This is a genomic window from Chryseobacterium sp. GW823-FHT05E08 (assembly GCF_058795655.1).
Map to the genome: position 1 here is coordinate 192,134 of NZ_JBXAHY010000006.1, position 57,671 is coordinate 249,804.

Annotated in this window: 40 protein-coding genes (2 of these 40 running past the window's edge); 14 read left to right on the forward strand and 26 right to left on the reverse strand. The window is 34.2% G+C overall.

Annotated elements, in window-relative coordinates; translation table 11 throughout:
* Positions 1 to 171 carry the beginning of a LacI family DNA-binding transcriptional regulator gene (locus AC1Q7L_RS18955; RefSeq protein ID WP_492307352.1) on the reverse strand. The gene continues 840 nt to the left of window position 1, outside the view, so 171 of the gene's 1,011 nt are visible here — the first part of the coding sequence; the start codon lies at positions 169 to 171; its stop codon lies off the left edge, out of view.
* Positions 172 to 352: 181 nt separating this feature from the next.
* Between AC1Q7L_RS18955 and AC1Q7L_RS18960 the strand changes: the two genes are divergently transcribed.
* The 3 genes from AC1Q7L_RS18960 (at position 353) to AC1Q7L_RS18970 (ending at position 3,977) form a co-directional block, all read left to right on the forward strand.
* Positions 353 to 1,786 carry a mannitol dehydrogenase family protein gene (locus AC1Q7L_RS18960; protein ID WP_492307351.1) on the forward strand — a complete coding sequence of 478 codons (1,434 nt, stop codon included), beginning with the start codon at positions 353 to 355 and terminating at the stop codon, positions 1,784 to 1,786.
* A 13-nt stretch (positions 1,787 to 1,799) separates the two neighbouring features.
* Complete coding sequence (locus AC1Q7L_RS18965; protein WP_410693979.1) at positions 1,800 to 3,146, forward strand: MFS transporter; 1,347 nt, start codon at positions 1,800 to 1,802, stop codon at positions 3,144 to 3,146.
* 93 nt (positions 3,147 to 3,239) lie between these two features.
* Positions 3,240 to 3,977 carry a hypothetical protein gene (locus AC1Q7L_RS18970; RefSeq protein WP_492307350.1) on the forward strand — a complete coding sequence of 246 codons (738 nt, stop codon included), beginning with the start codon at positions 3,240 to 3,242 and terminating at the stop codon, positions 3,975 to 3,977.
* Between the two features lie 82 nt (positions 3,978 to 4,059).
* On the opposite strand, the gene AC1Q7L_RS18975 is transcribed toward AC1Q7L_RS18970, so the two are convergent.
* The 15 genes from AC1Q7L_RS18975 to AC1Q7L_RS19045 form a co-directional block, all read right to left on the reverse strand.
* A complete protein-coding gene (locus tag AC1Q7L_RS18975) occupies positions 4,060 to 4,482 on the reverse strand; it encodes a PaaI family thioesterase (RefSeq protein WP_066756844.1) in 423 nt (140 codons plus the stop codon).
* Between the two features lie 276 nt (positions 4,483 to 4,758).
* Complete coding sequence (locus AC1Q7L_RS18980) at positions 4,759 to 6,879, reverse strand: type IA DNA topoisomerase (protein WP_492307349.1); 2,121 nt, start codon at positions 6,877 to 6,879, stop codon at positions 4,759 to 4,761.
* Between the two features lie 59 nt (positions 6,880 to 6,938).
* Positions 6,939 to 10,424, reverse strand: a complete 3,486-nt coding sequence (locus AC1Q7L_RS18985) for an RNA-dependent RNA polymerase family protein (protein WP_492307348.1) — start codon at positions 10,422 to 10,424, stop codon at positions 6,939 to 6,941.
* Between the two features lie 163 nt (positions 10,425 to 10,587).
* Positions 10,588 to 11,331 (reverse strand): M17 family peptidase N-terminal domain-containing protein, encoded by a 744-nt coding sequence (locus tag AC1Q7L_RS18990; protein ID WP_492307347.1) that lies wholly within the window; start codon positions 11,329 to 11,331, stop codon positions 10,588 to 10,590.
* 298 nt (positions 11,332 to 11,629) lie between these two features.
* Entirely contained in the window at positions 11,630 to 12,997 is a 1,368-nt protein-coding gene (locus AC1Q7L_RS18995; RefSeq protein ID WP_492307346.1) for an alginate export family protein, read from the reverse strand.
* A gap of 227 nt (positions 12,998 to 13,224) precedes the next feature.
* On the reverse strand, positions 13,225 to 14,997 hold the full coding sequence (locus AC1Q7L_RS19000) for an amidohydrolase (protein ID WP_492307345.1): 1,773 nt from the start codon (positions 14,995 to 14,997) through the stop codon (positions 13,225 to 13,227).
* 66 nt (positions 14,998 to 15,063) lie between these two features.
* Positions 15,064 to 15,753, reverse strand: coding sequence for a hydrolase (locus AC1Q7L_RS19005; protein ID WP_259111595.1), 690 nt, complete (start codon positions 15,751 to 15,753; stop codon positions 15,064 to 15,066).
* 365 nt (positions 15,754 to 16,118) lie between these two features.
* Positions 16,119 to 16,994 (reverse strand): pirin family protein, encoded by an 876-nt coding sequence (locus AC1Q7L_RS19010; RefSeq protein ID WP_492307344.1) that lies wholly within the window; start codon positions 16,992 to 16,994, stop codon positions 16,119 to 16,121.
* A 532-nt stretch (positions 16,995 to 17,526) separates the two neighbouring features.
* Entirely contained in the window at positions 17,527 to 18,105 is a 579-nt protein-coding gene (locus tag AC1Q7L_RS19015) for a Crp/Fnr family transcriptional regulator (protein ID WP_492307343.1), read from the reverse strand.
* A gap of 9 nt (positions 18,106 to 18,114) precedes the next feature.
* Positions 18,115 to 18,426, reverse strand: a complete 312-nt coding sequence (locus tag AC1Q7L_RS19020) for a hypothetical protein (protein ID WP_492307342.1) — start codon at positions 18,424 to 18,426, stop codon at positions 18,115 to 18,117.
* Positions 18,427 to 18,443: 17 nt separating this feature from the next.
* Positions 18,444 to 20,054 carry a Na+/H+ antiporter gene (locus AC1Q7L_RS19025; RefSeq protein ID WP_492307341.1) on the reverse strand — a complete coding sequence of 537 codons (1,611 nt, stop codon included), beginning with the start codon at positions 20,052 to 20,054 and terminating at the stop codon, positions 18,444 to 18,446.
* Positions 20,055 to 20,357: 303 nt separating this feature from the next.
* Entirely contained in the window at positions 20,358 to 20,984 is a 627-nt protein-coding gene (locus AC1Q7L_RS19030) for an alpha/beta hydrolase (RefSeq protein ID WP_492307340.1), read from the reverse strand.
* A gap of 4 nt (positions 20,985 to 20,988) precedes the next feature.
* The gene (locus AC1Q7L_RS19035; RefSeq protein WP_492307339.1) at positions 20,989 to 21,942 is read right to left on the reverse strand and encodes a VOC family protein; all 954 of its coding nucleotides are present in this window, start codon (positions 21,940 to 21,942) and stop codon (positions 20,989 to 20,991) included.
* 72 nt (positions 21,943 to 22,014) lie between these two features.
* Positions 22,015 to 22,311 carry a GNAT family N-acetyltransferase gene (locus AC1Q7L_RS19040; RefSeq protein WP_410693966.1) on the reverse strand — a complete coding sequence of 99 codons (297 nt, stop codon included), beginning with the start codon at positions 22,309 to 22,311 and terminating at the stop codon, positions 22,015 to 22,017.
* 61 nt (positions 22,312 to 22,372) lie between these two features.
* A complete protein-coding gene (locus tag AC1Q7L_RS19045; protein ID WP_492307338.1) occupies positions 22,373 to 23,305 on the reverse strand; it encodes a ring-cleaving dioxygenase in 933 nt (310 codons plus the stop codon).
* 589 nt (positions 23,306 to 23,894) lie between these two features.
* On the opposite strand from AC1Q7L_RS19045, the gene AC1Q7L_RS19050 reads away from it, so the two are divergent.
* The 5 genes from AC1Q7L_RS19050 (at position 23,895) to AC1Q7L_RS19070 (ending at position 30,194) form a co-directional block, all read left to right on the forward strand.
* Positions 23,895 to 24,893 carry an EamA family transporter gene (locus AC1Q7L_RS19050; protein ID WP_492307337.1) on the forward strand — a complete coding sequence of 333 codons (999 nt, stop codon included), beginning with the start codon at positions 23,895 to 23,897 and terminating at the stop codon, positions 24,891 to 24,893.
* A gap of 17 nt (positions 24,894 to 24,910) precedes the next feature.
* Positions 24,911 to 25,939: a methionine ABC transporter ATP-binding protein gene (locus tag AC1Q7L_RS19055; protein WP_492307336.1), complete on the forward strand. Its 1,029-nt coding sequence runs from the start codon at positions 24,911 to 24,913 to the stop codon at positions 25,937 to 25,939.
* Entirely contained in the window at positions 25,932 to 26,588 is a 657-nt protein-coding gene (metI, locus tag AC1Q7L_RS19060; protein ID WP_492307335.1) for a methionine ABC transporter permease MetI, read from the forward strand. Before AC1Q7L_RS19055 ends, metI begins: the two co-directional genes overlap by 8 nt.
* 211 nt (positions 26,589 to 26,799) lie before the next feature.
* The gene (metQ, locus tag AC1Q7L_RS19065) at positions 26,800 to 27,609 is read left to right on the forward strand and encodes a methionine ABC transporter substrate-binding lipoprotein MetQ (RefSeq protein WP_492307334.1); all 810 of its coding nucleotides are present in this window, start codon (positions 26,800 to 26,802) and stop codon (positions 27,607 to 27,609) included.
* A 323-nt stretch (positions 27,610 to 27,932) separates the two neighbouring features.
* Positions 27,933 to 30,194: a glycoside hydrolase family 3 C-terminal domain-containing protein gene (locus AC1Q7L_RS19070; RefSeq protein WP_492307333.1), complete on the forward strand. Its 2,262-nt coding sequence runs from the start codon at positions 27,933 to 27,935 to the stop codon at positions 30,192 to 30,194.
* Positions 30,195 to 30,556: 362 nt separating this feature from the next.
* On the opposite strand, the gene AC1Q7L_RS19075 is transcribed toward AC1Q7L_RS19070, so the two are convergent.
* The 3 genes from AC1Q7L_RS19075 to AC1Q7L_RS19085 all read right to left on the reverse strand — a co-directional run bounded on the left by AC1Q7L_RS19075 (position 30,557) and on the right by AC1Q7L_RS19085 (position 34,329).
* Complete coding sequence (locus AC1Q7L_RS19075; protein ID WP_492307332.1) at positions 30,557 to 32,719, reverse strand: outer membrane beta-barrel protein; 2,163 nt, start codon at positions 32,717 to 32,719, stop codon at positions 30,557 to 30,559.
* Between the two features lie 221 nt (positions 32,720 to 32,940).
* Positions 32,941 to 33,501 (reverse strand): DUF2652 domain-containing protein, encoded by a 561-nt coding sequence (locus tag AC1Q7L_RS19080; RefSeq protein ID WP_492307331.1) that lies wholly within the window; start codon positions 33,499 to 33,501, stop codon positions 32,941 to 32,943.
* 81 nt (positions 33,502 to 33,582) lie between these two features.
* The gene (locus AC1Q7L_RS19085) at positions 33,583 to 34,329 is read right to left on the reverse strand and encodes a metallophosphoesterase (protein ID WP_492307330.1); all 747 of its coding nucleotides are present in this window, start codon (positions 34,327 to 34,329) and stop codon (positions 33,583 to 33,585) included.
* Positions 34,330 to 34,479: 150 nt separating this feature from the next.
* Here AC1Q7L_RS19085 and AC1Q7L_RS19090 point away from each other — a divergent pair, with 150 nt between their 5' ends.
* The 6 genes from AC1Q7L_RS19090 to AC1Q7L_RS19115 all read left to right on the forward strand — a co-directional run bounded on the left by AC1Q7L_RS19090 (position 34,480) and on the right by AC1Q7L_RS19115 (position 44,875).
* Entirely contained in the window at positions 34,480 to 35,247 is a 768-nt protein-coding gene (locus tag AC1Q7L_RS19090) for a methyltransferase domain-containing protein (RefSeq protein WP_492307329.1), read from the forward strand.
* Positions 35,248 to 35,775: 528 nt separating this feature from the next.
* Positions 35,776 to 37,176, forward strand: a complete 1,401-nt coding sequence (locus AC1Q7L_RS19095) for a glycoside hydrolase family 28 protein (RefSeq protein ID WP_492307328.1) — start codon at positions 35,776 to 35,778, stop codon at positions 37,174 to 37,176.
* A 1-nt stretch (position 37,177) separates the two neighbouring features.
* A complete protein-coding gene (locus tag AC1Q7L_RS19100; protein ID WP_492307327.1) occupies positions 37,178 to 40,741 on the forward strand; it encodes a DUF4450 domain-containing protein in 3,564 nt (1,187 codons plus the stop codon).
* Between the two features lie 177 nt (positions 40,742 to 40,918).
* Positions 40,919 to 43,054: a hypothetical protein gene (locus AC1Q7L_RS19105; protein WP_492307326.1), complete on the forward strand. Its 2,136-nt coding sequence runs from the start codon at positions 40,919 to 40,921 to the stop codon at positions 43,052 to 43,054.
* 241 nt (positions 43,055 to 43,295) lie between these two features.
* Entirely contained in the window at positions 43,296 to 44,342 is a 1,047-nt protein-coding gene (locus AC1Q7L_RS19110; protein WP_492307325.1) for a GntR family transcriptional regulator, read from the forward strand.
* Positions 44,343 to 44,431: 89 nt separating this feature from the next.
* The gene (locus AC1Q7L_RS19115; RefSeq protein WP_492307324.1) at positions 44,432 to 44,875 is read left to right on the forward strand and encodes a nuclear transport factor 2 family protein; all 444 of its coding nucleotides are present in this window, start codon (positions 44,432 to 44,434) and stop codon (positions 44,873 to 44,875) included.
* A 381-nt stretch (positions 44,876 to 45,256) separates the two neighbouring features.
* On the opposite strand, the gene AC1Q7L_RS19120 is transcribed toward AC1Q7L_RS19115, so the two are convergent.
* The 7 genes from AC1Q7L_RS19120 to rhaT all read right to left on the reverse strand — a co-directional run.
* Positions 45,257 to 46,408 carry an alpha-hydroxy acid oxidase gene (locus AC1Q7L_RS19120; RefSeq protein WP_492307323.1) on the reverse strand — a complete coding sequence of 384 codons (1,152 nt, stop codon included), beginning with the start codon at positions 46,406 to 46,408 and terminating at the stop codon, positions 45,257 to 45,259.
* Between the two features lie 86 nt (positions 46,409 to 46,494).
* A complete protein-coding gene (locus AC1Q7L_RS19125) occupies positions 46,495 to 47,880 on the reverse strand; it encodes an FGGY-family carbohydrate kinase (protein WP_492307322.1) in 1,386 nt (461 codons plus the stop codon).
* Between the two features lie 390 nt (positions 47,881 to 48,270).
* Entirely contained in the window at positions 48,271 to 49,551 is a 1,281-nt protein-coding gene (locus tag AC1Q7L_RS19130) for a sugar isomerase (protein ID WP_492307321.1), read from the reverse strand.
* Between the two features lie 174 nt (positions 49,552 to 49,725).
* Positions 49,726 to 51,828, reverse strand: a complete 2,103-nt coding sequence (locus AC1Q7L_RS19135; RefSeq protein ID WP_492307320.1) for a bifunctional aldolase/short-chain dehydrogenase — start codon at positions 51,826 to 51,828, stop codon at positions 49,726 to 49,728.
* 277 nt (positions 51,829 to 52,105) lie between these two features.
* Positions 52,106 to 54,166 (reverse strand): RagB/SusD family nutrient uptake outer membrane protein, encoded by a 2,061-nt coding sequence (locus AC1Q7L_RS19140; RefSeq protein ID WP_492307319.1) that lies wholly within the window; start codon positions 54,164 to 54,166, stop codon positions 52,106 to 52,108.
* 18 nt (positions 54,167 to 54,184) lie between these two features.
* Positions 54,185 to 57,223 (reverse strand): SusC/RagA family TonB-linked outer membrane protein, encoded by a 3,039-nt coding sequence (locus tag AC1Q7L_RS19145; RefSeq protein WP_492307318.1) that lies wholly within the window; start codon positions 57,221 to 57,223, stop codon positions 54,185 to 54,187.
* A gap of 369 nt (positions 57,224 to 57,592) precedes the next feature.
* On the reverse strand, positions 57,593 to 57,671 hold the end of the coding sequence (gene rhaT, locus AC1Q7L_RS19150) for an L-rhamnose/proton symporter RhaT (RefSeq protein ID WP_492307317.1). 1,010 nt of this gene lie beyond the right edge of the window; the window shows 79 of its 1,089 coding nt (coding positions 1,011-1,089); its start codon lies off the right edge, out of view — the gene reads right to left on this strand; the stop codon is at positions 57,593 to 57,595.

Here is a 57,671-nt window from a genome sequence, read left to right on the forward strand (position 1 = left end):
CTTTAAGCTTAAAGCTGTAGCGTTTGGTTTATAACCTAATTTCTCGGCTGCTTCCACTACTCTTTTCTGAGTTTCGGGGTTGATATTTTTATCATTCAAAAGCGCCCTTGATATCGTAGAAGTCGACAAGGATAGGAATTTGGATAAATCTTTAATGGTAATTCGTTTCATCAGGTGCTTTTTTGAGGTTGATTTTCATCAAAAATACACAAAAATTACACAAATGGGAACGTTCCCAAACTTTTGGGAACGTTCCCATAAAGAATTTTCAAATAAAAAACATTATCAATAATCAAATTAATATAAGTTTGAGAAATCGACTATTATTTAAAAAATATATAAAATTTTTCTCATGGATATACAAGCCTATCAATACGATTCTAAAAATATAAAATCCGGTATTCTGCACATTGGTGTTGGAAATTTTCACAGAGCACATCAACAATTTTACACCAATGAATTGCTAAAACATGAAGACCAGCAAAATTGGGGAATCTGCGGGGTTTGTCTGCTTCCATCTGATGAAAAAATTGTTAATAATTTAAGATCCCAAAACCTTGATTATACTCTGACCATCTGCGGAAGAGACGGAAAAGATGAAATTCACAAAATAGGTTCGCTAACGGAATTAATCTGGGGCGTTGAAGATCCAAAAGCTGTTGTTGATAAAATTGCAGACTCTTCCATCAAAATCATCACTTTAACGATTACAGAGGGAGGCTATAATTTAGATAAAGAAACCAATGAGTTTAATTTAAATGATGAAAAAATTAAGTATGATATTGAAAATCCGAACAATCCGACAACTGTTTTTGGATTTATAGCGGAAGGTCTTCGTAAAAGAAAAGCCGACGGAAACGGAAGTATTACCATTTTATCGTGCGATAACCTTCAACACAACGGAAATACGGCAAAAAGATCTTTCACTACTTTTATTGAAGCTCAGGATAAAAATTTAGCTGAATGGGTAAAGGAAAACGTGACTTTCCCGAACAGTATGGTCGATAGAATCACACCTGCAACAACTCCCGAAGATATTGTAAAACTGAATAAAAAAAGTGGAATCGACGATAAAGCTCCCGTGTATTGCGAAGATTTTACACAATGGGTGATTGAAGATAATTTTATTGCCGGAAGACCGAATTGGGAAAAAGTTGGAGTAGAATTTACCCAAGACGTTACAGCTTTCGAAAATATGAAACTGAGTTTATTGAATGCTTCTCACACTCTTCTTTCTTATCCCTCATTTTTAAAAGGTTACAGGAAAGTGGATGAAGCCATGGAAGATAAAAGTATCGTAAAGTTTATCCGTGATTTTATGGATACAGACATCACTCCTTACGTTCCGGCTCCTGAAAATACCGATCTGGAAAAATATAAACAGACTTTAATTGAAAGATTCGCCAATCATAGTGTTAGCGATCAGGTGAGCAGACTGTGTTTTGACGGAATTTCAAAGTTTCCGGTTTACATTATGCCGAACCTTGCAAAAATGATTGGTGATGATAAAGATCTCACTCGTGTTGCCTTTCTGTTCGCTTCTTACAGACAGTATTTGAAATATAAAGTTGATGATAAAGGTCATTCTTACGACGTTGCAGAACCTTGGATGGCTGAAAATGATGAAAAATTAATTTCAAGTGACAACCCTCTCGATTTCTTAGGTTTATCTGCTTTTAAAAGCGTTGATTTGAAAGAATCAGACTCATTTATTCAGCTTTATGAAAGATTTGTAAGCGAAATTAAAAATCAGGGAACAACTCAGGTATTAGAATCAATAATATAAAAAACAAACACTTATGATAGTCAATTCAGATATTAAAACCCTTGATACAAAGACGAATACTAGCGTATTTCCGTTCGCTATTATTACGTTTATCTATTTCATTGTCGGTTTTTTAACCACCGTAAACGAGCAGTTACAAGCTCCTTTGAAATTCACATTTCTTTCTCATGCAGGAAGTTTGAAAAATACTTTCACGACTTTAATTTCCTTCTTTTTCTTTTTAGGATATTTATTAAATGGAACCTTAGGAAGTAAATGGGTGAATGCTTTCGGATATAAAAATACCATTTTGAGAGGGCTTTTATTCATGATCTCAGGATTGTTTATGTATTTGTTCTCGTCATGGTTTGGCTCGCAATATCCGAATATGGAATTTAGTGTTGCTGATGCTGTTATCCCTTTTGGATTCATCATTTTTGTTGCGGGATCTTATTTAATGGGAACTTCTGCGGCTGTTATTCAGGTTGTTGTGAATCCTTATGCTGCTTCTTATCAGTTAAAAGGCACTCAGCCTGTACAAAGATTGAATATTTTAACGGCAATTAATTCTATCGGAACCACTTCTGCTCCATTCTTCGTTACTGTTGTGATGTTCAGCGGAATTTCTATCGAAAGTATTGAAATTAAACAATTATTACTTCCTCTTTCTGTATTGATAGCGTGTATTTTAACCGTTATTTTAATCACAAAAAGACTTCATCTTCCTGATATTGAAAACACCAGAGCCGTTGGCGGTGAAAAACTGGAAAGAAGTATTTGGTCGTTCAGACATTTTGCATTCGGAGTTGTAGCGATATTTTTCTATGTTGGAACCGAAGTTGCGATTGGTGCGAATATAAATCTTCATGCTTTTGAACTAACAGAATCCGGCCATCCCATTACTTTCTTCGGAAAAACAGACATTATGATTGGCGGAATGGACTTGGGAATCCACGCTTTACTTTCCACATTATATTGGGGAGGATTTTTAGTTGGAAGATCAGTTTCAAGTTTTCTGAGTCATATTTCAGCAAAAACTCAATTGGCGGTTACCACTATTTTGGCAACGATCTTAGCGATTATTTCAATGATTACTCAAAATCTTTGGTTCCTGGTAGCCATCGGACTTTTACACTCATCGATGTGGAGCTGTATCTACACACTTTCCATCAAAGGCTTGAACAAATATACTTCAAAAGCTTCGGGAGTTTTCATTTCAGCGGTATTTGGAGGAGCTGTATTTACGCTTGTTCAGGGTGGATTGGCAGATGCTTTCGGATCTTGGAGATGGACATGGATTTTAACCGTAGTTTGTGAATTATTAATGCTTTCCTACGCTTTATTCGGATCAAAAATCAGAGAGAAAGATTTAATTAACTAACAATATTCATTTTTGTGTTTACGCATTCCTATTATCCGGCATTTATTTGTCGGATGTAGGGATGCTACAACAAAAATCTAAAAACACAGCATCATGATCAAAACTAAATTATTGATAATTTCTTCAATTATCATCGGAAGCTCAGTGCTTTACGGGCAAAAAATACATTCAGCTTTACAACTAAGAAACAGTCATTTATGGCGAGGACTTGAAGTCTCTTCAGGTTTAGTTTATACAGGAGACATTCATTTAGACGGAAAAAATTTCTACGGCGGATTTTGGACCGGTGGAAATTTTGACGGTTCGTACAAAGAGTTCAATAATTATGTTGGATATAAAAATAAACATTTGACAATTGAACTTTGGGACATCTATAACTTTTCACCCGATGCAACTTATAACAACAAAGAGTTTTTTAATTACAATGCCAGTGAAACAGGTCGCTTCTGGGATTTAAGATCGTACTACACCATCAGTGATAAAATTCCTTTAACTTTAAGTGCAAACACTGTTGTTTTTGGGCGTGACCGGAATAAAGAAAATACGGAAAACAAATATTCATCCTTCGTTTCTGCAGAATATCCTGTTTATAAAAATGTTGATGAAAATCTGGAAGTCCGCACAAGAATTGGCTACGGTTTTGCGTTAAATCATGCCGGAGAAGAAAGCAATTTTTTTGCTAAAAAAGATGGTATCAATGAAGTCAGTTTAATTGTCTCTAAAACATTTATGGTTGCAGGTTACAAACTTCCTGTCGGCATTTGGGGAATGTGGAATCCTGTAGGGAATAATGCTTATTTGCAGTTTTCTGTTCAGGCATTTTCATTCTGATTTTGTTTGAGAGTTTGTTTGAGGGTATTAGAGTATGAGAGTATTAGGGTTTGAGTGTGTGAGTTTTTTTTAATACTTAAAGTTATTTTATCTTCATCATCGTCACTAATGAAGTTGCCACATGACTTTCGGAACCTCCATTTTCATCAACAACATAGATTTCTGTTCTGATGACACTGATCTTTGCGCCACCTTTCACAACATATGATTTTGAAACCAAAGCATCACCAATTGCAGGTCTCAAATAATTCACTTTTAATTCGACTGTGACTACATAACAATCTTGCTCATAATGGCTAACTGCCGCATATCCTGAAGAAACATCCACCAAAGAAGCGATCATTGCACCGTTGAACATTCCTGCTTTTCTGGTCATTAATTCCATTTTTGGGATTTTCATGGAGATGAAGTCTGTGTCGACTTCCAGTAATTCTGCTTTGTAGAATTTTAAGGTTTCGGAGCGGTTGAAGCTGTCGGTGATGAGTTGCTTTTTTTCGGGTGTCATTGATTGTTGTTTGGATGGTAAATTTAAACACAAATTCTACAAATCTTTTACACAAATAGCGCAAATCTTAAAATGAAATTAATTCTTAATTCATCTTTACTTCTTAATTAAATCTTAATGGTTATATTTTTGAAACATTAAGAAGAGTTAAGTTTGGGCTAAAGCCATTGAAGGTTATTTAAAACGAAAACGGGCTAAAGCCCGTTCCTATTGATATTATTGAGAATAATGTTCGTGTTATTAGTGTAAAATATTTGTGCAATTTGTGTTTAAATATTAATTAAGCAGAACCTGAAAATCATCAGACAACAATAAAATTCCTTCCGCCAAACTTTCCGGATGTGTTGTAAAACCTTTCAATTTTGAGGTTTTTCCTTTTAAAACTAAGTCTAAAAGTTGTTTATCTGAAATCTTTTTCCCGAAAATATCGAAAGAGATCTTAAAGCCACAATTTTTAAAATCGGAACAGCCGACAGCGGTTTTTCCTTTGATTAAATTATGTTCTTTACACTTTGGACATTTGGTTTCTTCCCAAGTCTGAAGTTCTTTTTTTACGGCAGGTTCGCGCTTTTTCTTTTCAACAACCTTTTCTTCTTCTTGAAGCATGATGACCTTTCCTTTTCCGTCCACCACTTTTTTGGTAAGCTCCGTTACCATTTGAATCAATTCTTCTTTGAACTGATTGGCTTCATATTCACCACTTTCAATTTTACGAAGCTTTAATTCCCATTCACCAGTTAATTCAGGGCTTTTCAGCAATTCATCTTCAATCGTATCGATCAATTGAATTCCGGTTTGGGTGGCAATCAGATTTTTTCTTTTCTTTTCAATATACTGGCGTTTGAAAAGTGTTTCTATAATGTTGGCTCGGGTTGATGGTCTTCCGATCCCGTTATTTTTTAATAGTTCACGAAGTTCTTCATCTTCCACCTGTTTTCCGGCAGTTTCCATCGCTCTCAGAAGCGTTGCTTCCGTGTAAGGCTTTGGTGGCGAAGTTTTTCCCTGGTGAATCATCGGATCATGCGGTCCGGTTTCTCCAGCAACAAATTCAGGAATGGTTTGTTCCTCTTCCTTATCTTTTTCTTTATCAGTCGGTTCTTCTTTGGCATCTTTTACATAGACAGCTCTCCAACCGGGTTCAAGAACCTGCCTTCCACTTGTTTTAAACGGAATTGTTCCTACTTTACCCTCAACCAATGTATTTGAAATTTTACATTCAGGATAAAAAACTGAAATAAAACGTTTTGCGATGAGGTCATACACCAATTTTTCTTCCCTCGTCAGATTTTGAGAAGGCGGAACTTCCGTTGGAATAATCGCATGGTGATCCGTTACTTTCGCATCATCAAAAACTGTTTTTGATTTTGGAATTGGCGCTTCTAATAAAGGAGCAATCAGCTCCTGATAGAAATGCATTTTTCTAAGAATCCCTTCAATTTTCGGATATAAACTTTCCGATAGATAAGTCGTGTCAACACGCGGATAAGTCACATGTTTTTTTTCGTAAAGACTTTGAATATATTTTAAAGTGCTGTCCGCAGAATAACCATATTTTTTGTTGGCTTCCACCTGAAGTCCGGTCAAGTCAAAAAGCCTTAGATTTTTTTCTTTTCCTTCTTTAATTTCAAAAGAAACGATCTCAAAAGGATTTACTTTAAGATATTCCAATCCTTTTTCGGCGCGGTCTAAAGTTTTTAAACGGTCAATCGCTGCGTTAAAAATAACGTCGCGGTATTTGGTTTTCAGTTCCCAATATTCTTCGGTGTTAAAAGCATCGATCTCTTTCTGACGCTGAACCAACATCGCCAACGTCGGAGTCTGCACTCTTCCGATAGAAAGTACCACTTTATTTCCGCCAAACTTTTTGGTGAAAAGTCGAGTCGCGTTGATTCCCAATAACCAATCGCCAATTGCTCTTGCATTTCCTGCGAGATAGAGATTTTTATAATCTTCGGCCGGTTTTAAGTTTTGAAAACCCTCTTTAATTGCTTCTTCGGTAAGGGAAGAAATCCATAAACGCTGAATCGGTTTGTTGCATTTTGCTTTCTGCAAAACCCAACGCTGAATGAGTTCTCCCTCCTGCCCGGCATCCCCGCAATTGATCACCTCATCACATTCTTCTACCAATCTTTCAATCACTTTAAACTGATTTTCAACACCTTTGTTGGGAATTAATTTGATCCCAAAATTATTTGGAATAATCGGCAGTAAAAACAGATTCCAGGATTTGTATTGAGGACCGTAGTCGTGAGGTTCTTTCAGGGTGCAAAGATGTCCGAACGTCCATGTCACACAATAGCCGTTTCCTTCCATATACCCTTGTTTAGGCGTGGTTGCGCCCAATACTTTGGCGATATCTCTGGCAACACTGGGTTTTTCGGCAATACAAAGCTTCATGAATTTCGGGATTATTGAAAGGGTTGCAAAAATCGGGAATTTTTTTGGATTTTGGGTGATTAACTATCTTTAAAATCTTTATTCTCAATTCTAATTTTCACATTCCTTCTATCAAAATCTGGAGGTGTAGGTTTTAATACTGTTTTTTTTGAATCAATATCATCTTTTTGCAAGTGGTATTCTTTAAATTGAAAATCTCGAAGTTTATCTATTTCAATATTATCTACTAATACCGTTGAATTTTTACCTCCTTTAATTTGTATCAAATCTTTCGCTTCTGATTTTGAAGGTTGAATTATACGAGAATCTCCAAAATCAGAAGAGTTAACTTGAATGAAATAAGAATGAATATCTCTTACCCATGCTCCCGCAATATCTGAAAAATAATTTGTATCTTTATTATATTCAGAAGCAACTATAAAATCAACTTTAGATTTAAATAATGATCTGTGATAAATATCCGCTAACTCAAAGCAATTATAAACTGAAAAATAAGTTTTGCGCCAATGGAAAAGATCATAAGACATTTTATAGCTAATATTTTCATTAGGAATTAACAATCTATATCCTTTTATTAAATGCTTTTCTGCGTGGGAATAATGATTTTTTAATCTTAGTTTTATTATTGAAGTTGTATAATAATTAATTTTAAATGGCAAAACTGTAACCATAAAATTAAAGACCACTTCATTTTTATTAACCCAATGTTCCAAACCTGCTACTATTCCCATATATCTTTTATGACTTCTTTCAGCTAATAATCTGACCCAAGAATAAGGTATAGAAACTTCTGGAAAGACTAATAAATCAGCCTCATTTTTATCAGCTTCATTTATCAAATCAAAAATAATTTTTCTTCTTTCTTTTTTAACATTTGGATTTCCTTTTATACTATTTAATATATCTGACTGATTAACTTTTATGTTGGCAATTGCTATATTTTTATTTACTTCTTCAAATTTTTTGTCTATTTTTTCACCTTTAATATTTATATGCAAAGCTTGTAGTGATGAATTAATATTATTTTCTGAATCAATACTAAAATAACTTTTCTTAAGATCATGTTCATATTGTCGTTTGAATGTACGTTTCCAAGAATAATTAATAAAATAATACAACGTAAAGCTATCGTCTGGAATATTACTAATAATATCTAAATCAATATTAAGGTCTTCATCTATTCCCACAAAATTTTCTGAAGGCAAAACCACATCTATCGCCTTAGCATTCTTCAGATTTTCAAGCATTTCATTAGTTACTTCGTGAGTTTCTATGCTTGTCGGTACAATTTTCTTTAATTTTGGATATAAATATGAAAATTCCTCTCTTTTATCTTTTTCTTTATTTAATTCATTTTCATCTAAATTTGTAATTATATGAATAATTCTTAAAATATTAACTTCATGAAATTGAACATAATTAGGCGCTAAATAACAAAGTAACTTACATAATTTAAAAACGTCATAATTATCTTGATTATTAACATTTTCTATATAATATTTATTAAAGTTTTTATCAAGAAGATTTAAATCTGTAAGTAAAATCTTAGTAAGATTACTAGCTGGAATAGCTAAAAGAGAATGTCTGATTAAATTACTTTTTCTAATTTTAATTGATAATTCATGACAATCCTTGAAAAAGTTTTGATCATTTTTTTGTTTTTTAAAAATTCCATCATTTATAATTTTAGGATTTAAAGCCAAAGGTATTGAAAGTGAAACATTTAAGTACTTTTCAAAATATTTCCTAATATCACCATTTTTATCATTTTTAAAATTTGTATGTTTAATAGCAAAGCATACATTTTCTTTAAATTTCACTAAATAATCAGAACGACCACTAATTATAAAATATGTCGCTACTTTTTCCCATAAAGAATAAAATTTTATAGCTAATTCACCTCTGAAAAAAGTTAATATTTGATCATCTGATTCCTCATCCAGTTCATTATCTCCAAAACTTTTTGCAAATATTTTTTTTGCTAAAAATTTTGAAGCCCCATATTTATTTTCTGAAAAATCACTAATACTTCTAAATTTATTGATAGAATCATTGTATCTTATTTCAAATGCCTCTTCATCAAATTTTTCACTAATTTCATCTTCATCCGGTAAAAATCGAAACTCACTTCTTTGATCGTCTAATTTTTTCTTAAAAATATTAATTATTGCTTTTGATTCTTTATGGTCTAAATAGTGCAAAACAACTTTCGAACTTTGGATTTTAAGATACTCATAATTAAAATTGTCTACAATATTATGACAATTAATATCAGTATTATTGTCAACTTTGATCTCTACATTTTCTAGCAAGTATGAATTTCTTTTCTCTTCATCAAAATCTAGAACATCAAAACAATCTGTAAAATTATTTTCATTAATTGCATCTATACAATCAATATATTCTTCACCATTAAAATATACCTTTTTTATTTTCTCATTATTTGAAACAATTTTTAATATACCTTTTTTAACAAAATTTTTATTGATAAAAGTAAGAATAGAGGAATTTAATTTTTTATCAATAAAATGATTAATATCTGAAAAGACAAACATTAAATCATCAACATATCTACCATAGAAAGCAGGATTAATTTTATTAATTATTCTATCGTCAAGTTCTTTAAAATAATAATTTGCTAATATTCCAGAGGAAATCAATCCTACAGGCAACGAAAATTCACTATCCGTTATATCTTCTCCATCAAGAATATCATTATCTTTTTGACATACTCTTTTATAAGCATCATGTATTTGTAAAAAATATCTGTTTATTATATTTGCTTTTTGCTTATTAAAATTAAAGCCAAAAACATCATCTTCTTTATTAATTCTAATTTCAATTTCTTCAAATACTGAATCAAGATTTAATCTTATAGAATGATAATAATTTTTAATATCTAAACTTAATATTGCAACATTTCTATTTTCTTTAATTAAAGATTCGGCTTTATTAATTGCCGTATCTCGCCAAAGTTGATATTGTACAAAATATGGCTTAAATAGTTTAAAATTGTCACTAGGTTGATTACTATCTCCCAAAAATTCCATATCTAAAATATTAGCATAACTAGAACTATGAATACAGTTATTAAGATACCTTCCACTAAACATAATCCATAAAACGGTTAGTATATGAACTTCTACCGGAAAGCTTGCAAAATAACTATATCTTTCTACTTCAAAATCAGTATTAATATTAGATTTATTGGTTATAACATCTATTTTTGTTTTTTTTAATTTCTTAGGAAGTTTAACAATTTGAATTTTATTTATCAGATTTGAATTTTCACTTTGGCTTTCCCAATTATTAAAATTATTTTTTATAAAATCCAGTAAGCATTTTCGTAATAAATATTTTAATCTATTTATTTTTGCTTCATCACAAAGGTCAGCACCTTCTTTGTTATTTGAGAAAAAAACTCTATCTTCAAAATTAGCAATTTTTTCTTTTTCAAGTAAATTCCCATTATCGTAATAAAAATGATGCTTAACCTTTTTATATGCCAAAAAAATCTCGTCGGTGGTAAATTCAAATTGATTCATAATTATTAGTTTAATCTTAATTTATAGATTAATAGTAATGTTTAGTTTTAGTTTTAGCCACCTAATATAATAAAAATCTACTCATAAACTATGGTTTACCTTAACACAAAAAAAGCCCTCTTAAAAAAGAGAGCTCTCAACAATATTAATGAATCTAACCTCATTATTTTTTATTTACTTCTGCAATGGCATCCTTAATTCCGCCACCTGCTACTTCAAAGAAAGACGGTCCCGCCAACAGATATACTTTTTCTAATTTCTTTGTATTTGATAATTTGTGTTCCTTTAAATAAGTTTCAGAACGGTTAGCCAATACAATCCCTTTCACTACATTTCCGGCTACCAGAGCGGTTGGAGAATCAATTCCTGCATCTTTAAGGTCGCTGGCAAAGGCGAAATTGGTTACGCCTAATCTCATTGCTTCACGAGCTGCCACTTCTCCTACGGAAGCCATCAGTTCGGGAGTGAATTTATTACGATCACCCAGCCCAATTAAAAGAAGTTTTTTTGCTGACATCGAGCCTGCCGGAGGGGTAATTAAAATTGTTTCCAATGAGTGCCCCTGAAATTGCCCTGACTGTCTGATTTTGGTGAATTCACCTTTCAAAGCCTCATCCAAATGGACTAAACCATTTAAGTTTGCGGGTAATGCCTGAGCGCTGTGAATATCATTTTCCGTATACTCGAAGACACAGGCTACCTGCAGTTGAGCATCTGCGGAAGACGGCCCCTGAACGAGTCCAATCATTGAAATTCCGTCAACGGAGCCCCAGTTTTTTGATGTTCCGATGGCTGTGGGTGTTGGAGATGAGTTGGCTGAGACAGTTTGTGCGAAAGTAAGGGTTGAAAATGCTAATCCTGCGATGAATAGAGATTTTTTTAAGCTATTTTTTAGTGTATTTTTCATGAGGTTTATTTTAAAGTTTAAGATTTTTGTTTTAACGCTAAGTGCGCAAAGTTTTTATTTAAATATTTTCTGTTTTTAAGTTCGCAAAGGCGTTTCACTCAGCTAAGTTTTCCGATGTTAACTTGTAAGATTTAATTCTAATTTATTATTTGTCTTATTGTTTTTCAAAGGTAGTTTCTATCTAAAAATTTCACATTGATGTGGGATAATAAAACACAAATAGCTCAAATATTTTTACAAATAATACCATTGAAAATTCTTGCTTTTTGAATAGATGTTTGTGATATTATTGTTTCATTTAAAATTTAAATACGATTCTGGAATTAATAAAAAGACCGTCTTTATCATCTTCGATCACATCATTGACGAACGCTCCGGTTTTGAAATACTGAATTCCGGTATTGAAGGTCAGGAACTTATTGATTTTATAATTAATACTTCCCAGAAAAGCCGTTCCTATATATTTCTTGGTCGAGTTTGAAGAGGTCAGATTCAATGTTCCGCTGGGTCTGTAAACGCCGTCCTGTACTGAAAATCGCCAGTTGAAAACGACGTCTCCCTGAATTGTTATTTTACTGTTCAGATCAACCGTTGCATAAGGGTGAATATCAATCAGATTCACAGGACCGATTTGCGGATTGAATCCGAAATAACCGCCTTTTGGATAGAGAGGATTGAATGTTCCCAGTGTTCCGTCCCCTTTTTTACGGTCGCCTGAAATATAGTCATTTCGGAGGTTGACCGTAGGTTTTCCCTTTACATTTTCGAACATATAGCCGATATCTGCTGAGGCTGTCCAGGCACTGATATTTCCTTTATTAAAGTTTCCGAACTGATAGGCCCCTTCAAAATTGTAAATAAATCCACCGCCATATCTGTAGAATCTTCCGCCTAATGTATGTCTTGTTTCAGCTCCTGATCCGTCTTCAAAACGCGATTCCTTACGGTGAATTCCCAAATAGTAAAACTCTATGTTTCCTCTTTTGGGAAGGATAAAAGTGTTATAACTTCCCCAAAGATTAATTGATTTTGAAGATGTATTGTCAAAAGCTCCGACGTTCACTTCACTTGCCATCATCATAAAAGCATCTGATCTGAAATTTCCTCTTTTGTACATGAATTTTAATCCATCAAAATAAAGTCTCAGGTTCGGGCCTTCACGTACAGAAATCAGTCTTCCGCTTCCATAATCCAGTTCCTGCCTTCCGGCACGGATCGTCAGTTTTTCTTTATCATTTTTGATGGCATCAACGTCTACAAAAAGGTTCTGAATATTCAAATGATCTTCATCAATGGGTCTCGGACCGTTTTTTCTTCCGTTTTCCCAGGCACTTCTGAGCTGTCCGAAAATTCTCACCCTTGAACCCAAATGTATATCTGCATGCACTGTATATCTCTGGATTAAAAACGGATTGCTTCCAATTCCCAGTCTTCCCCAATCTTCATTATTAAAATCTACAAATTCAAGTCTTGCTTCTCCGCCCAGCGACAGGTATTTGTCTTTTTTTTCGGATAACGGAATGTATTTTATTGAATTATAAAACGTTTCCGTTGAGTCTTTATAGGCAGAATAATCTTCATCAAACCTCATCAATTTAAACTGAGCAAAAAGATAACTCGGGAAAATAATCTGCAATAGCAATAGGATAATGGTCAGTTTTTTCATGGTTTTGAATTTGATTTTCAATGGTTGATTTAAATGATGTGAATTTTTTAACGCAAAGAATGATTTTTAAAACTTTAGATTAAAGGAGCAAAGAGGAATCAATTTCATTGATTGTTAGAAGCTAACTTTTATGAACCAATCCGTCAAAAATTCTTTGAATTTTCGCCACCATCCAATGGAGAAGAATTTTATGGTGGCGAAATATTATTTAGTTAAAATATAAATGATTATTTGGTTTGATAACCTCCGTAATATTTTACAGGTGACCATTCCGGAAGTACGGGCAATGAAGCGGGAGCAACGTTTTTGTAAGATTCGTCTCCGTATACTACTTTTCCGTCTACGATGGTTAATTTTGAAGTAATGTTTTTGATTTCCTCTTCATTAACCGTGAAATAATCTTTATCTAAAATCGTAAGATCTGCAAAATATCCTTTCTGAATTTTTCCTTTTTCGTAGTCTTTTATCAATTCATATCCTCCATATGTAGAAAGTGATAAAGCTGTTTTTCTGTCGAGTGTATTTTCTTTTGCCATCACCTGAGTTCCACCGATTGTTTTTCCTGAAGTGATCCAGTATAAAGCAACCCAGGGATTGTAGCTCGCGACTCTTGTTCCGTCTGTTCCCAATCCTACAGGAATTCCCATTTCAAGCATTTTCTTTACAGGAGGAGAAGCTAATGCGGCTTTTTTACCGTAACGGTGAATAAAACTCTCACCCTGATATGCCATTCTGTGCTGTACAGCGATACCTCCGCCCAATGCTTTGATTCGTTTCATATTCTCTTCTGTCACAGTTTCTGCATGATCAATAAACCAAACCAGTCCGTTCAGAGGATTTTCCTTATTCACTTCTTCAATGACATTCAAAAATCTCGTAATGCTTTCATTGTAGGTAGCATGAATTCTGAAAGGCCATTTTTTTGTCACCAAAAGACTGACTACCTCTTTCATGCTTTTTTCCATGGTATTGGGAAGCTCAGGTCTCGGAAAAAGGAAGTTTTCAAAATCTGCTCCGTCAGAAACCAGGTTTTCACCGCCCCCGTTTACGTGATAATCAATATCATTAAAATCATTATGTCCGTGATCATCAATTTCTACCATTCCTGTCCATTTTGTATAATCCGCCAGTTCAGAGCCTTTCTTCTGAGCAAACAGATAATAAGGCAGACGAACGGTAATTTTTCCTTCCTTATTCAGTTTATCTGTTGTACCGTAGTCGTCGGGGAAATTCTGAAAACCACCTCCCGCATCCATTACAGCGGTTACTCCAAGACGATTCAGTTCTGTCATATACTGAAGGGTAGAATTTTCTTTTTCAGCTTCTGTCAGCTCTGGTAATTTTGCCAACGTTGAATACAGAATAAAAGCATTGGGTTCTGCCACCAATAAACCTGTAGGGTCGCCGTTGTTATCTTTTTCAATTAATCCCTGCATCGGGTTTGGCGTATCTCCGTTGATATTTAATTCTTTCAGACCGGCTTTGTTCAGCCAGGCTTTTCCATAGAGATACATCACGAAAGCCGGAACACTGCCTGTCGCTTCGTTGATCTCTGCTAAAGTCGGAAGTCTTTTTTCTTCAAACTGATATTCATTCCAGCCTCCGATTACTCTTACCCACTGTCCTTTCGGAGTTCTCTGAGCCTGCTCTTTCAACATTTCCAATGCTCTTTTCAGAGTTTTCACGCCATCCCAGCGGAGTTCTATATTATAAAATCTTCCGCCGCGAATCACATGCAAATGACTGTCAAATAATCCGGGAATTACTCTGTTTCCTTTTGCATCGATGATTTTCGTGCTCTTTCCTTTTAATTTTAAAATTTCAGCATTTGTTCCTGTCTGAAAAATTTTATGGTCTCTAATAGCAACCGCCTGAACTTCCGGATTTTTGTCATCCATAGTGGTAATTTTTCCGTTGGTTACAATTAAATCAGCCTGTTGAGCGTTCAATAATCCTGTGCCTAGAATCAGAGAGAATATAAGTTTGTTGAATGATTTCATGATGATTATGATTTATAATTTGAAGAAAACAGCAGGTCTGTTTCAACCTGCTTTGGTATTATTTTTTTAGTGTTTAAGCATATCCTGAGCATACTGAATACCCAATCCGTAAGCACCTCCGTACTTTTTCATCAAATCATTCACTGGTTTGTATGTTTCTTTTCTTGACCAGTCTCTCTGTAATTCAAGGACATACTGAACTGAAGTAATTGGGTGTGCTCCAGCCTGAACCATACGCGTAATCGACTGATCATGAGCTTCTTTTGAAATATCACCTGAAGCATCGGTAACCACATATACTTCATATCCTTCATCGATTGCTGATAAAACAGGACCTACAATACATACACTTGTCCACAACCCTGCAAAAACCAGTTTCTTTTTATTTTTTCCTGTGATCGCTTTGTGAGCATTGATGTCTTCCCAAGTATTCATCGTTGTTCTGTCTACATAACCGCTGGTTGCTTCCGGGTAAACTTCAGAAATTTCAGGGAAAACAGGTCCTGCAAATGATTTTTCTGCTACTGTTGTAACGACTGTCGGAATATTGAAGATTTTTGATCCGCCTGCGATTAAGGCTACATTATTTCTCAGTTCTTCCATGCTGATGCTTTTTGTTGCGAAAGCCATCTGCCCTTCATGATCAATTAATACTAAGGCATGGTTGGTAGGGTTTAATAATCCTTTTCCCGGTTTTTGAGCTGATGCTACAAATGAAAGTAAAACTGCTGCGAATGTTAAAATTAAGTTTTTCATAATGTTTAATTTTTAAATGTTGTTTGTTTATTTATTGTATTGATTTTTAAAACTTATTGAAGTATTTGTTTGATTTTGATATGACAAATTTAGGGCGATCAGAAACCCTGCACATTTAACTAGTTTAATAAATCACGTGATTGTAGAAAAATGTTGAATATTTTCACATTTAATATTAAAGTAGAAATATCTCCAAAATAAAACCATTAAATATATTAATATAAACTACTTCAAATCATACACTTAAATCATAAACAATAATGAAAATTTAGAATACAGTCAATCAAAAAAATAGGCTCAGATTATAAAACCCAAGCCTATTTTTTCAACTATTTAATTCTCACAAAAGTGATCGTTTAATTTTATTACATTGTCATTGGTACTTCCATCAATAATATTTCTGTACCTTCTGTTGTTGCTTTAATATTCAAATTTGAAATGTCCCAAACTCCAAAACCGTCTCTCGTTTCCAATTGCTGACCTTCGATCTCTGCGCTTCCTTTTAAGATAAAAGCATAGACTCCATTTCCTTTTTTCTTGATTTGATAATTGGTTTCGATCATATTTTCAAAATTCCCTAAATGAAACCAAGCATCCTGATGGATCCAAACTCCTTCGTCATAAGCATTCGGAGATAATATTTGCTGGAATTTGTTTTTGCTTTTTGTTTTATCTAAAGTAATTTGATCATATCTCGGCGTTACATTTCTCTTATTTGGATAAACCCAGATTTGAAGAAATTTAACCTCGCTATCAGTATTTTTATTGAATTCGCTGTGCATAATTCCCGTTCCGGCGCTCATCACCTGGATATCTCCACTTTTGATAATAGCAGAATTTCCCATGCTGTCTTTATGCTCCAAATCGCCTTCTAATGGAATACTGATAATTTCCATATTATCATGAGGATGTGTTCCGAAACCTCTTCCAGCTTCTACTTTATCATCATTAAAGACTCTCAAAACACCGAAATGCATTCTTTCTGGATTGTGGTAATTCGCAAAACTAAAAGTATGATTACTTACCAACCATCCATGATCTGCCTTACCTCTTGAATCTGCTTTATGAATAACTGAATTATCTTTGATTTTTGACTCAGGATTAGGTAAATGATTGTATCCGATCGGTTCTAGCGGCTCAATTTCGTCAATCTCATTTTTCATGGTATTTCCCAGTGAAGCTGATGCTACAAACATTCCTGTTCCTAGTAAACCTTTCTTTAAAAAATCTTTTCTGTCCATATCTGTTAATTATTTTTTTGATTTTGATAGGACAAATTTAGGGAGAGGGAAAATGCTGTGCATTTAACTAGTTTAATAAATTGCTTTTTAAAGTATTTTTTTGATTCTATTTTTGTTGGAATACACAAAGGCGCAAGGTGTTATTTATAATGTATAGATAAGACGCAAGGATTTTATCTGCGATAAAATTAATTATGGATAATTTGCTAAAAATCTCTGATTTTCTTGCGCCTTAAAAACGTTTTTAATTATAAAGCTTTGCGCCTTTGCGTATTCCAACCAATTAAATTTCTTTTGTCTTGAAATCGAAGATTCGACGTAGTCAAACAAAAGAAAGAAAAATTCAAGACTTGGAAACTTCCGCTAAAAAATAATTAAGTTTTGGCTAAAGCCAATTATGGAATGTATACTTTTTAAACGGGCTAAAGCCCGTTTCTATTGATAGGAAATTGGTCGTTATTTATGAAAATAGTTGTAGAATTGAGGTTTAAAAATCAGCTCCATTTGTAAAATGAAGGAAACAAAACCATTTCTATTTTGAAGCTAATCTCTTTCGGATTGTGCTCACGAATTCTTTTGAAACCCCAAGGTAAGAAGCAATATAATACTGCGGAACTCTTTGCGGAATTGTGGGATATACTTTTACAAATTCTAAATATCGGTCTGATGCACTTTTCGAAATAGTATTCACCAAACGGTTTTGAAGGGTTGATAAATTTCGTTGCACCAACATCCTGAAAACTCTTTCGAATTTTGGATATTCTTTTAATAGTTTTTCTTTTGCAGTGGGAGTCAGCATATAAATTTCTGAATCTTCCAATGTTTCGATATACAATTTGGATGGTTTTTGTTCCTGAAATGATGCAATATCACTCGTCCACCAATCTTCAATGGCGAATAAAATCGTGACTTCGAAACCGTTATCATCAAGATAATACACTCTAACACAACCTTTCTGAATATAGCCTTCAAACTGGCAAACCTCTCCTTCTCTTAATAAAACTGTTTTCTTTGGAAAAGTCTCGCAAGTGAGTAAATCTGTGAAAAATTTTTCTTCGTCTTGACTAAGATTGATGAATCGTGTTACGTTTTTGATGATATTTTCGAACATAAATTAAGTTTACAGCTGCAAATTAGGGAAAAGTGCGTAAACTTCGTTCTTTAAAAGTCCACTTCCTCCGCCATAATGGTCGATTACCTTAACTTCTTGATCCAAATTTTCACAAAAAGCTTTAATATCTTTTTCAAATTGCTCTTCTAAACCTGAACTTAAAAGAACAATATCTACCTGATTTTCTTTGAGATAATCATAGCAAAGCAATTCTTCACTTTTAATTTCGGCTTTCCAGCCTTCATTATTTTCTATGATTCTTTTTAAAGTATCCAATATTTCCTGATTTTTTCCGATAACTAGGAATTGTAATGTTTTCATTGTGTATTTTGTTGTTTTTAAAAATGTTTAGTTCCCGTGATTTTCAACTCATTTAAATCTAATTGAGATTCTGCTTTTCGGATCTCGTCATCACTGAAAAATTTCTCTCTTTTCATCGTAAATAATTCCTTTCTCTGCATGGCAAAAATATCAAGCATAATCTGATGGTATTCTTTCAAATCATTTTGCCTGTTGGAACACATTTCCAATGAACTCAAGTGCCCTTTTTGCAATTTGATATCGTTTTGTAAACTGTCCTTGAAATTTTCGACTAAACTATTGCTTGTTAAACCCTTTTCATATTTTTCATTTAATCTGTCAACTGCCAGACTATCTAATCTTATCTGAATTCCAGCCTGTTGCTCGTGAGAAGGTAAAATATCATCAATTTCGCCGATTTTGGTTAATTTAATAATCAAAGGAAGTGTCAAACCTTGAAAAACTAAAGTCACAAAAATCACAATGAACGTAATGAAGATAATTAAATTTCTCATCGGAAATTCGATCTGATCATTCATCATCACAGGAATTGATAAAGCTGTTGCCAGAGAAACTACTCCACGCATTCCTGCCCAACCGATAATCAAAGGATTTTTCCACCCAGGACTTGGATCTCTTCGTACTTTTTTACTCAACCATCTCGGAATATGTGCCACCGGATAAATCCACAACAGACGTACAACAATGACGATTAAACTAATAATTAAACCATATTTGATTCCTTCCATTAAAGAAGTTTCACCCAATCCATTGATAATATCTGGAAGTTCAAGCCCGATCAATACAAAAACTAATGCATTCATCACAAAAATCAATGTATTCCAAACGCCTGTCATATTGATTCTTGTTGTTCCTGTTTTAAAAATTTCATGTGAACGGAAAGACATGAATAGTCCACCACTTACGACCGCCATTACTCCCGAAAAATGAAAATGTTCAGCGCTCAGAAATAAAATATAAGGCGTCATTACTGTTAAAGCCGCATCTATGGCCGGAGTTGTCGGCAAAAATTTGTGAATAGCATAGAAAATGTGGGCACCTACAATTCCTACCACGATTCCCATTCCGGCAACGAGAAAAAATTGTCCAGTTGCTTCTTGCATTGAAAAAGCTCCTGTAGTGACTGCTACTAAAGCAAATCGGAAAACAATTAATGATGACGCATCGTTGATCAAACTTTCTCCTTCCAGCATCGCAAGGGTTCTTTTTGGGACTTTTAAGCCTTTTAAAACTGTTGTTGCAGCAACTGCATCAGGTGGAGAAACAATTCCTCCCAACAAAAAACCTAATGCCAAAGTAAACCCCGGAATTAAAGATTGAGAAGCAAAAGCTACAACAATAGACGTCAGGAATACCAACCCGAAAGCCATTAATGAAATTGTTCGTTTCCATTTCCAGAAATCATTCCAAGACGTGTACCAAGCTGCTTCGTATAAAAGTGGTGGTAAAAAAATCAGGAAAATAATCTCCGGATCCAATTTTAAAATCGGAACTCCCGGAATTAAACTGATTCCCAATCCTGCCAATACCAAGAATATGGGATAAGCAATTTTGATGCGTTGCGCCAGCATCACGAGGAGCATGACGAGTAGTAAAAGTCCTAGTATTAAAAGTAAATCTTCGTGCATAGTTAGTTTTTTTAATCTTCTTTTGTCTATTTCATTTTTTATAATTTACATATGAAATGACATTCTTTTTTTCTCGCTGTAAATTCTTTATTAAAATTTCTTTTGTCTTGAAACAAAAGAAACAAAAATTCAAGACTTAGAAACTGAATGCTAAAAATAAATTCTGTTCTCTAAAAATTCTAAAACTTGCGCGAATTTATGGTTTGTTCTTCGATTCAAAATTTGTCTCGCGCTTCAAACAGTAGAATTTTCTTAACGTTCACAGAATTTATTTTCTTAACGCTTCAGTTTCCTATGTCGATTTTAATTGTGTTTAAAAATAATTGAATTCGCTAATTCCATTTCTTCCTGATTGATTGAATGACCAAAGTTAGCGTAAACTTTTTCGGTAACATCGGCATTCATTTCTCTTAAAATATTGGCTGTAGCATACACTCTTTCCACAGGAACATGAAAATCAGGATTGCTCGTTCCCAAGAAAATTGGAGTCTGGGCAAAGTCTCCTTTATAGTTTTCACGATTGATTTTATCACCAATGACTCCACCAATAATTGCTACTGCTCCACCGAATTTTTGTGCATTTCGGGCTAAAAATTCCAAAGTAAGACAAGCGCCTTGAGAAAATCCGAAAAAGTAAATATTTTCTGGTTTAATTCCTGAATCTAAAGCATTTTTCACTGTTTCATCAATAGTTTCAATTGCCGATGATAACCATGGTTCGTTTTGTTCTACAAGAGCAATAAATGAAAGAGGATACCAACTTCCATTCGTTGCCTGTGGTGCCAATATTGCGTAATCTTCAACGTTTAAATGTTGTGATAAACTCAAAATATCTTGTGCACTTCCACCTCGGCCATGAATCATAATTAAAGCTTTTTCGGCTTGGTCTAAAGGTTTTCCTGCTGTTTTTATATCTAAAATGTGGTTCATTATCTTATCTGTATTTTTCTGTTGGATAATTAATTTTTGGAAGAACGTCGATCAAATGTTCTCTTTTTTCTTCAAACTTTTCCGGAAGCATTAAATCTTCACCCAAAGAGGCCAATTCTTCATCGATATCGAATCCCGGACCTGAAGTCGCAATTTCAAATAAAACACCTCCCGGTTCTTTAAAATATACGGAAGTGAAGTATTTTCTGTCTTTCACTTCGGTATGTTCCAAGCCGAATTTGTTTAATTTTTCAATCATTTCAAGCTGTGATTGTGCATCGGGCGTCGCAAACGCAACGTGGTGAACGGTTCCTCTTCCAGCCAGACCTTTCAAAGCATTTGGAGTGCAAACCAAATCAACATATTTTCCGGGCTGATCATCTGTCCCGAATCTGAATCTGTCTGAACTTTCAGCAATTAATTTGTGATCCATTTGGGTTGTCAACAAAGCTGCCGTCCTTTCATAAGCATCCAACCAGATTTCTACGTGATGGATTCCTTTGATGGCATAATCTTTTGGGATAAATCCGTTATAGTAGCCTTTTCGGTTATCTTTATCATTAAAAACCAATTCTAATCCTAATCCGTCAAAATCTTCAAGGTAAATAAAAGCTTCACCGGAAAACCTTTGCTGTGGCTGTTTGTAAGGAATATTAAATTGATCAAGTCGATTCAACCAATAATCTAATGCATCTATTGAAATTGAAAATGCTGTTGTATTCAACATTCCTTTACCATGTCTGCCGTTTACCAAGCCTTTTCCATAGGGGAAAGTAGTCATAATCGTTCCAGGAGTTCCAAATTCGTCCCCAAAATAGAAGTGATAAACATCGGAATAATCAAAATTGACCGTCTTTTTTATCAATCGAAGTCCTAAAACTCCAGTGTAGAAGTCTATATTTTCCTGTGCATCGCCTGTGATGGCTGTAACGTGGTGAAGTCCTGTTATAAGTGGCATTTTCTTTAGTTTTTAGTTATTGGTTTCTGGTTGTTTGCTTTGATGGTTGGTGTAAGGTTTAAAGAATCTTATTTACAATTCTTCTTTCAACCAAACGTCATTATATTCTTCCGGATTGCGTTTGAATTGTGCATGAACATATGGACACAACGGTACAATTTTAAGCTCATTTTCTCTTGCGTAGGAAACCAGTTTTTCTAATAATATTTTTGCAAAACCTTTTCCTGCGTATTCTTCATTAACTTCTGTATGATAAACGGTTAATTTTTTTCCGATTACCGAGATATCCATTTTTCCTGCTTTGTTATCGTCTGAGAAAAGTTGAACTTCTCCTTTTACGTTTCCTAAAACTACTTCTGTTCTTTCCATTGTTTTTGATTTTTTAATTAATAATTTAAAGGTAAGACCTTTGATAAAACTGTGTAATGATCTATGATAACTTCGGTAAAACCCCAACTATTTTATCACGTAATCCTTCGTGTTGTTTTGGAAGTTTTAAACTTGTTCCCAACTCATTTAAAGGTTCGTCAACAGTAAATCCAGGGTTATCAGTTGCAATTTCGAATAAAACTCCACCTGGCTCACGGAAATATAATGAGTAGAAATAATCTCTGTCGATTTTTGGAGTGATATTCAATCCTGCTGACATTACTTTTTCGCGATATTCCATCAAAACATTGTCATCTTTCACTCTAAAAGCGATGTGGTGATTGGTTCCCGCGGCATTTCTTCCTGCTACAATTTTATCGTTTTGAATAATATCAATCAAATTTGCAGTTTCTATTGAATCTGTTGCGAAACGGAATCTTTCACCTTCCTGTTTTTGAAGATTATATCCTAAAATATCTGTCAACACTTTGATCGTTGGATCTGCTTTTTTCAATGTTAAAGTCACATTGTGGAAACCTTTTAAAGCATTTTCATCTTTAATATCATCGGTTGTCCAAACTTTTCTGTCGTCCGGAGTTGATGACTCGATAAACTGTAATTGTAAACCATCCGGATCTTTAAATGAAATTAATTTTTCACCAAAAATTTCACCTTCTTCAACGTTTACATTGAACTGTTGAAAACGGTTTTTCCAAAACTCCAAGCTTCCTTTTGGAACTGAATATCCGATGTGTGTTGCCAAGCCACTCCCGTTTGTTCCCTTCCCAATTCCTTCCCAAGGAAAGAAAGTTAAAATCGTTCCCGGAGTTCCGGTTTCGTTTCCGAAATAAAAGTGGTACGTTCCCGGATCATCAAAGTTTACCGTTTTCTTTACCAATCTCAGTCCTAAAACCTGAGTATAAAAATCAAAATTTCTTTTTGCGTTGTCAGCAATTGCTGTTATGTGGTGTAATCCTAAAATTCTATTTTCCATGTTTTCTATTGTTTTATTTTGATATGACAAATTTAGGGTGATGAGAAATGCTGCACATTTAACTAGTTTAATAAATGATGTTTTTTGAAAATTTAGAATTTGTGAAAATTATAATATTGGTTTGCTATTTTGATTAAAATGATAAAACAAAGAATCTATCATATAAAGAGAGATTCTTCCTTCGTCAGAATGACAACTAAGTGCTCATTTCTTAATAAAATACTTCTATAAACTCTGAATTAAATATAATTAACAGTAAATCACTTCATATAAAAAACTAACAATCAATAATTTAAATATTTAAATCAAAATTAATTTCAAAAAGTCTATTATTTTAGTAGACTAATAAAAATATATGTTTTATATTTGCACCATATTAATGAACAAAAAATAAAATGAAGACAGAATTAAAATATAATTCTCTACAGAAACATAACATCAATATGATGATGATGGATTGCTGTATGCCTATGTTTCATCAAAATTTCTGTGGTTGACCTTACTTTTATATGACATATTTTTAAAGGCCTTACCACGTTGTAGGGCCTTTTTTATTTCAAAAAAACAACATCAAAAAACATAACTAACAATGACTCACTCTAAAAATAACTGGCTGATCCCGATTGCATTTACGAATATTTATGTAATCTGGGGAATTACATTTTTAGCAATCTCTTTCGGGTTAAAAGGATTTCCTCCTTTTATACTTTCTGGTTTTAGATTTTTAGCAGCGGGAATATTAATGTTGGGCTATCTTACCGCAAAAGGTGAAAAAGCCAATTCTGTGATTAACTGGCGAAAAAACGGCATCACAGGAATTTTAATTCTTACCGGAGGAACCGGACTTGTAGCCTGGGGCGAACAATACGTCACCGCTTCCGAAGCTGCGATCACCATTGCAACGGGGCCATTTTGGTTCATCGCGATTGATAAGAAAAACTGGAAATACTATTTCTCGGATAAATTTATTCCGATAGGTTTAGCGATAGGTTTTATTGGGTTGATTTTGTTTCTAAAAGGAAGTGTTAATTCTAACGCTCATCACTCAACCGTAAGTGAATCTGTTAGAATCACGGCATTTATTGTCTTAGCAATAAGTTCAGTAACATGGGTTTTGGGATCTTTATATTCTAAGAAAAATCCGGCGAGCCACTCTACTTTTATGAATATTGCGCAACAGCTGATCATTGCAGGAATTGCATCTTTCATCATTGCTTTTTTCAGAAAAGAATGGAATCATTTTTCGATCACAGGAATTCCATTATCAGCATGGCTGGGGTTACTATTTTTGATTTTCTTCGGATCTATTGTCGCATATCTTTCCTATATCTGGCTGTTATCTGTAAAACCGGCAGCTTTGGTAAGTACGCACACCTATATAAATCCAATCGTAACGGTGATTTCTGGCTGGATTATTGCTAATCAAACGATCAACGGAAGCCAGTTATATGGTTTATCAGTCATATTAATTGGAGTTCTCCTTACTAATATTACCAAATATTTCAAACTTTCAAAACGATCGAAAGTAAAAATCAGAAGAGTGATAAGACACGTGAACAGAAATAGCAGACCTTATCAACCTATATAAAAGTTTTAAGTAAAAAAATGATAGAAATAAAGAACATCTCAAAAACATTTCATCAGAAAAAGCAGTCTTTTAAGGCGCTTGATGATGTAAGTATAAATGTTGAACAAGGAGATATTGTAGGAATCATCGGTTTTTCCGGAGCAGGGAAAAGTACCCTGATAAGAATAGTGAATTTATTGGAAAAACCAGATCAGGGACAAATTATTATTAATGGAAATGATTTTACGAAATTAAATTCAAGACAATTAGCAAAAGAGCGAAAAAAAATCGGGATGATTTTCCAGCATTTTAATCTGCTTTCTTCAAGAACCGTTTTTGAAAATGTGGCGCTTCCTTTAGAATTAGATAACAATAATAAATCGGACATTCAAAATAAAGTAAACGAATTACTGAAAATCGTAGGATTGGAAGACAAAGCCAACGATTATCCTAAAAGTCTTTCGGGCGGACAAAAACAAAGAGTTGCCATCGCAAGAGCGCTTGCAAACGATCCGTATCTCCTGCTTTGTGACGAAGCAACAAGTGCGTTGGATCCTGCGACAACTCAATCAATTTTACAGTTATTGAGGGATATTAATCAAAGGTTGGGAATTACCATTTTATTGATTACTCACGAAATGGAAGTTATCAAATCGATCTGTAACCACGTCGCAGTGATAGACAAAGGAAAACTTTTAGCCAAAGGAACTTTAAGCGAGATCATCTCTAATAAAAACAATCCGATCATCAAACAATTTTTAAACTCAGGTGTTATGACTATACCGCAAGAACTTAATAAAAAACTACAAAAAGACCCACAAGCGGGATTATTTCCACTTGTTGAAATCGAAATTGACGAACATATATCTGTTGAAAATCTTCTTTCAATAATCTATGACAAATATAAAATTCCATACAAGCTTTTGAAAGCTGATGTAGAATATCTTGGTGATTCAAATTTCGGGAAATTATTATTGCAACTTCAAGGGGAAGAAGAAGAAAACCAAAAAGCAATCTATTATTTTAATCAGAATAAAATTCAAAATACAGTAAAAGGTTATGCTTAGTGATACGGTAATTTCGCTTTTGTCGAAAGGAGTTTGGGAAACAATTTATATGACTTTTGTTTCAGGATTTTTTGGATTTGTTTTAGGTCTTCCTCTCGGGATTCTTTTATTTATGACAAGAAAAGGGCAACTTTTGGAAAATGTATATTATAACAGGATTTTATCTGTTTTGGTTAATATTTTCCGTTCCATTCCTTTCATTATTTTGATTGTTTGGATGATTCCTTTCACAAGAACTTTGGTGGGAACATCTATTGGAGTAAATGCAGCATTGGTTCCGTTAAGTATTGGTGCAGCGCCATTTATTGCAAGATTAGTTGAAAACAGTTTACTTGAAGTTCCGGCCGGTTTAATTGAAACTGCCAGAGCTTTAGGTGCTACTCCATTTCAAATCATTAAAAAAGTTTTGCTTCCCGAAGCACTTCCGTCATTAATTAACAATGCAACTATCACTTTGATCACCTTAGTCGGATATTCTGCAATGGGCGGAGCTGTTGGTGCAGGCGGATTGGGACAAATTGGTTACCAATATGGATACATTGGCTATGATGCTGTTATTATGAATCTTGTATTAGGTTTATTGGTGGCTATCGTGTTTATCATTCAGTTTTCGGGTGATAAATTGGCGAAAATATTTGATCACCGTTGAGTTTAGTTAAACGCAAAGGTGCAAAAAATAAATAATAAATGTTTTAAGGCGCAAGGATTTTATCTTCGATAAAATTGATTGTGTATACAAAATCTAGTGTTTTATATTGAAAATCTAAGATTTTCTTGCGCCTTAAATCCGCATAAAGATTAGAAACCTTTGCGCCTTTGCGTTTAAAACAAAAAAATATAATTAAAGAAAATAATTTACAATGAAAAAAATAAAGATTTTAAGCTTTCTAGCAGCTGGTTTGCTGTTATTCACAGCTTGTAATTCACCAAAAAAAGAAGATCCGAATTTCATTAAAGTCGGTATCACATCAGGTCCGGAACAGGAAATTGCCGAAGTAGCAAAAAAAGTTGCTAAAGAAAAATACAACCTTGAAGTTGAGCTCGTTTCTTTCAATGATTATGTAGTTCCAAATGAAGCGCTGAATAATGGAGATATTGATGCTAATGCTTTTCAGCACGCACCTTATTTAAATGAGCAATCAAAACAGAGAGGGTATAAATTGTCCATTGTCGGAAATACTTTCCTTTATCCGATCGTGGCGTATTCAAAAAAGATTAAAAATATCAACGAGCTTCAAAACGGAAGTACGATTGTTATCCCAAATGATCCTACAAATGGTGGCCGCTCATTGCTTCTTTTACAGAAAAACGGATTAGTAAAATTAAAAGAAGGAATTGGTTTACTGCCTAAAGTCACCGACATTGTTGATAACCCTAAACAGCTAAAAATTGTAGAAATCGAAGCTCCACAATTGCCAAGAGTTTTGGATGATAAAGAAGTTGTAATTGCGATTATTAATAACAATTTTGCAGCTCAGGCTGGATTGGATGAAACTAAATTCGGGATTTTTAAAGAAGATAAAGATTCTCCTTATGTAAATCTTGTGGTTTCAAGAGAGGATAATAAAAACGATGAAAAGGTTAAAAATTTCCTGAAAGCTTATCAATCTGACGAAGTTGTGAAGAAAGCCGAAGAAATTTTCAAAGGCGGAGCTGTTAAAGGTTGGTAGCGAAAAGGTCAATTGTGAGTAGTCAATAAGTCAATTTTTCCATAATACTGTAAAATTAGCGATTGACACTTCAGAATTGACCATTCACATTACACATATTCTATTATTATATACCGAGGCATCGTTTTAGAAATTTATTTTCCAAAATGATGCTTTTTTTATTTGAACCTAATTTTTTTCCAAAACTTACTTCAGTTAAAAACCTGCATATTTTTAATTAATAATTGATTATAAATAACCATTTATGCAAAAATTATATTTTCTCAATTTGAGATAATAAATATTTTCCTTAATTTTGTTACGAATCAATAAAAAGGTTTTTTATGTTAAAGAAAACTGCCATCGTAAGTTTATTCACTCTTATTTCTGCTTATTCTATGGCTCAAAATACAACTCTACCCGTTTATTTGGATGAATCCAAACCAGTTGAACAACGCGTTCAGGATGCGCTTTCCAGAATGACGTTGGAAGAAAAAGTGGCGATGCTTCACGCACAGTCGAAGTTCAGTTCTCCCGGAGTTCCAAGATTGGGAATTCCTGAATTCTGGACAACAGACGGCCCTCACGGTGTACGTCCCGAAGTAATGTGGGACGAATGGAACCAAGCCGGCTGGACGAACGACTCTATCATCGCCTACCCTGCTCTGACCGCTCTTTCCGCTACATGGAATAAAAAAATGTCATGGAATTACGGTAAAGCTCTTGGTGAAGAAGCCCGTTACAGAAAGAAAGATATCCTTTTGGGGCCTGGAGTAAACATTTACAGAACACCCTTGAACGGAAGAAATTTCGAATACATGGGTGAAGATCCTTATTTAACCTCAAAAATGGTTGTTCCTTACATTAAAGGTGTGCAATCAAACGGTGTGGCGACTTCTGTGAAACATTATGCTCTTAATAATCAGGAAATGTTCCGCCATACAAGCAATGTGAAAATTGATGACAGAACTTTGTATGAGATTTATCTTCCGCCTTTCAAAGCTGCGGTTACAGAAGGAGAGTCTTGGACCATCATGGGTGCTTACGACATGTACAAAGGTCAGTATGCAAGCCAAAATCAATATCTTTTAAATGATATTTTAAAAGGAGAATGGAAATACAAAGGCGTTGTCGTTTCCGATTGGGGAGCCGTAAACAATACTGAACAAGCCATCCACAATGGATTGGATCTTGAATTCGGAAGCTGGACAAACGGACTTTCTGCAGGAACAAAAAATGCGTACGATAATTACTATTTAGCAAAACCTTATTTAGATCTGATTAAATCAGGAAAAGTCGGCACAAAAGAACTTGACGATAAAGTAACAAGGCTTTTAAATCTTGCCTACAAAACGACAATGAACCGAAACAAACCTTTCGGAAATGTAGCTTCTGAGGAACATAAAGCTGTTGCTAAAGAAATCGGTGAAGAAGGTATTGTTTTATTGAAAAATCAAGGAAACGTTCTTCCAATCGATATTAATAAGGCTAAAAAAATTGCTGTTATCGGTGAAAATGCCATTAAAATCATGACTGTTGGCGGTGGTTCATCTTCATTAAAAGTGAAATATGAAACCCTACCTTTAGACGGAATTAAAGCAAGATTCGGGAAACAATCTGATGTGCAATATGCAAGAGGATATGTTGGAGATATTGGCGGAGAATATAATGGCGTAAAATCTGGACAAGACTTAAAAGACACTCGTTCTGAAGCAGAATTATTAAATGAAGCTGTAGAATTGGCAAAAAAATCTGACTATGTAATTTTCGTTGGCGGATTAAATAAAGCCGACTTCCAGGACAGCGAAGGAAACGACAGAAAAAGCTACGGATTACCTTACAATCAGGATAATGTGATTGCTGCTTTGGCTAAAGCAAATAAAAATCTTGCTGTAGTTCTGGTTTCAGGAAATGCAGTGGCAATGCCTTGGGTAAAGGAGGTTCCGACAATTATTCAGTCTTGGTATTTGGGTTCTGAAGCAGGTAATTCTATCGCTTCCGTGTTGGCAGGTGACGCCAATCCATCAGGAAAATTGCCATTTTCTTTCCCCGTGAAGCTGGAAGATAATTCTGCTCATACACTAGGAGAATATCCTGGAAATAAGGAAGAACTGGCTGCCGGAAAAGGAAAAGATCAGCAAAATCCAATCAATATTACTTATAATGAAGGAATTTTTGTTGGATACCGTTGGCATGACACAAAAAAGATCAAACCTTTATTCAGTTTTGGTCATGGTTTAAGCTATACAACATTCGAATTTGGAAAGGCTAAAGCTGATAAAACAACAATTTCTCAAGACGATAAAATCACATTCAAGGTTTCTGTTAAAAACACAGGAAAAAAAGCCGGTGCTGAGGTTGCTCAATTGTATATTTCTGATTTAAAATCTTCTGTTGAAAGACCTACAAAAGAATTAAAAGGTTTTGAAAAAGTATTTTTAAATCCCGGAGAAGAAAAAGAAGTGACTTTTACAATTGATAAAACAGCGTTGAGTTTCTTTGATGCAGCGAAACACGACTGGGTTGCAGAACCGGGAGATTTTGAAGCGTTAATCGGAAATTCTTCTGATGCGATTAAAACAAAAGTGAAGTTTACGTTGAAGTAAGCAATTTCATTATTAAAAATAAAATGTAAAGCTCAGATTCTGATTGGAATCTGAGCTTTTTCATTAATAAAATAACACATCATCTTTGTCATTCTGGAAGAATCTCAACAGCTATACTTAAAAGCTAAATATAGATTCCTACGGAATGACAAACTAAATGAATAAGTAATAGTAGAGGTTTTCAAAGGCTTGAGTTCATTTTAAATTTTGGCTAAAGCCTAAGTTGTTATGTAAAAGAAAAGCGGACTAAAGTCCGCTCCTATTTATCAAATGATACTATCAACAATTTTAATCTAAATCAAAAAAAGTGACCGAATTACTTCTGTCACTTTTAAATTGAAAATATTTTAGACTAAAAAAAATTACTTTCCGCCACCTCCGTTTTTCTCAACATCGGTTTTGGTATTGTCTTTTACTTTTTGGTTTCCGAAACGTTTTACGAAGGTAAGAGAAACTCCGTACCAATCAGATTGTGAGGAGTTTTTGAAAGTTCCTTTTGGACTGAAAGTCGTAGAATCAAAATTAGGTCTCTGGAAAATATTCATTAGCTGTACACTGGCTTCCATCTGTGTTTTCGGGAAAATCTTGGTTATCGAAATATTGTGGAAAATGTTTGTTCTGTTGGCCAAAGAATTTCCATTATTCTGATTAGCAAGTTCAACCCAAGCACTCAAATTAATGTTTTTATTAAACAGATTGGTGTATGACAGATTGGTAGAGCCACCCCAATAGCTGATATAACTTTTAGGACCTGAACCATCTTCTTTAATAAGTCCGTTCTTTTTATTAAAATCGCTGTTATCAATATAATACCATCCGAAACCTACATTTACGCTCAGTTTATTTTTAAGAAAAGTTTGATTGGTACTTGCAAAAAGATAGTATTTTTCTACTTTTCCAGGGAAATTTCCGGGATATGAAACTGTTTTATTATTTTCTTCATCATAGGTTGTCCAGTAATCCTGTTTTGTAAACATGTACCTTGCAGAAAGGAAATATTTCTTAAAAACGCCTAGTTTCATGACCACTCTGTCGCTTGGATTGGGCTCCAGATCCATATTTCCTCGTGTATAAATTCCGTCATTATTGGGAACAAGAAACGGATTAAATTCCGAGTACCAAGGACGCCAAATATTTCGGTTATAGGTTACACTCAGATCATATTTATCAGAGAAAGAATATTTTAACAATAAATTAGGCAAAAAAGTTCCATAGGAATCTTTTCTGTAAGTTCCGGCTACGTCTTCACGTACTTTAAAATCGATGTGTTCGTAACGAAGTCCTATTCTCGTTTCTAACTTTTTAAAGAAAGTTTTACTATAATTTGCATAAAGGGAATTAATATTATCACTATAACGGAAAATATCATTTGTACGAAGGTCGATGTCAAGATTATTTCCATAAAGACTGTTTGGAATAACGTTATTATTAAAATCCATTTTTCCGCCAACTTCAAATGTAGCTCCCGATTTTCCTAACGGCTGCGTGTAGTCTACTTTCAGATAGTAATTTCGCATCTCATTATTAGAATTAATTCCTAATTCATTCGCTATAGGATTCGTACTGATATCTTTCACAAAAAAGCTGTTATCTTCCTGAGAATTGTAATTAGTTCCGACGTTAATATCTAAAATTTTATTTTTCTCTTTGTCGTAATATTTATAAAAAAGGTTGGTTCCTACCGTTCGGTTAAGCCCGTTTGAACTTTGATTTTGGATATAAGAATCTTGAAGACCATCCTTATTAAAATTCATTCCGCTTGCATCAGAAGTAGAAGATGTCTTGCTTTGGTAATATTCAAGAATAAGTCCGATATTGTTTTTATCATTCAGTTCAAACTCGGAAGTTGAGGAAAGAGACGGACTTCTATTTTTATAGATGCTTTCACTTTCTATCTGGGTAATTTTATTGTTTTCATACAATGTATTGAAGATCGAGTTTTGCTGAACATAGGTATTATCACTATAGCTACCAATCACCGTTTGGGTGAATTTTTTCTTGTGATAATTAAGATTCAGATTGGTATATTGTGAGTTCTTTCTATTTTGTCTGTTATTGAAGGTAGCGCTTCCTTTCAATCCTTCATCATCACGCTTTTTTAGGACGATATTGATGACAGATCCAGCGCTTTCATAACGTGAAGACGGACTTGTAATGACTTCGATTTTCAAAAGATTATCTGCGGGAATGGTCGCAAGATATTCCTTTAATTCTTTGCCTTTAAAAACAGATTTTCTGTCGTTGATGTATACTGTTACGGATTCTCCTTCCGCTTTTATTGCGTCATTATTGTCAATGCTCACCAAAGGTGTCATTCTAAGTACATCCCAGGTTGTATTTCCTGCAACGATCGAGCTGTTGGCAACATTAAAAATCGTTCTGTCAACCTTAGATTCTACGGTAGGTTTTTTGGCAGTGATAACAACAGCTTCTATATCTTTTCCTTTAATGGTATCTTTTTTCGCGGTCTGGGCAAAAACTAAGGAACCTATTAATAAAGCGATTGGAGCTAATAATATTTTCATGTAAAAATTGAGTTTCATGTATAAGACACTTATCATTGAAGTTATGTTACACCAAATCGTGAAAAAAATTCAGGCTTATTGAAATTCACTTTTACGTTATAAAAACACAAAGATTAGTTACTGTAAAATATTAATAAAGAATAGATAAAATTAACATCTTTAAAACAAAAAACGTCCAAATTTATTCGAACGTCTGTAATAAGAAATTTGTAAAGAAAAATTTAAATATGCTGTTTTATTTTTTCAAAATACTGAATAACACCCACCTCCGGTAAATATAACTGACCATTAGCACCGTTCTCAAAATCATTCGTCTTATCCAGAAAAGAATTGCTGAATAAGGCATAAGAAGGCTGTCCTGCAAAGTTATTTTTAAGTAATTGATGGGCTTCTACTACCGTTGGACCGTACAATTTCTTGAAATTTCCGAGAGTATATTGTGAAAATTTACCATAATTAACAATGAATTTTAATGACAAATCGATGGAAGTATTCAAAACTTCGCTTAACTCTTTCACTTTTCTGTTAAAAGCATTCCTCATTTTATTAAGCAATTTTGAAACAGTTTGAATCGATGGTTTCGAATCATATTTATAAAATAAAATAGCATCACCCTCGATCTCAGAAATATCAAAATGTTGATCATTCACCTCCAACAAAGTGGAAAGTAACTCTCTTACAATATATTGACCTGTATACAATTTTGTATTGAATACAAATTCTGTAAACCCATTGAAGTCTGGAATGAGTATAATTCCCTCGTGTATATTTGTATTTTTCATGATGATAATTTTTAAAAACCTGCTTCATCGTAATAGACGCAACAGATTTTATTTTACTTTAACATCATCTTAAAATTTTAATTAAATCTCAATCATCAATTCTTTATCGTAGCCATTGTATTTTTCATCGATATAACCATGAGGATTACAAATGATCTCCGTTTCTCCAATTTTATATCTGCAAGGCGTGTGAATATGTCCATGAATCCAATATAAAGGTTGATGTTCTGTAATAAAATCTTCAAGGTTTGAGGCATATGCTGAGGTTATCGGATCTTTTTTATACTGCTCGGGAACAGACTGAATACTTGGCGCATGATGAGTAACCACAATATTTTTCAACCCTTTTGAATTCTCAAGGCTTTCCTGTAACCATAATTTTGAAAATTGATGAATTTTAAAAGTATCAATTGTTCTTAATTTTGAATAAGAAGGATCGCGTGTTATCTTTTTATAATCATTCATTTTGGGCTGACAGATCATCCCGTAATGCATTGGATTTCCGAATATTGAAAAATCTGTCCACAATGTTGCGCCATGAAAACGAATTCCATCAATATCTACGAAAGAATCTTCAAGCACAAAAACATTGGAATCTTGAGCAGCAGACTTTATTTTATTCAACGTTTTTGGGTAAGAACCTTTATAATATTCATGATTTCCCAACACGTAAATTACGGGTTTGTGTGGAATTTTAGTTTTTATCCATTCAATTCCTTTTGTTCCCAAATTTACATCGCCAGCGAGTACGACCAAATCAGCATTATCAAAAAACAGATCGGTTAATCCAAATTCTTGGTGCAAGTCGCTGATGATTTGTATTTTCATTCTGCTAAAATAAGAAAGAATCATAATTTTTGCTTCATTTATGTTCTAGATCATTCAAATTCCAACATTAATTTAAGTCTTTTTTAATATTTAAAATTCTTCAATTTATTCTAAAATTATTAAATTGAATCCACCTAAAATCTACAAATTATGCCTTGGAATCCTGACATTTATAATCAATTTAAAAATATTCGTTTCAAACCATTTTTTGATCTTGCTGATCTTATTAAAGATGAAAAAAACATGAAAGCGATTGATCTCGGTTGTGGAACAGGCGAACAGACCGCCATTCTTACAGAGAAATTTCCAAACGCAACATTTGTTGGAATTGATTCTTCAAGTGAAATGTTGGAAAAATCTAAAACGCTTGAAAATGACCGTCTTCATTTCCAAAAAGCAACCACCGAAGAAATTTTGAATCGTGATAAAAATTGGGATCTCATCTTCAGCAATGCTGCTTTGCAATGGTCTGACGATCATCAAACTTTGTTTCCGAAATTGATATCGAAATTGAAAACTGACGGTCAGTTAGCCGTTCAAATGCCTTATCAACCGGGAAATATTCTTAATCAAATTTTGTTTGAAATGGCTGATGAAGAACCTTTTAAGTCACAATTAAACAGTTGGAATCGTCCTTCTGCAGTTCTCACGATCGATGAATACGCCCAGATTTTATTTGAGAATGGAATTGAAGAGTTGAATCTTTCACAAAAAGTTTATCCAATCATCGCCAAAGATCATGAGACTTTATTTAATTTTATTTCAGGATCAGCTTTGATACCTTATTTGGAAAAATTGGATGAGGAGCAACAGAAATCTTTTACAGCAGAATTTAAACAAAGAATTGCAAAGAATTTTCCGAAACTTCCGGCTATTTATTCTTTTAAGAGGATTTTGATGTATGGGAGGAAAAAGTAATATTAAAAACGGCTTGAAATAAGACTTCAAGCCGATCTTATTTTTAAATATTAATCAAGAAAATGAGGTTTTTATTCTTTAAAAATTCGCTTTCAATTTTACCAATTTTTGAGTTCTCCAAGTTGAATTTCAAAATCTTTTCCACTGCATACAGAAACAAAATAGCAGGAATACGATGCAATCAATATCAACAACAATATAAATGCAGCTATTTTCTAAATATTCAATTTCGACTCTTTTTGTCTACTATTTCGGTCAGTTCTGCTGAAATCTGAAAGATCATTTCCGTACTTTACATTTGAATTTGATGTATTTGGAAATCTACCTCCGAAACTCGAAATAGAATGTAAAGAATCTATATTTTTACTTTGATTTATATTCCCTGATATATTTTTTTAATTAAAACATTGAAAAAAATTTTATAATACCGACAGTGCAGGATAATTTTTTATCACAATTATTTTAGATTGCAATAAATAAAGAAAATTATTTAAAATAGTCTTCCTTAAACTATACAACTCCATCATTATGAAAAAATATGCTTTATTCTGTCTTTTACTATTGATATCGATCCCTTTTTCGGCTCAATATAAACCTTGGACTTCAGCACAACAGCCTTTAAAAGAAATTGATGCGTTAAAAAAACAAATTGTAAAGCCAAATTTCAGAAAACAAGACTATCTCATTACTGATTTTGGTGCCATTGGCGACGGAAAGACAAAAAATACAGAAGCATTTAAGAAAGCAATCGAAAAATGTAATTCAGAAGGCGGAGGAAGAGTTGTAGTTCCAAAAGGAGTTTTTCTGACGGGTGCTATTTATTTAAAAAGTAATGTCAATCTGTATGTAAGTGAAGGATCAATTATCTTATTTAGCCAAGATAGCAATGACTATCCGATCGTATTTACAAGATGGGAAGGAATGGAATGTATGAATTATTCATCCCTAATTTACGCTTACGAAGAAGAAAATATTGCCATAACCGGAAAAGGAACATTAGACGGAAATTCGGACAATGACCATTGGTGGTTTTGGTGTGGAGCCAAACAATATGGTTACAACGAATCCCGTCCCGGAAGACAAAATCCAGCTCGTGCAAAACTTCACGAATATATGGCCGCAAAAAAAGATCCGAGAGAAAGAATTTTTGGCGATGGACATTATCTGAGACCCAATTTTGTTCAGCCTTATAAAAGTAAAAATTTCTACATGGCGGATGTTTTAGTTAAAAACTCTCCAATGTGGAATTTGAATCCTGTTCTTTGTGAAAATGTTTTAATTGAAAGAGTAAAGATAATCAGTCATGGCCCTAATAACGACGGTTTTGATCCTGAAGCCTGTAAAAATGTCTGGATTAAAGATTCTTATTTCGATACCGGAGATGATTGTATTGCCATAAAATCCGGAAGAGATGAAGATGGAAGAGGTATCGGGAAACCCGCAGAAAATCACATCATCGAAAACTGTGAAATGAAAGACGGGCACGGTGGCGTTGTCATCGGAAGCGAAATTGCAGGCGGAGCAAAAAACATTTACGCCATAGGAAATGTGATGGACAGTAAAAATCTTGACCGAGCTTTAAGAATTAAAACTAGTTCAAGCCGCGGTGGAATCATTGAGAACGTATTTTTCTACAATACAAAAGTTGGCGCGTATAAAGAAGCAGCCGTACGTTTCAACATGCATTATGAAAAACCCGGTAATTTTATTCCGACCATCAGAAACATTTGGGTAGAAAATTTACAGGTAGAAAAAGGTGGAAAATATGCCGTTCTTTCTGATGCTTACGAATCTTCGCCGATAACAGATTTCACCATGATCAATGCCAAAATGAATGGCGTTGAGATACCATATAAAGTTGATTTCTTGAAAAATGTGACGTTGAAAAACGTAACTGTTAACGGAAAACCTTTAACCAATTTTAAATAAAATGCGAAGAAAATCCATTTTAGCAGGTTGTATCATTTTATCTGCCTATTCACTTTCATTTTCCCAATCAAAACATTGGCAGAACAATGAGAGAGAACTGCATTATAAGGAAGATAAAGGTGATTTTTTATTGGTTAATGGAAAATACCGTTTCAACCGAGCTTTGTATGGAGACAACCGAGCTTCAAGAGTCGAAGCCGGAGATTTACCGGAATTCGCGCTGTATCTTCCCGGAATGGGCGGAAATCTTCAGTTCGTTATTCAAAAAGGGAATTCCATTAAAAAATTGATTAATGCAGAAAGGATTGAAACCCGTTATCGTCCGGGATCAATGCTTTACAATATTAAAGATCCGATTCTTGGATTTGGAACTTTAAAACTAACCGTTTTAGCACAATCCAAAGAAGAAGGTTTAGTTTTAAAAATGGAAACAGAAAATGTAGATTCTTCAACAAAAATCTACGCTGTTTATGGCGGAGCGAGCGGAACAACATTCAGTAGAAACGGCGATATTGGAGCAGATCCAGAATCAGGATTTTATCTGTTGCCTGAATATTGTCTAATTAATGAATATAAAATCAGTAAAAATCAGTTTCAATTAAATTATTTAAACAAGAAAAAAGAAACTCAAATCGTTAACGGAAGTTTTTCAAATGTCAATTCTCTTCAATTCACTGATGCAAAAACTTTAGAAAAACTTGATGAGTTTACTCACAATAAAAATGAACAATCTCCGATAATTTACGCTTCATATTCGGCAGAAAAAAATCCTGTTTACATTCAAATTGCAAAAGGAAAATCAGATAAATATTTTTCAGACGAAGAGTTAAAGAATATTTTTAACGAATCTGAACAATCTCGTTTAAATTTAACCAATCGAGTTCAGTTAAAAACTCCCGATTCGGATTTAAATAATTTTGGGGCAACTTTAGCCGTTGCTGCAGACGGAATTTGGGAAAGTCCAACCTATCTTCACGGCGCTGTAGCGTGGAGAATGCGGTTAAATGCGTGGCGTGGTGCTTATGTCGCAGACGCTCTCAGTTGGCACGACCGTGCAAAAGAACATTTTGAAAGTTATTCAAATTCTCAGGTTTTGAAACCAGATTTCGCACCTGTTGAGATGGATACTTTACTCCATTTAGCTCGACATGCTGAAAAAATAGGAAATTCTGTATTTTCAAGCGGATATATTTCGAGGAATCCAAATGACAATTCAAAACCACATCATTATGATATGAATTTGGTTTTCTTTGATCAGATATTTTCTCATTTCAATTACACCGGAGACGTTGAGTTTTTAAAAAAAATGTGGCCAACGATGGTTCGTCACATGGATTGGGAAAAACGAAATTTCAAAAGAGGTGATCTTTACGATGCTTATGCCGCAATTTGGGCAAGTGATGCGTTACAATATTCGGGTGGAAAAGTTACTCATACTTCTGCCTATAATTACAGAGCCAACCGCGAAATGGCAAAATTGGCGAAAATTATTGGCGAAAATCCTCAACCTTACGAAAAAGAAGCTGAATCGATTTTGAACGCCATGAAAAATCAACTTTGGATTAAAAACAAAGGATATTTCGCTGAATATAAAGACACTTTAGGCAATCAAATTCTTCATGACAAACCCGGAATTTGGTCAATTTATCACGTTTCGGATGCTTATATTTTAAATGAGTTTGAAGATTATCAAAATACTCAATATATCAACAATTATATTCCGAAAATTCCGATAAAAGTAAAGGGAGAAGCTGATAAAAACTATTATACTTTGTCGACTACAAATTGGCAACCATATGATTGGTCGATCAACAATGTAGCTCTGGCAGAGAATTTACAAACCGCATTGGCATATTGGCAAGCTGGTAGAACTGAAGATGCTTACCGACTTTGGAAAGGCAATTTGGCAGAAAGCATGTATTACGGAATCAGTCCGGGAAACTTTGAACAACTGTCGCATTACGATGCTTTTCGTGGTGAATTGTACAGAGATTTTGCCGACCCGATTGGTGTTGCTGCAAGAACTTTAACAGAAGGACTTTTCGGGGTTTATCCTAAATTATTAGAAAATAAAATCAGTATCAAACCAGGCTTTCCTAAAGGTTGGAATTTTGCTGAGCTAAAACTTCCTGATTGGGAATTTAAATTTAACCGAAACTCAAAAAAAGCTGAATATTTTTTCAAATCAAATTATTCAAAATCGGTTGTTTTGGAAATGCAGATTCCTGTGAATTATACTCAAATACAATCGGTGAAAGTGAATGGTAAAAATGTGAAATTCGTGATAAACCCAAATTCTATTTCACAACCTTTTTTACAGTTTGAAACTCCGATTGGAAAAGAATTTAAGATTGAAATTAGTTATTCAGGAGAAGTATTAAAAAATGAAAAGACAGATTATGTAAGCTACATTTCTGAAAACCTTCAACTTAATTTAGATTCAAAAAAGAAGATTAAAGCAGTTTTTGATCCACAGGAATTAATTAAAAATAGAAAAGACAATCAATTTGAACTAATTAAAGAAGAAAGAAAAGGAACTTTTTTCGTGCAGTTAGAGCAAAATGGAACCAAATGGTGGCAGCCTGTAAATGTAGATATCCGTTATCCTTTGGAGACAAAATGGGTGAATAAAAAGTTGCAAATTCAATCAAAATCATTAAATCAGATTAATGGAAAATTGAGTATTAATGGTTTAAATAAAACTTTTTCAGTTCAGAAAAATCAATCAACATCAATTGAAATTCCTCAAAATATTTTAAGTAAAGGAACCAATTTTATTGAACTTGAATATAACGGAATTAAGCAAAATATAGAAATCACAGATTGGGAAATTGAAAACAAAGGAGAATTCAACACCATTTCATTAGCTTCAAAATATAATGAAAACGTAACCCAAATTTTCAATCAAAAATATCTTTCGCCAAGGCTAAATGTTCCGACATTACAACTTCCGTGGCAGGGAATTGGAAATTGGTGCTATCCATTAATCAATGCTCAAATCGACGACAGCGGATTGATGAATAAAAGAAAAAACGGCAAAGTTGATTTTCTTGGAGTTCCTTTTTTAATTGATAATTCGGAGAAAAATATTGTCTTTACGAGCCAGTGGGATAATTATCCGAAGTCGGTTGAAATTCCAGTTTCAGGAAAAGGAAAAAAAATCTATTTTCTGATGGCAGGTTCTACGAATCCGATGCAATCGCAGATTATTAATGGAAAAATTACCGTTCAATATGTTGATGGTTCGACTACAGGATTAGAACTAAAAAATCCAACCAATTGGTGGCCGATCGAACAGGATTTGCTTGATGATAATTATGCTTTTGAAATTCCGGATGATAAAATTCCGTACCGAGTTAAATTAAAAACAGGAGAATTATATAAAGGTGGAAGTTTAAGCAAATATTCAGGTATCAAAGGATTTACAGACCGCGCTGTAGAAGGAGGTGCAGCAACGATTTTGGATTTACCTATTGACCCGAACAAAGAATTAAAAACTATAAAATTAACGGCAGTAAGCAACGATGTTGTCATCGGAATGATGAGTGCTACTGTTTTAAAATAAAAAATAATTAAAGCTTTTTACCACGAAAGCTTCAAAAGAAATGTTTGAAAATAAAGTGTTGCAAGAGTTTACAAAATATAAAATGTTATATCTATTATTTTGTCGTCTTTTAAATATCTATTCAATGCTAAAATCTTTTGATTCTTTTGCGGTTAAATCATAAAATAAATTAAAAAAATGAAGAAATTAGTCATATATCTGAGTCTTTTTTGCATTGGATTTTCTTCTCTCAATGCCCAGAAAATTGACCGTCAAAAAGTCGTTCAACGCCATAATATCGTCAATACAAAAGTTGATACTTTATCTTCCTTGACGGTCGGAAACGGAAAATTTGCGTACACGGTTGATATTACCGGAATGCAGTCATTTCCTGAGGTTTACAAAAATGGAGTTTCTCTAGGAACTCAGTCAGAATGGGGCTGGAACAGTTTTCCGAATACCGAAAATTATAAATTTGATGAGACGTTAAAAGCTTACGATTTCAATAATGATGGACGAAAAGCATTGTACAGCGTTCAACTTAAAGAACCGGAACGCAATAAAAAAGCAGTTGAATATTACCGTGTGAATCAACATCGTTTGCAGTTGGGAAATGTAGGGATTGAACTGTATAAAAAAGATGGTCAGAAAGCCAAAATTTCAGATTTACAGAACATCAATCAGAAAATTGATTTGTGGACAGGAATTATTACGAGTGAATTCTCATTGGAAGGAATACCCGTAAAAGTCTGGACGGCATCTTTTCAAAATTCAGATAAAATTGGAGTTAAAATTGAATCAGATTTAATTACTCAAAAAAGATTAAAAGTTTTTGCGCACTACCCTTCTCCTTCCGGACAATTCTTGGATGACGCAGTTTTTTATGGCAATGAAAAAGATCATTCAACAAAAATTATTTCATCAAACCCAACTCAGGGATTGATTGAACATAAATTACAAAGTGCTGATTATTACACTCAATTATATTTTACAGAAGGAAAACTAAGCGAAGCGGGGAAACATTATTTTGTTTACGAACCTTCTTCTAAAAACAAAACAATAGAATTAAGTGTTGAATTTTCGTCTAAAAATCCAAAAAGCAGTAAAACATTATTTACTGACGCTGAAAAAGAAAGTACTTCAGGATGGAAATCTTTCTGGGAAAGTGGCGCTGCCGTAGATTTTGAAGGAAGTACAGACCCAAGAGCCAATGAACTGGAACGTAGAGTTGTTTTATCAGAATACTTAACCAAAGTACAATGCGGAGGAAGCAATCCACCACAGGAAACGGGTTTAACTTTCAACAGCTGGTACGGAAAACCGCACACAGAAATGCATTGGTGGCACGGTGTTCACTACGCTTTGTGGGGAAGACCTGAAATTCTGGAAAAACAATTGGATTATTATTTCAGATCATTTGAAAAAGCAAAAGCTTTAGCCCAAAGACAAGGCTACAAAGGTGTTCGATGGATCAAAATGTCTGATAATGACGGAAATGAAAGTCCATCTTCTGTAGCTGCATTTTTAATCTGGGAACAACCGCATCTTATCTATATGACCGAACTTTTGTATCGCGATAAAAAGGACAAAAAAGTCTTAGAAAAATATAAAGATCTGATTTTTGCAACAGCAGATTTTATGGCAGATTTCGCCACTTACGATAAAGAAAAAAAACGTTATAATTTGGGTAAAGGTGTGATTCCAGCACAGGAAGTTTTCCCTGCGAAAGATACTTACAATCCAACTTATGAGGTTGCATATTGGGATTGGGCACTGAAAGTTGCTCAAGAATGGAAGGAAAGATTAGGACAGCCGAGAGATAAAAAATGGGATGATGTCATTTCAAAATTGGCTCCGCTTCCGGTTCAGGATGGCGTTTATTTGTCGACCGAATCTGCAAAAGATTCTTTCACTTATCCAAAATGGATGACCGATCACCCGGCAGTTCTTGGAGCGTTGGGAATGATTCCGGAATCTCCGAAATTGGATAAAAAAATCATGAAAAACACACTCGATATCGTTTGGGAAAGATGGAACTGGGAACATACCTGGGGTTGGGATTTCCCGATGACGGCAATGAATGCAGCAAGATTGGGACTTCCAAACAAAGCTTTGGATGCGCTTTTCATGAATATTCAAACCAATACTTACCTGAAAAACGGTCATAATTATCAAGATGGTCGTTTACGAATTTATCTTCCCGGAAATGGCGGTGTTTTAACAACCGTTGCCATGATGCTTGAAGGTTGGGACAGCTCAAAAGGCGAATTCCCCGGCTTTCCGAAGGATGGAACTTGGAAAATAAAAGCGGAAGGTTTCAAAAAAATGCCTTAAAATTTTACATTCATACTTAGTTGGAGTCTGTCCTGAAAGGGGCAGGCTTTTTTTATGATCCGTTTTTACTCAGAATGAAGTTATCTTATCGTAAAAAATCCATGGATTTAGGTTTATTTTGAATAATCAAAAAAAATACAAGGATATCAACATAAATTTTACAACTTATCTGCAATCATTGATTAATTTTTTATAAATTAGATTCTTTAAAACCGTTTTAATCTCTCCTATCTGAAAAGCCATGGCAGAAACATTTGAAGTACAGATAAATGAACACTCCAGAGTTCCAAAATACAAACAAATTGTAGATTCTATTCTGAATGGAATTGATGGAGGAGAAATTCAGATAGGAGAAAAAATTCCTTCTATCAACGAGCTTAGTGAGTCTTGCTTCCTCTCAAGAGATACAGTGGAAAAAGCCTATAAAGAGCTTCGAAAAAGACAAATCATTGAATCGGTAAAGGGAAAAGGATATTATATTTCGCGTATCAATAAAAATGATATCATTAACATCTTCTTTTTGATCAACAAGCCTAGTACTTATAAGATGATGATTTATAATTATTTCGTCAATGCAATCGGTACCAAAGGCAATGTGGAGATGTATATTTATCATTGTGATGAGACACTTTTCATTAATTCATTAAAAAAGAACCTCGGTGGATTCGATTATTATGTGATCATGCCTCATTTCCGTGATGAGCAGTCAAAACATACCAGTTCGACACAGGAAGTTCTTGATATGATTGAAAAAATTCCGAAAAATAAGTTATTGTTGTTGGATAATACCAAACCCAATATTTCAGGGGAATACGGTACTATTTTTCAGGATTTTGAACATGATATTTACAATGCCCTGAAGGAAGGTTTAGACAAAATCAAGAAATATGAAAAGATCATTTTGGTCTATCCAGATAAATCCATTCATCCCTATCCTTTCCGTATTGTACGAGGTTTTGAGAATTTTTGTAAAGATTTTAAACTTGATTATGAAATTCTTGATGAAATTTATCCCGACATGGAATTACAGGAGAAAGATATTTTCATCACCATCCGGGAACGTGATTTGGTGAATTTGGTTAAACAAATCAGACAGAAAAATCTTGAATTAGGCAAAGACATCGGAATTATTTCTTACAATGAAACTCCACTGAAAGAATTGCTTGGAATTACCGTTATTACAACAGATTTTAAAGCGATGGGAGAATCTGCAGCATATATGATTCTGAAAAATAAAAAAGAACAGGTGAATAATGTTTTTAAATTTATTCAGAGAGATTCTCTTTAAAACTTAAAGTTTATATTTTTTACAAAAATGCGCAATCGATTACATTAATTTTTAAAATATACTTTCAAAAAAAAATATCTAATTTAATTATGATTAAAAAATTAATTTTTGCCATGAGTTTTTTCATGGTACTTGCTGTTTCAGGACAGAAAAAGAATGATAAAGATGCGGTGACTGATGTTGCTGAGAAGCTAAGATTAGCTATGATAAGTGGTGATAAATCATCGTTAGAATCTTTGATTTTACCAGAACTAACTTACGGACATTCTGGAGGTCATATAGATGATTCAGCAGAATTTGTTGACAAATTATCCAGTAAAAAATCAGTTTTTGAAACCATTGATATTACCAATCAAAATATCAATATCGTTGGGAACACAGCGATTGTTCGTCATCATTTTTATGCGAAAACTAATGACCTTGGCAAAGGAACCAGTGATGTAACGTTGGATGTATTATTAGTTTGGGCAAAAGTGAAAAATGATTGGAAATTATTGGCAAGACAGGCTGTGAAATCTGAAAAGAAGAAATAAATTTTCAAATTATAATAAACAAAATTCGCAAGGTTGTCTTTGCGAATTTTTTATTTTGAGCTGTTGAATTTTTTGACGCAAAGTTTTATTTATGATTTTAAATATATTAAGTGAGCAAAGGATGGAATCAATAAATTGATTATTATTAAGCAGTCTTCATCAACGACTTTGTCGCCTTACTTTGATCCTTTAAATAATACATTTTTTTATTAAATCTTTGCATTTAAAAATATTTTAAAGTTTAAGTTTTGGCTAAAGCCAATGTAAAATTTCTTTTATTGAAAACGGACTAAAGCCCGTTCCTATTGAATACAAAAAATTCGCAAAGACAACCTTGCGAATTTTTTAATTTAGATATTTAAATCTGAAAAATATTCTGGATTATTTTACTCTAAAGTTTTGTAAATCTTCCGGTTTTTCACAACAAACCTGCTCCAAAACCTGTCTGAATTGCATTTTAAGCATTTCAATAATATGATCACCGCCTTTTTCGCCTAAAGCTCCGACTGCATACATAAAAGTACGTCCCATAAAGGTAAACTCAGCGCCACAGCTTAAAGCGCGGGCAACGTCTGGACCAGTTCTCACACCGCTGTCCATCATTATTTTGATTTGATTTTTGTATTTTTCACTAATTTCTTTGACTACAGCAATCGTAGATTCTCCGGCATCAAGCTGTCTTCCGCCGTGATTGGAAATGATCATTCCATCAAAACCTAAACGTACTGCTTCTGCGGCATCTTCATCAGAAGCAACACCTTTAATGACCAATTTACCTTTCCATTTATCACGAATTGCTTTTATTCTATCAGAATTTAATCTTCCTGAAAATGTAGAATTCATGAATTGTCCTAATTGCTTCACTCCCATATTTTTATCCATGTATTTTTCCATGGTTTTAAAACTAGGAACTCCATGTTTCAGAATTTCCAAACACCATTCCGGTCTCGCTAAAGCTTGAGAAACGTTTCGGAAGTTAATCTGAGGTGGCATTGCCAAACCATTTCGGATTTCTTTTGCTCTGTATCCAAAAGTCGGAACATCAGACAAAACGCACAAAACATCATAACCAGAAGCTTCACAACGGTCGAGAATATCATCACGCAACCATTCTTCTCTCGGATGGTATAATTGATACCAAGCTTTTCCTTCTGTTAATTCAGCAATTCTTTCGATACTGCTGGTTGTAACTGTACTTAAAATAAAAGGAATATTGTGTTTGAAAGCTGCTTTTGCTAAAATTTCGGGAGCATTTGGCCACATTAATCCCTGTAAACCAACAGGAGAAATTCCGAATGGTGCGGAATATTTTACGCCAAATAATTCAGTTTCCATATTGGCTTCCGCATAATTGTTGTTAAGGTATTGCGGACGAAGCAGAACTTCTCTCAGTTCGCTTGTATTTCTGTCTCTGTTGATATTTTCATTACATCCGCCATCCAGATATTCGAAAGCAAAACGGGGCATTCTTTTTTTTGCTCTTTCAATCAAAAGTTCAAGTGAAGCATAACGGGTATCAAATGGAAATGCCATAATTAGTTGTTAGTTATTGGTTGATAGTTGTTGGTTTTTGAGATTTTGCCATCAGCTGACAACTATTAACCAACACCTAAAATATTTTATAAATTAAGAATTAACGGTTGAAGCACTTTCATCTGATAATGCTGCTGTAAAAATGTTTCGTCGATTTTTTTGTTGGAAATAACCATAGAAGCTCCCAATGCCGAACCCAACGGAGAATGTGTAGACATCACATTGTAATGCTGGAAATGGTGAGACATCAGTTTCATAAAAACGTCGTTGTCTGTAAATCCACCGTCAATGTAGATGTTTTCAATATCCGAATTTCCGATTGCGTTTGTAATGGTATGAATCTGTAAATCCATCAATTCAATCATCAATTGATGATATGCTTCTTCAAATGTAGTAAAAGAATTTAAATCTGTTGCAGTAATCATTTTTCGTTTCAAAATAATTCCTTCAAATCGAAAATAAATATTCTTATTTTTCATTAAACGCAGATACAAATCCTGATCAAACTGTACTTCTCTGTGGAAACCATACTCTTTTCCATAATACGCACATAATTTTTCAACCTGAATTTTGTATTCATTTCCCATAAAAAAACGGGATGCTTTTACGCGTTTACCGTCGATACGCATGTAATTCAGGCAATTGTTTTCTATATCTTCATCGGTAAGACTTTCATCATTAAAAGGATTTAAAGAAATACTCCAGGTTCCTGTAGAAAGCAATAAAAACGGTTCTTTTTTACTTAAAATATAGGGTAATAATGCTGAAGAACTGTCGTGAATTCCGACTCCGATTTTAATTTTTTTGTTTTTGTAAGAGGTATTGATACTTGCCGAAGTTGGCACAATTGGTCCAAGCAATGTATCAATCTCTTCTTCGTAAACCCAATCATGGTAATCCGCTTTATCGTAATCCCATAGATTGGTATGACAGCCGATTGACGTAAATTCCGAAACACAGATTCCTGTAAACAGATACGACAAATATTGAGGTAAATGAAGGCTGTAACGGATCTTTTTGAATGTTTCGGGATGTTTATATTTTAACCAAAATAATTGCAAACCTGAATTCAACATTCCTGATTGAGGTGATGCTGTTTCTCGGGCAATTTTCAGTTTATCTCCATGTTTTTCATAAAATAAATCAAGAATTTCCTGATCCATCGGTTTGGTATAATTGTACAAAGGCGTCAGGATATTTCCTTTGTGATCCAAATGCACAAAACTTGCTCCGTAAGTGGAAAAATTGATCGCTTTTACTTCATACTTTTCATCTTCAAGAATGGCATTGAAATTATCTTTAATCCAGTTTTGTAATGCAACAAGATCTTCCGTGGGATAACCATCTTCATCTGTTGTGAGGGGTAATTCTGTATATTCACGAACAACCTCTTTATAATTTTTATCAAATAAAAAGAACTTTTTATTGGTTTTTCCAATATCAAATACTATGGTTACCTTTTTTTTGGACATTCTTGTGATGAATTTTTATATTTTAAACACAAATAGCGCTAATGTTTTCACTAATAACACTAATCTGTTTTAATTGAAATTTTAATCTTAAACGCAAAGTTCGCAAAGTTTTTTTGACTACTATTCGTTTTTACGTTCGCAAGGGCGTTTCACTCAGCAAATGATAATTATATTTATTGAATATTCATTTAAATATTATTTTTTTGAACCATTAAGGAGTGTTCAGATAGTAAGATGCATTAAGAAAAAAATCCACTAATTTCTTAAGCAGCAATGCCTAAAACCCTACTCATCTAAACACTTTCAACCTTAATGATAAAAAAATAAGGATACATATAATAAAAACTTTCGATTGCACTCAAAAGTTAAAACTATCAATTTTAAATAGGATTACAATCCAGTTGCCTTAACATTTAGACCTCTTTCGGTAATTAAATTTTCTCTTACCTTTAAATTTCTGTAAGCCGAAATCGGGTCAAGCGCCGCACCTGTCTGTAATCTTGCAGCTCTTAATAATGGACGGACATCTGTTCTGTACGCGTTCTGCAAAATGTCTTGCGCTCCGACAACATCATTATTTAACTGTGCTGTTTTTAATGCTTTTTGATCAACCAAAAGAGCCTGAGCATATGCAATTAAAATAGCTTCCAAAGATTGTAATAAATCTTCCAACGGATCTTTGATGTTATGACTTGCGTCAATCATCCAAGCTGGATACGGGTTGTTAGCATTGTTTTCCATTCCGTATACCAATTCATTGAAAATCAAGAATAAAGCATAAGGTTTGATTGAACCAACTGTCAAATCATCATCTCCATATTTGCTGTCATTAAAGTGGAAACCACCTAATTTTCCTTTGTACATTAAGGTTGCAACGATTTGCTCAATATTTGTATTTGGTAAGTGATGACCTAAGTCAACTAACGTGTAAGCTCTTTCTCCACAAGCATTTGCCAACATGAATGAAGTTCCCCAATCCTGGATTGTTGTTGAATAGAAATTCGGTTCGTAAGGTTTGTATTCGATGAAAAGCTTCCAGTCTTCTGGCATTCCTGCGTAGATTTCTTTTAAGCTTTTTTCAGTGTTTGATAAAGCTGTCTGGAAATTTAACTGTCCCGGAAAACTTGCTCCGTCCGCCAGCCAAACAGTTAAGCTTTTTGAACCTAATTCTTTTCCGATTCTGATCACTTCTTTGTTGTGTTCCACCGCATACGCTCTTGAATCTTCATTCACAGCGTTCAAAGAACCGAATTTGTAAGATGCTTTTGCTCCCGGCTGATCTTGAAACGTGTTAGAATTCATCGCATCAAAAATAAGTCCGTGAGACGCTGCTTTTTCTTTAATCGCTGCTACATCACTCGGAATATCCCAAGGAATATGCAAAGAAATTGCTCCTGCAGAATTCGTTAAAGCATGAATCAATCCTACATCATCTAATTTTTGTTCTAAAGAAGAAGGTTCTCCACCGTAAGAAAATCTTCCAAAACGGGTTCCGCCAGCTCCTAATGCCCAGCTCGGAATAGCCACTTGAAAATCGGCAATTTTGTTGACGATTTCAGTAACATTCGAGCCTGATTTTGTTAATTTATTTTGTAGAAAATCGAAATCTGTATTAAAGTTTTCAATTTCTCCTTTATTATATTGTTCAATGATATCTTTTCCTATAATCATGATTTGATTTTTTTAAAATCTTTATTCATTTTTGTTCACAGGGTTTCACCCTGTGCTGTTGATATGTCGCCACTTCGTGGCTCTGTGTGAAGAAAATTATTTTTGATTAATTGAAGGCTTAACGTGATATTAAACCTCCAATTTAATAATAATTCTTATTTCAGCATTAAAATTTTATCTCGGAAAGGCGTTTGCCATTCCACCATCAACATTAATGATGTTTCCTGTACTTTTATCTAAAATTGCAATACACGCGAAAACTCCGTTGGCGATGTCTTCCGGAAGGATAATTTCATTTAATAAATTTCTTTTTGCATAAAATGCTGGTAATTCTTCTACAGAAATTCCGTTTGCTTTTGCACGGCCTTCTGCCCAAGAACCTTCCCAGATTTTACTTCCAACGATAACTCCGTCAGGATTTACAACATTAACACGGATTTTATCAGATGCTAATTCCGCTGCTAATAATCTTGTCATGTGTTGTTGTGCTGCTTTTGCAGTTCCGTATGCCACATTATTTGGACCAGCAACTAAACCGTTTTTACTTGCAATATTTACGATATCACCTCCAAGGCCTTGCTTTTTAATGATTTCTACCCCATTTTTCGCCATTAAAAACTGTCCTTTTACCAAGACATTTTCTAAGAGATCCCAATCTTTTGTTGTTGTATCTTCTAAAGATTTAGAAATAGCCAACCCTGCGGAATGAACGATAATATCTACTCCACCAAATGCCAGAACCGCCTCTTTAAAAGCATTAGCAATCGCTTCTTCGCTCGTCACATCACAAGTGACGGCAACCGCCTGATCTTTGCTGTATTTTGCAGTAACAGACTCTACAGCTTCCTGATTTAAATCTGTGAAAACTACAACAGCACCTTCCTGAACCATTTTGTCAGCAATTGCCTGTCCGATTCCACCTCCTGCTCCCGTTACGACAGCAATTTTTCTTGAAAGTGGTTTTTCTTTAGGCATTCTTTGCAGTTTTGCTTCTTCCAACAACCAATATTCAATGTCGAATGCTTCCTGTCTTGGTAATGATGTGTATTCAGAAATAGCTTCTGCTCCACGCATTACATTGATTGCATTGACGTAAAATTCACTTGCAACACGAGTTGTTTGCTTATCTTTTGAGAAACTGAACATTCCAACGCCCGGATAAATGATGATCACAGGATTCGGATCACGCATTGCTGGGCTGTTTGGATGCTTGCAAGTTTCGTAATATTCTTTGTATTCTTGTCTGTATTGTTCGAAAAGTGGATTTAATTTATCTAAAATAGCTTTAGAATCGCTTAAATCTTCATTTTTATCTAAAGTTAAAACCAAAGGTTGAATCTTTGTTCTTAAAAAGTGATCCGGACAAGATGTTCCAAGGGGTGCCAAACGCTCTAGATCATTGCTGTTGATATATTCTAAAACTACATCGCTATCAGTAAAATGACCTACCATTCTGTTTTCGGATGAAGCTAAACCTCTCAATAAAGGCATCAATTGAGCTGCTTTGTTTTTACGTTCTTCAGAAGGTAAAGATTGAACTTTTTGACCACCAAAAACCTGTCCGTTTTCTTCAATTTTTTTAGCAATATATTCAGAAGCCATTTCGATTACTTCTAAACTATTGATGTAAGATTCGTAAGAAGTATCTCCCCAAGTGAATAATCCGTGGCTTCCTAAAACGATTCCACGGATTCCCGGATTATCGTGTAAGCATTTTTCTAATTGTAATCCTAAATCAAAACCAGGACGCTGCCATGGAACCCAGCCCATTGTGTCTCCCCAGATTTCTTTGGTAATCGCTTCGCTGTCTTTTGCAGCAGCTACAGCAATTAAAGCATCCGGATGAAGGTGATCAATATGTTTGAATGGAAGTAAACCATGAAGAGGTGTATCAATAGAAGGTGCTTTGCTATCCAAATCAAAAATACAGTGGTTGAACAAACCTACCATTCTGTCTTCATCTTCTAACCCCTGGTAAACATTTTTTAAGTTTCTTAATCTTTCTGTATATAATCCGGCGATTCCTTTTCTTGTTAGTGTTCCGATGTCGCCACCTGAACCTTTTACCCACATAACCTCAACTTCTTCGTTGGTTAATGGATCTTTTTCAAGTGTTTTACAACTGGTATTCCCTCCTCCATAATTGGTAATTCTTAAATCTGCCCCTAATATATTTGAGCGGTATAAAAATAAAGCAACCTGATCATCTCCTAAAGCTGCCGCCTTATTTTCATCCCATAAATAGTCTACGTATTTGAATGTTTTTACTTTTTCCATTGTTTGTCTTATATTTCTAAATTGTAACCCAAAATTAGATTGTTATATTTTTTTCAGTATCCCGTACTATACTGCTAAACTCTTTATTTAAAGATAATTTAACGTTTGAATTTTCATTAAATCAATTCATTTATACAGCAATCTAATTGAGTTTATTTATAATTAATATTTTGTGATAAAGTTTTTGTTTAAAAATTTAACTATTAAGAAAATTTAAGTTGATTTTGTTCAACCAAAATTTTCTCAATGTTTAAAATAAGTTTCAATTGGTTATTAATTAATACCCCGGAAGTTGCGTAAGATTTGGATTATCAACTAAAGGATGACCTGCCGACTGCGCTGCAAACGGAAGTAATTCTGTTTTGTTTGGTACAAATCCGTAGAAAAGACCATCTCCGCCACCTTCGATCCAGTTTGGATAAGTTCCACCGTTTTCAACAGAACCTGTTGGTTTTGTATAAATAATAGCTCCGATCTGAAGTGCATTGAAGCCTCCAGTAAATCCTACCGCTTTTCTTGCATTACCATTAAAAGTACTTGTATAGGCTTCAAACATCTTAGTAGGATACCATTTGTCGCCAGCTACTACAGTTTGTCCGTGTGCTGTAACTATACTCGCCAAAGCCGTCTGATAAGCTGCAAAATTTGCAGCAGCCGTAGGAACGTTTTGAACGATTGCAATTTCTGCAGGGTTCGTTATTTCAATATATTTAAGTGCTAAAAACGGATCTCCATAAATCTGTGCATTTTTTTCAAATTTATAAAGACGCAGAGCAGGCGTATTTGCGTATTGACCGGTTTTGTTTGATAAGTTTTTCATTGCCTGTTTTGTAGCATCAATTTCACTTGCCAAACGGTTCATTCTAATTAAATCAGTACGAAGATTAAATTCCCCTGCAAATTCCCATTTACGCTCCTGAACAATGGCACTTTCGAATGCCTGCTGACCGCTTGGTATTGGTAATGAACCTATTCCTGCACGGTTTCTTACCTGTTGTAATGCTGCTGTAGCCTGAGCGGTAGGTCCTCCATTTAAATAATTCTGAGTTTCTGCATACATTAATAAAACATCAGCATATCTTAGAATCGGAATGTTCAAATTACGTGCATCCGCCGCCTGTGGTGCCACACACCATCCCATTCTAAATTTACCGGACATAATACAAGAGAATGTAGTTCCTGCGTTTACCCAAGTATCTGTAGCTGCCCCAGCATTTAAGAAATAAATACTGTAAGAAGTACAAGAAACATCTCTACGTGTATCGCCTTGATTAAAAGAAAGATAATAGCTTGGAAGTATAAATTGCAGTGCTTTACGAGAACCATAAGTTCCGCCACGAGAACCTTCCATTGCATAGACTCCAAAAGCTGAATTGGTATTTGCGCCGTATTCAGCGATGTGCCAAAGCATTTCCGAATTCGTTACTGCAAATTTTCTTTGATCAAAATTGAACCATAAAGCTTCGAAACCACTTTTACCACCCTGAGCCTGTACTAAACTAGCAGTTCCTCCATTAACCACAGCTGCAGCCGCGTTATCTGCAATTTGATATAATTGTTGAACTCTTGAATTATCACTTCTACGAGACATTGTACCAGGAGCTGGGCTATTAAGGTCCCATCTTAGAGAATACCCTGCAGCATATAAAGCGATTCTTGCTAACAAACCATTACCTGCTGCTTTTGTTAAACGCTCAGTTGTTCCGGTAGTAGGTAAATCATTTACCGATTCCTGCATATCTGCGATAACACGATCGTAAATTATATCTCGGGAAGTACGTTTTGGATATAAAGTATTAGGATCGTTAGGATCTGCATCTTCCAAAGGAATCCAAACGGCGGGAACATCTCCATATACTCTGATCAAATTGTGATAACAAAATGCACGAATCGCTTTTACTTCTGCTATCAGAGCATTACGTTTCACGCTGGGCTCCATCAAAGCTAATCTGGTGATCGCAATATTGGTTTTCTCTATACTTGAATACATTGCTGCATAGATTCCTGTAACTGTATTAGGCGTATAAGCATCATACTGGTAATTACAAATATTGTATTTGGAATTATTAGTGGAACCATCTTCAGAAGAGTGAGTTACTGTATCTCCTGCTCCAAGCTGATAATACATTTCTGTAGGAACCAGACCTCTGTAACATCCCTGAACAAACAAATCTGCAGTATCTAAACTTTGAAATACCGTATTGGTATCAGTTATATTATAAGCTGGCTGATCCAAAAAGTCTGCACTACACGAATTGATGAATATTCCGGCAATTATAAAAGATGGAAGTATGAGTATTTTTTTTATTGATCTATATGTTTTAGATATATTTTTCATGATCTAAATATTTAAATATTAAAAAGTTAAATTGATCCCAAGAACATAGCTTCTTGAACGTGGATAAGATGAAGTATCATACCCCGGTGTTATTGCAACTCCGGATGCTGCCGCAACTTCAGGATCATAACCAGAGTAACCGGTAATTGTTGCTAAATTGTTTACTGTAACATAAATACGTGCATTAGTTACTGCGATACGTTGTAAAAATTCTTTATTTAAGCTATAACCAACCGTTAACTGAGCAATTCGCAGATACGATCCGTCTTCCACATAATATGATGACGGATAAGCAATATTAGCTGTATTTGTATTGCTTAAACTCCAAGTCCTTGAGTTTTCATCAGGGTTAAGTTCTTTTAATCGTACTAAATTTGTCGTTGCCTGCCCTGTATTAGGATCAATCAAATGATAATAATTGTTTCCGAATTCTGTAGGAACATTTTGGTATAAAGCATACGGGCTCAAACTTTGTTTAGTGGCATTATAAATATCACCGCCTACGCTGAATTTCATGAATATAGCAAGATCGAATCCTTTATAAGAAAAATTATTGCTGATACCTCCAATAAAATCAGGAGTACCATTTCCGATTTTCACTAATTTTCTTGTGAACTGATCTCCAGCCTCATTATCTGCTGCAAATTTCATATCTCCCGGTTTAGGAGTTCCGGTAGCAGGTTTTACAACACCTGGTTTTAAAGTAAGTGTTCCGTTTGCAGCCTGTGTAAAATCATCAGTTGTGTAAACCCCTTGATAAACATATCCGTACATATCTCCCAACTGTTCACCTACTTTAGCATAATAAGTTACCATTCCTGATCTGCTTCCACCTGCGTTAAATGGCCTGTTGTCTCTTCCATCCAAAGCAAGAACTTTGGACTTGTTGAAACCGATATTCGCATCTGTTGACCATCTGAAGGCTCCTGTTTTTACGTTAATAGAATTAAGCGTAAATTCCATACCGCGGTTTCTCATTACTGCAATATTTTCATATTTTGTTGTATAACCTGTAGACACTGGCAACCCAACAGGCAGCAACATTTTATTTATATCATTATTGTAAAATTCTGAAGTTAGTTTTATCCTATTATTGAAGAAGGCTAAATCTACCCCAATATTCGTTGCTTTCATCTCTTCCCACTGCAAATTTTTATTACCCACGGTAGAACTTGTTGTAAATGCTGGATTAGTAGCATTATTATCAGAAGGATAAGTTGTAAGAACTAAGTTTGTTGTGTATAAACTATTCCCAATATCATTGTTACCTGTGATACCATATTCAAATCTTAATTTAAAATCATTGACAATTTTATTAATCTTGCTGTCTTGCCAGAAATTTTCCTGAGAAATACGCCAAGCAGCAGCTACTGACGGGAAATTACCCCACTTTTTATCTGAACCGAATTTCGAAGATCCGTCTCTACGAAAGGTAGCAGTTAATAAATAACGATCATCATAACTGTAATTTACACGTCCAAAAAAAGAACTTATTGCATATCTTGAATTATCTACATTTTTATTGGACACTGTTGCATTGTCAATATCATATAATCCATAATTAAAAAACGGAAATTTGATTAATGTCATGCTATTACTTTCAGCTTCCTGATAAACAGCTTCCTGCCCTGCTAAAACACTAACTCTATGTTTCTCTGCAAATGTTTTATTAAACGTTAAAGTATTGGTAATCTGATAACGGAATGATTCTGCATTTCCAATACTTCCGTTAATTCCTGTATTTACAGGATCTGTTAAAAATGAACGTGAGTTCTCATCTGAAAATGTTGTAGATTTACTGTTATTCCAGTTATAAGAACCTGCTGTTCTGAATGTGAAATTTTTCAAAAAATCAAATTCAACACCTGCATTAGCCACAAATGATCTGAAACGTCTATTGGATTGAGATGCCTGGGTTTCTATATATGGATTTTCTGTATCAAAACTTGAATCTAATCCCGAATAATCACCATATGTTTGGGTATTAAATAACTGATCCTGTGTAAATTTAGTTCCTCCAGTGATTGGCTGAAGAAGGATTTTTTTCATTCCCGAATATGCTCCACCTCCGTTGGTAGAATTGGAATTAAACATAGAGCTGAAGTCTACTCTGATTCCTTTATATAATTCTGAATTGATGTTGGCACGCAATGAATTTCTGGTTTCACTATAATTTTGTAATAAACCCTCTTGTTTATTGTAATTATAACTGATATATGCCTGCGTTTTCTCATTCCCTACAGAGACGTTGACATTCTGGTTTTGGGTTGTCCCCGTTCCACCAAGCATTCTTTCCTGCCAATCTAATGCAGGAGCCGATGCATATCTATTATTGATTCTACCATAAACTCCGGTATAAAATCCAGGAGTATCAGTTCCTAAACTGTTATCGAAAACATTACTCCATTGAGTTGCTTTTCCTGAAAGTTGTGCCAGTTCATATTGATATTTTACATAATCTTCCGAATTTGAGACCATATCCAGCTTCTTCGAAAGCATGTCAAATGACATAAAAGAGTTATAATTAATAGTTGTTCTACCCTTTTTCCCGGTTTTTGTTTTAATAACAATAATACCATTGGAACCACGTGCCCCGTAAATCGCAATTGCAGAAGCTCCTTTTAGTACGTCAATACTTTCTATATCATTTGGATTAATAACATTCAATGCATTATCCAATTGGAAACCGTCCACAATGTAAAGTGGCTCTGTACCTTGGGTGATCGATGCACCACCACGAAGGGTAACGTTTGCACCTGCTCCAGGAGCACCACCTGCTGTAACGATATTCAGACCTGCAGCTCTTCCCTGTAATGCCTGTAAAGCATTCATTGCTGGTGTGGCAGCCAAATCTTTTGCAGAAACTGAAGCTACAGCTCCCGTTAAGTCAGATTTTTTCACTTTTCCGTAGCCTATAACCACAACCTCTTCGATCTCTTTCGTTCCTACTTTTGCAGTATCCTTAATTGTTGTTTGCCCAAAGACAAAACCAGACGCAAGCAGAAATAAAGGTGCAATTAATGGCTTTAAATTCTTGTTTGTAATTTTTAAAGACATATATTAAGTTTTAGTAACATTAAATTATTATTTAGCCAATGTACATTGTTACAAAAATTTCGGCATCCTGCCATATCCTGCATCTTAAAATTCATAATTTATCTTAATTAGGTATAAATATTTAATGTAAAAATTAAAAATAATAACAATTTGGCGAAATAACTTTAAATAAATTTTTAAATCTGCAACTAGCTTTAAAACAACAACATAATTATTTAATAATCAATTCTGTTTCAAAAAAAATTACAGTAATCTATTAGCATAAAAAAAAGGCAACTGAAAAATATCAGTGCCTTATAAAAAACTAAACTATATATTACCTGTATGATGATAATTTAAAAGGATTGTAAAGGTTACCGAAAAATGATTCTAACGTAAGGAATTTCCATATCCTACGATCAAAATAGAAATAAACATTACCGTCATTCCTACAGCTATAGTAGAAGTT

Bases quoted from the DNA above. Each gene is read 5' to 3' on its own strand.
- AC1Q7L_RS18960 (WP_492307351.1), top strand. From the start codon at position 353: ATGGATATACAAGCCTATCAATACGATTCTAAAAATATAAAATCCGGT.
- AC1Q7L_RS18965 (WP_410693979.1), top strand. From the start codon at position 1,800: ATGATAGTCAATTCAGATATTAAAACCCTTGATACAAAGACGAATACT.
- AC1Q7L_RS18970 (WP_492307350.1), top strand. From the start codon at position 3,240: ATGATCAAAACTAAATTATTGATAATTTCTTCAATTATCATCGGAAGC.
- AC1Q7L_RS18975 (WP_066756844.1), bottom strand. From the start codon at position 4,482: ATGACACCCGAAAAAAAGCAACTCATCACCGACAGCTTCAACCGCTCC.
- AC1Q7L_RS18980 (WP_492307349.1), bottom strand. From the start codon at position 6,879: ATGAAGCTTTGTATTGCCGAAAAACCCAGTGTTGCCAGAGATATCGCC.
- AC1Q7L_RS18985 (WP_492307348.1), bottom strand. From the start codon at position 10,424: ATGAATCAATTTGAATTTACCACCGACGAGATTTTTTTGGCATATAAA.
- AC1Q7L_RS18990 (WP_492307347.1), bottom strand. From the start codon at position 11,331: ATGAAAAATACACTAAAAAATAGCTTAAAAAAATCTCTATTCATCGCA.
- AC1Q7L_RS18995 (WP_492307346.1), bottom strand. From the start codon at position 12,997: ATGAAAAAACTGACCATTATCCTATTGCTATTGCAGATTATTTTCCCG.
- AC1Q7L_RS19000 (WP_492307345.1), bottom strand. From the start codon at position 14,997: ATGAAATCATTCAACAAACTTATATTCTCTCTGATTCTAGGCACAGGA.
- AC1Q7L_RS19005 (WP_259111595.1), bottom strand. From the start codon at position 15,753: ATGAAAAACTTAATTTTAACATTCGCAGCAGTTTTACTTTCATTTGTA.
- AC1Q7L_RS19010 (WP_492307344.1), bottom strand. From the start codon at position 16,994: ATGGACAGAAAAGATTTTTTAAAGAAAGGTTTACTAGGAACAGGAATG.
- AC1Q7L_RS19015 (WP_492307343.1), bottom strand. From the start codon at position 18,105: ATGTTCGAAAATATCATCAAAAACGTAACACGATTCATCAATCTTAGT.
- AC1Q7L_RS19020 (WP_492307342.1), bottom strand. From the start codon at position 18,426: ATGAAAACATTACAATTCCTAGTTATCGGAAAAAATCAGGAAATATTG.
- AC1Q7L_RS19025 (WP_492307341.1), bottom strand. From the start codon at position 20,054: ATGCACGAAGATTTACTTTTAATACTAGGACTTTTACTACTCGTCATG.
- AC1Q7L_RS19030 (WP_492307340.1), bottom strand. From the start codon at position 20,984: ATGAACCACATTTTAGATATAAAAACAGCAGGAAAACCTTTAGACCAA.
- AC1Q7L_RS19035 (WP_492307339.1), bottom strand. From the start codon at position 21,942: ATGCCACTTATAACAGGACTTCACCACGTTACAGCCATCACAGGCGAT.
- AC1Q7L_RS19040 (WP_410693966.1), bottom strand. From the start codon at position 22,311: ATGGAAAGAACAGAAGTAGTTTTAGGAAACGTAAAAGGAGAAGTTCAA.
- AC1Q7L_RS19045 (WP_492307338.1), bottom strand. From the start codon at position 23,305: ATGGAAAATAGAATTTTAGGATTACACCACATAACAGCAATTGCTGAC.
- AC1Q7L_RS19050 (WP_492307337.1), top strand. From the start codon at position 23,895: ATGACTCACTCTAAAAATAACTGGCTGATCCCGATTGCATTTACGAAT.
- AC1Q7L_RS19055 (WP_492307336.1), top strand. From the start codon at position 24,911: ATGATAGAAATAAAGAACATCTCAAAAACATTTCATCAGAAAAAGCAG.
- metI (WP_492307335.1), top strand. From the start codon at position 25,932: ATGCTTAGTGATACGGTAATTTCGCTTTTGTCGAAAGGAGTTTGGGAA.
- metQ (WP_492307334.1), top strand. From the start codon at position 26,800: ATGAAAAAAATAAAGATTTTAAGCTTTCTAGCAGCTGGTTTGCTGTTA.
- AC1Q7L_RS19070 (WP_492307333.1), top strand. From the start codon at position 27,933: ATGTTAAAGAAAACTGCCATCGTAAGTTTATTCACTCTTATTTCTGCT.
- AC1Q7L_RS19075 (WP_492307332.1), bottom strand. From the start codon at position 32,719: ATGAAAATATTATTAGCTCCAATCGCTTTATTAATAGGTTCCTTAGTT.
- AC1Q7L_RS19080 (WP_492307331.1), bottom strand. From the start codon at position 33,501: ATGAAAAATACAAATATACACGAGGGAATTATACTCATTCCAGACTTC.
- AC1Q7L_RS19085 (WP_492307330.1), bottom strand. From the start codon at position 34,329: ATGAAAATACAAATCATCAGCGACTTGCACCAAGAATTTGGATTAACC.
- AC1Q7L_RS19090 (WP_492307329.1), top strand. From the start codon at position 34,480: ATGCCTTGGAATCCTGACATTTATAATCAATTTAAAAATATTCGTTTC.
- AC1Q7L_RS19095 (WP_492307328.1), top strand. From the start codon at position 35,776: ATGAAAAAATATGCTTTATTCTGTCTTTTACTATTGATATCGATCCCT.
- AC1Q7L_RS19100 (WP_492307327.1), top strand. From the start codon at position 37,178: ATGCGAAGAAAATCCATTTTAGCAGGTTGTATCATTTTATCTGCCTAT.
- AC1Q7L_RS19105 (WP_492307326.1), top strand. From the start codon at position 40,919: ATGAAGAAATTAGTCATATATCTGAGTCTTTTTTGCATTGGATTTTCT.
- AC1Q7L_RS19110 (WP_492307325.1), top strand. From the start codon at position 43,296: ATGGCAGAAACATTTGAAGTACAGATAAATGAACACTCCAGAGTTCCA.
- AC1Q7L_RS19115 (WP_492307324.1), top strand. From the start codon at position 44,432: ATGATTAAAAAATTAATTTTTGCCATGAGTTTTTTCATGGTACTTGCT.
- AC1Q7L_RS19120 (WP_492307323.1), bottom strand. From the start codon at position 46,408: ATGGCATTTCCATTTGATACCCGTTATGCTTCACTTGAACTTTTGATT.
- AC1Q7L_RS19125 (WP_492307322.1), bottom strand. From the start codon at position 47,880: ATGTCCAAAAAAAAGGTAACCATAGTATTTGATATTGGAAAAACCAAT.
- AC1Q7L_RS19130 (WP_492307321.1), bottom strand. From the start codon at position 49,551: ATGATTATAGGAAAAGATATCATTGAACAATATAATAAAGGAGAAATT.
- AC1Q7L_RS19135 (WP_492307320.1), bottom strand. From the start codon at position 51,828: ATGGAAAAAGTAAAAACATTCAAATACGTAGACTATTTATGGGATGAA.
- AC1Q7L_RS19140 (WP_492307319.1), bottom strand. From the start codon at position 54,166: ATGAAAAATATATCTAAAACATATAGATCAATAAAAAAAATACTCATA.
- AC1Q7L_RS19145 (WP_492307318.1), bottom strand. From the start codon at position 57,223: ATGTCTTTAAAAATTACAAACAAGAATTTAAAGCCATTAATTGCACCT.